A 57,671-nucleotide genomic window follows, 5' to 3' on the forward strand; every position below is an offset into this window, starting at 1 on the left:
ACGATCTACTTCGTGTTGATAGGCCACGAGAATCGCTTCTTGGGTATCGCCGGCGCGCACGGAATCTTGTAGCGGCCACTGCTCAAAACGTACGCCCGCTTTGTTTAGTTCGCTGGCAATGGTGCTGGCGTCAGTCGTTTTTAATAGCGGTGTGCTGGCATTTTGATCATCAAAAATACAAAGCTGGCTCATGGTGTGTTCCTCAATTATTTGCGGGTGAGCATCCGCTCTTGCAGATCGCACTGCAGTAAAAAGTCCAAGGCTTCCAGATTGCGCATACAGCTATCTAAATCTTCGCCCCAGCAATACACGCCATGACCGCGAATTAGGTAAGCCGGTGTATTGGGATGGCTGTTGAAGTAAGTGTCCACTTCATCAGCTAGTGCGGCGATATCTTGAGTGTTTTCAAAAATCGGAATATCGACAAAGGTATCGTGGGTGTCGATGCCATTAAAGGCTTTTAGCAGTTCATAGCCTTCTAAGCGCAGAGTGTTGCCTGAGATTTGACGGCTTAGCACGGTAACGCTGGGGCTGTGGCAGTGCAGCACTGCGCCTATATCCGCAAAGCGGGCATAGAGCTGAGTGTGCAGCAGCGTTTCAGCGGAGGGTTTGCCGTCGCTTAATGGCTGCCCGTTGAGATCAACCGCTAGAAAATCTGTGGGCGCAAGGCGACCTTTGTGGCGGCCAGAGGCGGTAACGATGGCACTGTGCTCGTCGAGGCGTTGGGAGAAATTGCCACTGGTAGCGGGCACCCAGCCTCGGCGGTGCAGGTCTTCACCTATGGCGGCTAGGGCAATGGCCAGATCAAAAAATTGCTTGGTCTGTTTCACGGCTTCACTCCTGCATCGGCAAAATGCTGGCGAATGCGTTCCCGGTCTGGCGAAAGAATCACGCCGTGTTCGGTGACAATGGCGTCGATCAACTCCGCCGGTGTGACATCAAAAGCCGGGTTGTGAGTTTGGCATTGATCGGGCGCAACGGGGTTGCCACGGCTGTGGGTGATTTCCTCGGATGGGCGCTGCTCAATGGGAATGTCAGGCCCGTCGATAGTCAAATCAAAGGTGCTGGTGGGTGCGGCAACCATTACTTTTACACCGTGGTGTTTGGCAATGATGGCTAAATTATAAGTGCCGATTTTATTGGCAGCATCGCCGTTGGCGGCCACCCGGTCGGCGCCAACAATGACCCAGCTCGGTTTTTGCTCGCGCATTAAATGGGCGGCCGCGCCTTCAATCGCCAAGGTTACGGGTATTTTATCCTGCATTAATTCCCATGATGTGAGTCGCGCACCTTGCAGCCAGGGGCGAGTTTCACCGGCGATAACGCCGCGCAGTTTGCCATCGCGCCATGCGCTGCGAATTACGCCGAGGGCAGTGCCGTAACCGCCGGTGGCCAGCGCGCCAGCATTGCAGTGGGTGTAGACCAAGCTGTCTTCTGGAATCAGTGCCGCGCCGTGATCGCCAATGCGGGTGTTAATGGCAATATCTTCTTGATGAAGTTGCTGAGCTAATGCCAGCAGTGCCTCAGCCAGTTCGGCAATATCAGCGTGCTTGGCTAACAGAGGATCACAACGCTCCAGCGCCCAAAATAAATTCACGGCGGTAGGGCGAGAAGCGGCCAGAATGGTTCGCGCGGAGCTGAGGTTTTCTGCCCAATTCGCGTCTTTTTGGCTGGCCAAATACAGAGCTTCAAGGGCCATGCCGTAAGCCGCGCTAATGCCAATGGCGGGCGCACCGCGCACCACCATATCTTTAATGGCGGCGGCAACTTGCTCGGCCCGTTGATAGGGCAGATAAGTGGTCTGGCTGGGTAGCAGGCGCTGATCAAGCAGTTCGAGTTGTTCGTTCTGCCAGCGTATCGCGTCGGGTGTGGGCACGGCGGTGTCCTGTGTTGCTTAATTCGGAGAGTGATTGCGGCGCGTATTATAATGCAGTGCTTTTATGAACACATCTTTATAGCGGCAAGGCCGCAGACAGGAATTTTGATGGACGCACTGCAACCCTATACCCCTTGGATTATCGCCGGTTCGGTCATTATTTTGGTGCTGGCCGTGATTGCCGGGCGCTTGCTGTGGCAATTGCGACAGCAGCGTAAGCAGCAAGTGGTGATGGCGTCGCCCGCAGTGCAGTTTCACGATGCGGCTCAAGGTAGTGCTGGTGATAGTGCTGCCAGTAAAGCTGAAAACAGCGAGGCGCAGGGTGTTGCGGCACTGCAGGGGATTCGGATTTTGGCCGGTGCCTATCTGGAAGGGCAAGTCGGTGCGCCGGAGGCTTCTCTGCGGATTGCGGTTTTGCAACAGCACCGCGATGTGTCAGCCGCTTGCCGGGAGCAGGCGGCGGCGTTTATCGAGCTGGCGGAAAAACTGGCTCATATTCCCAGCCATCAGGCGTGGAAGGATTTAAGCCGCGACCAGCGCGATGCCTTTCGCGAAGAAATGGACAGTCTGGAAGCGGAGTTTCGCGAGCGTTTGCAAGAGGCGGCGCGCTCGCTGCGGCTGCACTGATTTTTGGGGCGCCGCACTTACCTAATTAATAGCTATAGTGAAGACGTAAGCCGTATTCCAATGGGTCACCAACATAGAGAGCATCAATGCCGAGTGATTCGCTGGAGAATCGGTCGGTGATGTAATACTCATCGGTCAGGTTTTGGCCATAAAGCTCTATGCCGTAGCGCTCATCTTGATACCCCAGTCTTGCGCCGAGTAACTGCCTTGAATCAGCGCGCAGGCTATTGGAATTTTCTCGGTCGGTGAAGCTATTGCTGGCTTGGGAAACCGTGGCGGTTGCGAAGTAGGGGCCATATTGCCAATTGAGGCCCAAGTTGGCGGTATGGCGAGGTGCATTCGGAAAGTGATTGCCCGCGTAATTAACGCCATCGTCTTCATACTCTAAGAAGGCGGTTTCCACATAGCCCAGCCCGCCGAACAGCGAGAAGCCTGCGCCGAGTTCGCCGTTGAACTCCAATTCCAGACCCTCTGATTTCGCTTTACCGGCATTGTCGGTTCGGAAGACGGCGGCATCTACTCGCACGCCGATCTGCATATCGCTGTAGTCGATGTAAAACGCGGTAGCGGCCAGACGCCAATTGCCCGACTGCCACTTGACGCCAACGTCGAGATTATTCGTGTATTCCGGGCCGTAGCTGGGGGATTCATCCTCGCTGACAAAATCGACTGAGCCAGCGCGGTAACCTTGGCTGAAACTAATGAAGCTGCTGATGCTATCGGACATCTGATAGCTCAGAGCCAGCTTGGGCAGCAATACTTCGTCACCGCTTGGTGCTGTCGCTTCACTGTCTAAGACCAAGCCAAGTACTGGGCCTAGATCAAGCGGCAGAGTGATATCTAGCAAGGGCACAACCGGGTCTGCACCAGTAACGATAAAAGAACTAAAATTCTCAGCGCGGTTCTTCTCGTAGCGTATACCTAGTGTCAGAGTGAAATCTTGGCGGAAATCCCAGTCCGCTTCACCGTAAATTGCACTTGTGCTGGTATCGCGCGCGGCGGCTAAATCAGCATCGGCGCGTGCTTGTACGCCACTCAGGTTGTAGCGTAGATCTTGGCTGTGCGAGCTGCCAAATAACGTGTCTTCAGCATGGTAAAGGCCAATTACCCCGCGTAGCGTTTCGCTGCGGTAGCTCAGTCTCAATTCCTGGGATTCATTTTCTGTGTCGACAATATTGATGAAGTAACCGCCATCTTCAGCGGAAATATCATAGTCGCCCCGGCGGTGATTGTGATTTTCTGTCTGGCTTAAAATAAGGCTCAGGCTCAATTGTTCGTTAAGCGCCGCCGTTTGATTTAATACCCAAAGCTCGCTGCTATCGTTGAAGTAGCCCAGTTCATTGTCGGTAGCATAGCGCTCGTGGCCGAAGGCTGTAGGCTGATATTCACTGCCCTCGCGCAGTTTATTGTCTTGGTAAGTCAAAATAGCGCTGTACCAACTTTGGCCCTGCCAGCCTAGTTTGAAACGTTGCATATAGCGCTTGCGGGCCTGCCAGTTGTCGTCGTCTCGGGTAATGTTGGTGACCTCGCCGTCACTTTGGTTGGTTTCACCAGCGTAGCGAAAAGCCAAATCACCGATTATCGGCCCACCTACAACAATGCCGGCCTCACTGCCGCCATAGTTAGAGACGCCCGCTTTTAGGTTCAGTGCGTATTCTTCGGAAGAGGGGGCATTACTTTGTACAACCACCGCTCCGGCTAGGGAGCCGGGCCCAAAAGCGGTGGACTGGGGGCCGCGATAAAATTCGATTTGGCGTAAATCCCAGGTATTGGCAACCCCGCGGCCGGGTTGGCGTGCGCCGTCGATAAAAACACTGACAGTGGGGCGGCCAGTGCCGCCGGGGCCGATACCTTCGTTGGAAATCCCGCGTACCGAAAACTTGTCCTCTCGCGCTGCATTGACGTTGGGGTTGCGCAGCAGCAAGTCGTACAGGTCGCGAATATTCATCGCTTCCATTTGCTCGGCGGGAATAATGCTGATGCTACTTACGGTGTCGACACTACTGCGTTGCATGGGGTCGCCAGTCACCAAGACTTCTTCTATTTTGGGGCTGCTTTGCGCAATAAGCTGTGCGCTGACAAAGGCTGCCGATAAGCCGAGTAATAGCTGATGGCGCTTGGCGCTATGGAAGGCGGGTTTGATCATGGCTTAATCCGGAGAGTGGGGGTTTGCAGTAAATTTATCTTTGAATGATAATGATTATCGAAATTATGTGCAATTGTGTTTGAGCCGCGGGCGTGTAAAGCGCAGTTCTGGCTCTTTGCTGCTCCGAAAGTGGAAGGTTTGTTATGTTGAATCGCCTGTCTGGCTTGTTATATCCGATGATTTGGCGGTGGCATTTTCTAATTGGTTTATGTTGCGCTCCCCTGCTGATTTTGCTCAGTTTGACCGGTGCTCTCTACGCGTTTCAGCCACAACTTGAACCTTGGCTTGAGAAAGATTGGCAGCAACTGGAAGCCTGTGAACAATGTCAGCCACACGCGGTTTCTGCACAGTTGGCGACCGTGACCCAGCGCTATCCGGGTATGGAGCTTGAACACTTTGCCGATTTCGCAGATCCCCTGCGAAGTAATGTGGTTTTTTTGAAGGAACCGCAAAGCGAAGAGCACCGCTTGGTGTGGATCAATCCTTACACCCTCCGGCTTCTTGGCAGTCGCACAGAAACCGAAGGTTTCTTCCCTACCGTATTTGCTTTGCACACCAATCTACTTAGTGGCGAAATTGGGCGCTGGTTAATCGAATTAGTGGTGAGTTGGATATTGGTGACGTTGCTGCTCGGCCTAGTGCTGTGGTGGCCGCGCCGAGCTAAACAAGGAGGAGCGTGGCGCCCGCGCTTTGAAAGTAAGGGTCGGCGCTTTTGGCGTGATCTGCATGCAGTCGGTGGATTTTATCTACTGCCACTGGCTTTAATCATTGTGTATACCGGTTTGTTATTTTCCCCGGTCGCGGGGCGTGCGCTGTTATGGGAAATGTCGGCAATCGGCCAGATTCCCAATGCATTTATGAGCCCGCCGGAAGTGCTGCAACAAGAGGGTGAGGTTGATATTGATGGATTGGTCGCTGACTTTTTAAGCGATGCCCCTTTAGCCGATTGGTTTATTACTTGGCCTCATCGAGCCGAGCAGCCTTTGACTATCAGCATTCGTGAAGCACTGCCCTGGCAGACCCGCATTGTTTATTACCATCCTTATAATCAAGAACGGCTAGCGGTGTTGAGTTGGCCTGAATTGCCAGTTGGGGCTAAGGCGCTATTGCTATTCTTCCCCCTGCATACAGGTTTAATTCTCCATTGGCCGGGGCAGGTGCTCGCAATGATCGTCGCGCTTGGTTTGGCGGGCTTGTCGGGAAGTGGCGTTTGGATGTGGTGGCTACGCCATGAGCGGGGAAGCTGGTCTGTGCCGGTAATAAGGCAGCGGCATCCATTAGGTAAGGGCTTGCTGGCGCTAATCGGTTTACTTGCTCTGATAATGCCCTTGTTTGGTATAAGTCTTGTTGGAATAGTCTTTGTGAGCTGGTTGAAAAGCCTGATCGAAAAGAGACCTGCCGCTGGAGGACGCCAGCGTAAATTTACTGAAAATTCTGAGGGTGCAGAAAAATCCACGTAGCGCCGGCCAGTGCGGCACTGCTGACAAGAAATAAACCCAAGGCCTGCCAGCGGAAGCGGCGGCTGAGGGATTCCGGTTCCGAGGTGGCCAAAATAAAAGGCTGGTGGCGGCTGGGGGAATAGCTCAGGGTGTGAATCGGTTTGGTTTCTGCGGCGGTTTTACGCTGTTCCCGCTCGGCGGCGCGCTGGGCTTCTTGGCGCGCTAAATCCCACTCTACCAAGTCAATTTCACCATCGCCGTTGCGGTCAAATCGGGCGACCAGACGATCGTAGTCTTGTTTCCATTCACTCAGAATTTCCGCCATGCGCTGTCGGCTTTGCGCCAAGCTGCTGGGTGGGTGGCGCGTTTGAAATAGGCCAATGGCATAGAGCAGGTCATCTTCGCAGAGCAGGTGTTCGGTGTAGCGATAGCGGCGGCCAAATAAGGATGAGCTGGTTTTGCCCGCGCTGGGGTAGCGCTCATTGCCGTACCAAGTGGATTTGCGAAAGGTGCTAACGTCGGCCCGGCTGGGCATGATGTAGCAGGGCTCGGTACTGTCGTCTAATAGGAATGGACGTTCGCTGCTGCGGCTTTCCAAGGTGCGCCAGTGTTTGTTCTTGCCACTGGTTTCGTAGCGTTCGATTTTGTAGCTGAACCAAATGCAGTTGGTGCCGCTGAGCGGGCTGAGTAGCGGGCTTTCTGCTACGAGGTTTTTGGAGATACCCATAAGCTCCACATAGCCTTGATGGGCGGAGCGAATTTTGGAGGTGGGGGTGTCTTCAATAATGCGGGCTTTTTTTAATTGTACAAAACCGAAAAACGCCGCAACGAGACAGGCGACAATCGCAAACCCCAGAAACGCGTAATACTCGCCACTCACTTGAATAGCGAGCCGATATTCACGTCGCGGGTTTCTTCCTCACTGAATTCCAGCAGGTCAAAATCCTTGAAGTTAAACCAGCGGGCCACCAGCACATCTGGAAATTGTTCAATGCGGACATTGTTGTTATTCACCGCTTCGTTATAGACCTCGCGGCGGTCGGCAATGGCGTTTTCCAGTTGCGATATACGGCTTTGTAATTGCTGGAAGGAGTCGTTGGCTTTTAGCTCTGGATAATTTTCTGCCAGCGCGAACAGGCTGCCGAGGTTGGCGCGCAGTCCGGTTTCGGCGGCGCCGAGGGCGCGCATATCGTGGCTGGCCTGAGCATCTGCGACTTGCTGGCGGGCCTTGATGACTTTCTCCAGCGTGTCTTGTTCGTACTGCATGTACTGTTTGCAGGTGGCGACCAGCTTGGGCAGTTCTTCGTGGCGCTGTTTCAGCAGTACATCAATATTCGATAAATGCTTAGACACCGCGTGCTTAAGGCTGACCAAGCCGTTATAGATCATCACTCCATAGAGGAGGACAAAAGCGCAGATGGCGAGAAAGACGATTAATCCGATGCTCATGGTGGTTCCCTGTGCTTAGTTAACCTTCCAGTCCGGGCTCGGCAAGCCCATATTTTTCAGGAAGATGGGGTTGTAGAGCCGAGACTTATAGCGGTCGCCATAATCGCAAAGCATGGTGACGATGGTGTGACCGGGGCCGAGTTCTTTGGCCAGACGAACCGCGCCAGCAATATTGACCGCACTGGAACCGCCGAGGCAGAGTCCCTCATAGCGCAATAAATCAAAGATAAACGGTAGCGCTTCGGCATCGCTAATTTGGTAGGCCTTGTCGACCTGTGCCTGACGCAGGTTTTCGGTAATCAGACTAATACCAATACCTTCGGCCAATGAACGGCCTTCGCCTTTCAGCTCACCACTGGTGTAGTAGTTGTACAGGGAGCTGCCCTGCGGGTCGGCAATACCAATGGTGACATTGGGGTTGTGCTTTTTCAGCGCCGAGCTAACCCCAGCCAGTGTGCCGCCAGTGCCAACGGCACAGATAAAGGCGTCGATTTTGCCTTCGGTCTGCTGCCAAATTTCCTCGCCGGTGGTGGTTTCATGAATACGGGCATTGGCGGTGTTGTCGAACTGCCGTGCCCAAAACGCCCCATTGGGCTCGCTTTCATTGAGCTTTTCGGTGAGGCGCTCGGCGGTATGAATATAGTGATTGGGGTCATCGTAAGTGGTGGGTTGAACCAATCTGAGATCTGCGCCGTATAAGTCCAGAAGTTCAATTTTCTCCCGGCTTTGACTCTGGGGCATGACCACCACGCTGCGGTAGCCCAAGGCATTGGCGATTAAGGTTAGGCCAATGCCGGTATTGCCGGCGGTGCCTTCCACAATGGTAGCGCCGGGCTTGAGTAAGCCGCGGGCTTCGGCATCGCGAATAATGCCCAGTGCGGTGCGGTCTTTTACCGAGCCGCCGGGATTGAGGAATTCCGCCTTGCCGAGAATGGTGCAGCCGGTGAGTTTAGAAGCCTGACGCAACAGCATAAGCGGGGTGTTGCCAATCAGGTCAGGAAGTTGGGGATAAGCGAAGCTGGCTAAAGACATTACAGCAGTAACTCCTTGTTTTTCTAAGCTCATGTTAGCGAGGCAGAGGGACAAGGGCAATGTGAATTCCATTTTACGTCTTGGATTTAAGCCTTATTTATGAGGATGTGAGAGGTGGCAAATTCGGGTATTGTGAGCCTGGCATCACCACAACGTAATTCGCAGGGTGCGCAATTACGTCTCGTCGGTGGCAGAGGACATCCTATGGTAGAAGAATCGGCGGAGCCGGGCAGTGGCGAGTACTGGTCTCAGTGCGTGCTCAATATCGCCCAGCACCGCGACAAGCAGAGCTTTATGGCGATTTATGATTATTTTTCGCCACGGGTGAATGCCTATTTATTGGGGCAGGGAGTTGAGCCGCAACTGGCGGAAGACCTCACCCAAGAAGCACTGCTGACATTGTGGAATAAAGCGCGACTCTACAACCCAGAAAAGGCGGCGGTTTCTACCTGGCTTTTTCGGGTCGCCCGTAATCTGTGGATCGACAGATTGCGTAAGAGTCGGCGCGTGGCCTATGAATCCGACGAATTGCTGGAATTTGTCGCCGATGAAGGCGAGCCGCTGGAAGTCAGCGATGCTGACCGTTTGAAAGCGGTAATCGATAGTCTGCCCAGAAATCAGGCGCAGGCGGTTTATATGTCCTATTACGAGGGCAAAAGTCACAGCGAAATTGCCGAAGAAACCGGCATGCCGCTGGGTAGTGTTAAATCCTGTCTGCGTTTGGCGATTAAAGCCTTCAGACAAAGTTTTGGAGTCGATGCTGTATGAGCAAGATTGCGCATCATCCCGAGTCGGAAACTCTGGCAGCCTATGCCAGTGGTAGTCTTTCGGCAGCCTTGGGTATTGTGATTGGCAGTCACCTTGAAATGTGCGCCGTGTGTCGCGCAGAAGTTGCACGCCTGGAAAGTGTTGGCGGCAGCCTGATTGATCGCCTCACGCCAGCGCCGATTTCCGCCGCGCGGCGAGAGCAGATTTTTGCCCAATTGGATGCAGGTTTGGGCGAAAGTGCTGAGCCCTTGTCAGCCGCACCGGTAACTCAGCCGACCAGCCAGTTGCCGACCCCGTTGCGGCATTTCTTTGCGGTAGAAACCTACGACCAACTGCCGTGGCGCTGGATTGGCCCCGGTGTACGCTTGCTGTCGATTGATTGTGGTGAAGGCAAACTGGTGATGCTGAATATTGGCGCCGGCCGCAAAATGCCGGTGCACAGCCATCGCGGCAATGAATTAACCATGATTTTGCAGGGCGGTTACAGCGATGCGCTGGGGCATTTTGATGTGGGTGATGTAGCGGATTTGGATTCGCGAGTCGAGCATCAGCCGGTGGCTGATGCTGACATTAATTGTATTTGTGTGGCGGGTCTGGATGACAAGCTGCAATTTAAGGGTTGGTTGGCCCGGATGTTACAGCCCTTCGTGGGGCTGTAACGATTAACTGCTGTGCTCGCTACGTTAATCAGAGACCTTTGCTAGTAAATTTAAAACTACTGCGCTCGATAACTTGGCTATCGGCGCAGTAATCAACCTTTCTTAGAACTCGTAGATGATATCTAAACCGTAGGTTCTAGGCTCACCCCAGATAACGGTACGGTCTGAGTGAGGCAGGTTATCTACGGCCGTGATTTCATACTCTTCATCCGCTAGGTTTTTACCCCACAAGCCGATATTCATATGGCCGAAGCGGCCCACTTGAATTTCCGAGAGGCTCAGACGCGCATTGACCAAGTCGTAGGCGCTGATATAGGTGTTAACCGCGTTGAAGCTGCGCACCCCACCATTGCGTTCGTCCATAAAGTTGTAGCTGACATTTAGAGACATAGAGCCCCAGTTCCACTGTGCTAGACCCACGTCCACCGAGGCGGTGTAGGAATGCTCCGGCGCGGAGAAGAATACATAGCTGTCGGCAACATCAACGCCCTGTTTGTTAATCGCCTCGGTCACTTCCGCGTCGAGGAAGGCGTAGTTCAGCATAAACATAATGTTCTGGCTGACGAGGAAGGTGATGTCGGTTTCAAAGCCTTTCATTTCAGCTTTACCGGCGTTGGTCACCTTGGTGTCCGCAACCGAACCGGTCAGGATTTGGTTGAGCTGAATATCTTGGTAGTCGCTGAAGAATACGTTGGCGTTAATCCGCAGGCGGCGATCCATCAGCTCGCTTTTAATACCGAATTCCAGCGAATCTACATATTCTGGTGCAAAGCCGTCGGCAAAGCCGAGACCGTAAACAGTGCCGTCTGAGGCAGCTTCAGCAGTGTCGTCGCCCTTGCCGGGAGTGCCGGGAGCAAAACCAGTTGAGCCACGCTGAGGATCGCGGGTGTTAAAACCACCGGATTTATACGCCTGAATCAGTTTGCCGTAGACGTTGATGTCATCGGTCAGATCGTATTCAGCAATAAAGCTGAAGGAGCTGTCGGTATACTCGTTCTCGCCATAAATATTGTCGAAGCTGCGATCGCCCGGCAGTAGGAAACCCGCCTGTGCCAGCACTGGCGACAGTGCGCCGAGGTTTTCCATATCGATGGCTTGATTGAGGGTTTTGATTTCCAGATAGGTTTTATCTGTTTGGTTTTTCAGCGCCTCACGGGTGTCTTCTGAATAACGCGCACCAAAGGTCAGGTGCAGGCGTTTGTCCAGCCAGTCTGGAGTCCAGGTGAACTGACCGAAAACCGCTTTCGCTTCATTGCTGATGTCGTAGCGCTGCGACAGCATATTCACAATGCCGACATCACCGGCGCCCAACAGTACGCCGCCAAGTAGTTGGCCGAGCACGGGAATTGGGATCACGTCATCACTGACTTGCGAGCTGAACTGGTGGTGCATAGGCGCGTTGTCTTCGGTGGCGTCTTCTTGGAAGTAATACATGCCAACGATGTAATCCAGCGAGTTTTCAAACAAGCTGCCGCTCATTTGGAATTCGTGCGACCACTGCTCTTGGGAAATTTCTGGCACCACCAAAGGCAAACATTCTTCGCCGGTTTGCGCTTGCACCGCTGGGCCGCAGTAAACATTGGAGTCTACCCGGTAAGTTGGGTCGCCGAGGCCGCCGCCGAGATCGGCATAGGAGGCATCGAACAATTCGCGGTAGGCGCCGATGTATTTGAATTCAATATCGTTGAAATTCTTGGTCAGAATCAGCGCGTGACCTTCAATTTCAGTAATGGATTCCTGCATGGGCGTGGAGGTAGCCATAGAGCTAAAGCGGCTTGAGCTGTGTTTTGAGTGGGCGCTGGCATAGCTGCGCACCGGCTCCGCTTGGCCCTTGTTCAAAACGCCGGGGTTAATCGACTGGTACATGCTGTTGTAGTAGCCGAAGTCCGATTTATCGTAGGCGTAATCCAGAGTCAGGCTGTCGCTGATATCCCAGCGCAGATCGAGGCGCAAGCCCTGAACCTCGCGGTCGCCAAAATCGCCGCCACCGCCGGTGTTTTCAATAAAGCCATCAACTTGTGAGGTCAGATAAGACAGCTTCACGCCCATATCACCTAGTGGAATATTGGCCGTGGTTTTGGAGCTAAACAGATTGCGGTTGCCAACAGAGAATTTTTGTTTGAACTCAAATTCTTCGGTATTGGGGCGCTTGGTAATCAGGTTGATGGCGCCGCCGGTGGTGTTGCGGCCATAGAGCGTACCCTGTGGGCCGCGCAATACTTCTATTCGTTGAAGTTCGGCTACGTCTAGCGCTGTACCGGTAGAGCGGGCGATATAGACACCATCCACATAAATACCGACCGGTGGATCTTGGGTGACCTGAACATCGGCAATACCAATACCGCGAATAAATATCCGTAGGGTGGCGTTGTTAATAGGAAAGGGTTCAATGGTCAGGCTGGGGACTTTGGAGCCGATGTCGTTGAGGTTGTTAATACCGTCAACTTCCAGCCTTTCTTCGCCAAATGCGGTCAGCGAGATGGGCGTATCTTGCAGTGATTCCGCTTTTTTCTGGGCGGTAACAATCACTTCTTCAAGAGCATAACCCGTTCGGGCATTTTCAGTTGTTTGTTGTGCCTGAACAACCTGGCTTACCGCCATAGCTAACAGGCTCAGGCCGACAGATAGGCCACGAGAGGGTGTGCGCATCGCTTAGCTACTCCGCTTGTACATTATTATTTATTAAAAGAGGTTCCTGAGTGTTGGGATCTGCTTTTAAAGCACTTCTCAGGAACAACGTCCTTGTCGTTTTATAATTATCAACAGGTTGATGATTTTTAACATAAAAATACACCAAGTCCGCGTTTTATTTACTAATCCTTTTGGCGGGTATACACCGCCTTATCCCAATCGTTTGTTCTGACTGCCCACTTCAGGTGCTGCCAGTGACTTGCCAATCTGCCAGAAAACACGGGGGTTGGCGGTGAATCCGATATGGCTGGAATTGACCTGAACGTGCTTGACCAAACCGCCGTTAAGTTTGGCGATAGAGGGCGAGACAAAGCCGTCGTTGTCGCTGTGAATAACCGTGGTGGGGACTTTGGCCTCGGGGAAGATGCCCCAGTTTTCAATTTCTTGTTCGGTGTCGAAGCGGCGCTGGCGAGTAAGTAGCGACATAATCGACCACACGGCGGTGCCGCGCGGATCGCCAAAAGGGGTGCCCAGCGTAATAACGCCGCGTACCAGCTCGGGAGCTTCACTGGCCAGATCGTGGGCGTAAATACCGCCGAGGCTCCAGCCGACCAAACTGGCTTTTTTGCCGCTGTGTTGATAAAGCCGGTCTAGCTGTGTTTTTAGGGAGTCGACTTTTTCTCGACGAAAGTCTTTTGCTTGCTCAACACTGTTAAAGCGTTGTTTCGGCAGGTTGCGACCCTGTTGCCAGTCGTGGCAATCGTAGTTTTTGCTATTTAGCCACTTGCGTAAAAAGCGGGTACTGCCTTCTGCACCGCCATAGCCGGGAATCACCACAACCGGGTGGCCATCGCCCGCTGGGCACAGCTTGAGTAGTGGCTGGCTTAATGCGAGTTGTAGACATTCAACGGCGCCGCGAGGCAGCTCAGCGAATGTGTGCCGAGATTTTGGGGGGCTTATCATTATTATTAACGCTTGCTAAAGAATGGCGTTATTAAATGCTTTCTTGGCGGTCAGTGGAAGGGCGCTAATCCGTTTTGATTAGGGTGCGCTAACGATGCGATTGCGGCCTTGGTGTTTGGCATCTAGCAGGGCTTGGTCAGCGCGGTCGAACAGCTCAGCACCGCTTTCACCCTCCTCTTGATTGAGTTCAGCAAGGCCAATGCTAATGGTCATATCGATCTTGGTGTCGGCATCAATAATGGCGGGCTGGAATTGAATGGCAGCGCGAATCCGCTCTGCCACACCCCAAGCTGACTCGGTGTCTGTGCGCGGTAGTACCACGACAAATTCTTCGCCGCCAAAACGCCCAACCAGATCGTACTCACGCAGATTGTGATTGATCACCGAAACCACGTGTTTTATTGCCGCGTCACCGGCGGGGTGGCCGTAGTTGTCGTTAATGGCTTTGAAATGGTCAATATCCAGCACCATCAAGGCCAGTGGTGTTTGCTTGCGCTTGGCCTCGGCAATGGCATTGTCGCGCAGCTCATCCAGCATCCGCCGGTTCCAGCATTGGGTGAGAGGGTCGCGTGAGGCGAGCTGGTTCAGGGTTTGTTCCAGGCGCACAATACGGCTGCCGGCTTTTAGGCGAACCTTGAGCACTTGGTAGTCAAAGGGCTTGTGAACAAAATCATCGGCGCCGGATTCCATTGCCTCAACAATGGCTTCATTACCCTCGCGGCCGGTCAGCATCATGATATAGAAGAACTGGCCATCGTCTCGGGCGCGGATGATCTTACAAAGCTCGGGGCCGCTCATGCCGGGCATCGACCAGTCGATAACGAGTAAGTGCGGCGGATCAGGATCTTCCAGCACCTTTAGTGCAGATTGGGCATTGTCGGCCTCAATCGGCACAAAACCCCATTCCTCGGCCAGCGCACACAGCGCCATGCGAGTAATGGGGTCGTCGTCGATGATCAGTAATTCCATGCCTTAACCTTTTTGCCTCAGCGGCACATTTGGTGCAGTTCTTCCGTGAGCTGTTTAAGTTTGTTGTCTGTTTGTGGCCAAGCGGCCCGCCATTCCGTGAGGGTTTGATTCCTCGCGCTGGTCTCCAGTGCCGAGACCTCTTGATAAAACTCCGGGCTGACAAAGTTGCCCAGTGCGCTTTTCAGGCGATGACAGGATTCTGCTAATTGTGCTGCATCAGCAACGGCAGAGGCCTGTTCAATTTCATTTTTGATATTGGGTAATTCACGAAGGAAAAGGCCGATCAAGTTTCTGGCGAGATCGGGTTTGTTTCTAGAAATGAGCCTTATACGTTCGTGGTCGCAAATCATGTTACTGAAATCCTGATAATGAAAACAGTTTACCCACTGGCGAAACAGAAAGCCATGCGCAGCGGCGTAAACAGGGGTTCCGTATAAGTGAATCCTACGATTTCAGAAGGCTCTAGGTTATGCGAAATTTTACTTAAGGTAGTGGGTAATCTAAGCGCAAATACGGCCGGAAAAAGCCGCCCAAAATTTAGCAAAAAGAGCTTGTTTCTCAAGTTGGCTAAATCGGTTAGTACAATTACGAATACCTGAACTTGATCACAAATTATCTACTACACAAACTCTCCCTAGTGCTTTTCGTTAGATTTTTGGCGTGCTCTGGGGCCAAGAATTTCTATTTAAAATGAAGAGATACTTCATGGCAAATATCCTAGCAGTTGATGATTCTCCCTCAATGCGACAGTTGGTTTCGATGACATTGAAACGGGCGGGGCATGAGGTATTCCTTGCTGAAGATGGTGTGGATGCGCTCAACGAAGCGCGGCGTGTTAACGCCGATTTGGTAATTACCGATGTGCATATGCCGAATATGGATGGCATAAGCCTCACCCGTGAATTACGCCAGCTCAGCAATTATCGTTTTAAACCCATTCTGATTCTGACCACTGAATCCGGTGCCGAAATGAAAATGAAAGGCAAGGAAGCGGGCGCGACAGGGTGGATCGTAAAACCGTTTAACGCGGAGTCATTGCTGCGCGTACTTGATCGGGTCTTGGAGCCGGTAAGGAGTTAACTATGTCCCTAGATATGGACATGCAGGAAATCCATGCCGTCTTCTTTGAAGAAAGTGCGGAAGGTTTGGATGCGATGGAGGCGGGCCTGCTGGGTCTAAGCCCGGGTCGCGATAATGATCCTGAGATTATTAATACCATTTTCCGGGCGGCGCATTCCATTAAAGGTGGTGCGGCGACGTTTGGTTTTCTGGCGATCTCTAATTTTACCCACGGCGTTGAAACCCTGCTGGATCAGGTGCGTTCCAACGAGCGGGTGGTGACCGATGAGCTGATCGAAGTGTGGTTGGCTTCGGTAGATGCCATTCGAGATATGCTGGCCTGCCTGCAAGATAATGCCGATATCGACCCTATGGCTGTGGCTGATTTGCAAAAGCAGATCGATGAATTGCTACAGGGCGATAGTGCCAAGCCAGAAGACGATGACGTTGAGGAAGAATCAGAGGCGGCTACCGCTGGCCTGTGGCGCATCCATTTTGCGCCCCATGAAGAAGTATTGAAAACCGGCAATGAACCCAGTCGCATTTTTCGTGAATTGAAAGAATTAGGCGAGTTAACGGTGGTGGCCACATTATCCTCCGCCGTTGAGTTTGACGCGCTCGATCCAGAACATTGTCACACCGCGTGGGATTTAGAGCTGCGGGGTGAAGTAACGCAAGCCGCGATTGAAGAAGCCTTTGACTGGGTGTCTGGTCAGTGTGAACTCACCATTGAACAGGTCGGTGGACATAGCGCCACTCCGTCTGCGCCCAGCGCTGCTATGCCTGCGGCGGCCTCAGCCCAAATGCCTGCTGAAACAAAAAGCGAGGCAAAAAGTGCTGCACCTGCGGCGGCTAAGCCCGCGTCAAATGGCAATTCGAATAAAGATTCTGGCTCCATTCGGGTCAGCATCGACAAGATCGATTCACTGCTAAACCTTGTTGGTGAGTTGGTTATTACTCAATCCATGCTGGCCCGTTTTGGCGATGGCGAGGGCGGCGCTAATACGCAAGGTTTGCGCGATGGCTTGATGGTGCTGGAGCGCCACACCCGCGAGCTGCAAGAAAGCGCCATGCAAATTCGTATGTTGCCAATTGGTGCCAGCTTCAGCCGCTTCAAACGATTGGTGCGGGATATCAGCTCTAAGCTCGGTAAAAAAGTTGAGCTTAAACTGTCGGGTGAAAATACCGAGCTCGACAAAACCGTACTGGAGAAAATGAGCGATCCGCTGGTGCATTTGGTGCGCAACTCGCTGGATCACGGCATTGAAATGCCGGATGTGCGTAAAGCTGCCGGAAAACCTGAAACTGGCACCCTGCACCTCAGTGCTTACCACGAAGGTGGCAATATCGTTATTCAAGTTGAAGACGATGGTGCCGGCTTAAATAAAGAGCGCATCCTCGCCAAAGCGGTGGAGCGCGGACTTATTTCAGCCAGCGACCAGCTCACTGACGATCAAATCCACAACCTGATTTTCCAAGCCGGATTTTCCACAGCAGATCAGGTTAGCGACTTGTCGGGCCGCGGTGTAGGCATGGACGTAGTGCGCCGAAATATTACCGACTTGGGTGGCCGCATTGATGTGCAATCTAAACCCGGTAAAGGTTCTACGCTGAAAATTCGTCTGCCGCTGACACTGGCAATTCTGGATGGTCAGCTGGTTGCTGTGGGCAACGATGTCTACATCTTCTCGCTGTTGTCGATTGTGGAAACCGTATTGGTATTCCCGTCCGAGGTCAGTGGTCTGGTTGGTAAAGGCAGTGTTTATCGCCTGCGCGATGAATACATTCCCGTGATTCGACTGAGTGATGCCTTCCGACTGAACAATAAGCTGCAGCCCAAAACCTATCTTGAACGAGAAGGTGAGCTGTTGGTTGTGGTTGAAAGCGACGGCAAAAAGATGGGGCTGTTTGTTGATGAATTACTGGATCAACAGCAAGTGGTTATCAAAAGCCTTGAAGAAAATTATATGCCGGTACAGGGATTGGCCGGAGCAACCATTTTGGGCGACGGCAATGTCGCATTAATTATTGATGTGCCAAGCCTGGTACACAATATGGATTTCAATAGTGGCGGAAACGCTGAAAAGTCAGACGCCGCATAAAGGGTAGGAAATGTTATGAGCAGTGACAATATGGCCAATGCAAATGTTGATCTCTTACACGCCGATACCAATCAGTTTCTAACCTTTATGCTAAATGGTGAGGAATACGGCGTAGAAATTCTGCGTGTGCAAGGTATTCAAGGTTGGGACACGGTAACGCCGATCCCCAAAGCGCCGGAATATGTCTTGGGCGTGATGAATCTACGCGGTGCAATTGTACCGATCATCGACCTGCGTAAACGCTTCCATATGGAAAGCATTCCGTTTGGGCCTACCACCGTCATTATCGTGGTTAAGGTCGAAAACTCAGATAAGTCTCGCACCATTGGTATGGTTGTTGATGCGGTTTCTGAGGTGTATCGCCTCGATGAAAACCTAGTGCAACCGCTGCCAGAATTCGGCGGCAATATCAGCACCGACTTTATCAAAGGCCTTTCTACCGTAGACGAGAAAATGCTGATTCTGCTGGATATTGATCGGTTGATTTCTATTCGCGATGTAGAAGGTGAAGCTGCAAAATTGGCCGCACAAGCTAGCTGAGCGACGAGGGGCGTATGACCGAAGAATTTGTAATTTTGCTCGGTGACGCGGGTGAGCAAAGCGGTGCAGAAAAGCCAGCCGCCAAAGCCAAGCCTGCCGCCAAAAAGCCAGCCGCAAAACCGGCTGCTGATGCCAAAAAAGGCAATGAAGAGTTTGTGATTTTATTGGGTGATGAGCCTGAGGAAAAACCTGCCCCTAAAGCAGAGCCGAAGAAAGCGGCATCTAAAGGCAGCGATGAATTTGTGATTCTGCTAGATGATCCCGCGCCAGTTAAAAAAGCAGATTCTTCAGATGGCTGGACGTATGAACTCGGCGGCGAAGAAACCATCGGGCAAGTAAAAGCCCTGCATCAGAAATTGATGGCTTCGCCCTTGGATAAAGTTTCCGAAATTATTATAGACGGCAGCGAAGTACAAAATATCGATACTTCCGCCCTGCAATTGCTAGTTTATTTCACCCGTTATGGAACTGAACGCGGTGTCAATGTGAGTGTGGTAAACCCCAGTGCCAAAATGAAAGGCAGTGTGGAATTACTCGGCTATGCACCGCATTTAAATATTGCAGCCTGAAAGACATGATCAGCCTGAAGGTGCGTATGCCAAAAGTGATGAAGAAAGACACCGTGCTCTCTAGCAAATCCTCTCAGGATGAAGGGGTGAGTGGCTTCACGCTTTTGGAAAAGCAAATTCAGGCAGCCTCAAAAGATGGCGAAGAAAAAATTGGCGAGATACTTGGTAATTTTTTTGAACTAAGCCAACAGCTACAAGATAGCGCGGCTAAATATTCCGAAGAAGAATTTTCGGACATAAACACGTTGCTAGGTAGCTTGATTGAACAATTGCAATTTTATGATGCCCATAGCCAGCGGCTAGCGCATATTGCCAAATCGCTGAATTATGCGGCATTGAACAAGGATGCTCAGAAAGCCGAATCGGAAGCGCTGATTGAATACTTGCAGAGTCAATATTCAACTTCAGAAGAGCGGGCAGTGCACCAGTCATTGCTCGGAGATTAGTCTACAAGGCGTGAGAAGATGTCAGTGCTTATGGCAGAGCGACTGGATAGAAAAAGTGACGGCGATTATCCAGATATTCATAAACACTGGGACAGTATCCATGGCGTATATGCGGCGCGGGTACTGCCCGGTCAGTATTATGTGACTAACGCCAAAGATGAAATGATTTCTACCGTGTTAGGTTCGTGTATTGCGGCCTGCATTCGTGACCGCGTATTGAATATTGGTGGCTTGAATCACTTTATGTTGCCCGAGGGCGAAGGTGGCATGGATGGTGTGGCCGCTCGCTATGGCACCTATGCGATGGAACATCTGATCAACGATATTCTTAAAAAAGGCGGCAAGCGTCAGAATCTTGAAATTAAGATTTTTGGCGGTGGCAAAATCATGAAGGGCATTACCGATATCGGCGCCAAGAATATCCGCTTTATAAAACAATTTCTGGCAACGGAAGGTTTAGTGGCCGAGGCGGAAGATCTGGGCTTGGAGTTCTCTCGAAAAGTAAATTACTTTCCCAGCACCGGGCGGGTATTGGTTAAGCGCTTACGGTCACTGCATCTTGAAAATATCGCCAGCGAAGAAGCAGCTTACTCGCGGAATCTTAAGCAGGAGTCGGTCGGTAACGATATCGAACTGTTTGACTAAACCGGGGGTAAAACTCAGGATTTTTAGTTTTTAAAGCGTATAAGCCAAAAATAATTAGAACTACTTAGGAAGCTTTGATTAATGTAACGAGTGTAGCAAGATTGGTTGTCGCCGGAGCGCAGTAAGCGGAGTTTATATGCCAATAAATGAGCATTTCGAGCACCGCCGGCAGCCAAGATTGCAAACGCAGTAATTAATCTGAGCTTCCTTAATTTGCGGAAAAAGAAGAGAGAATATCCTCAACCGATTCGCGAGCAAAGGCGATACAGTCAGGTAAAGCCGCAGGACTCAAGCCCGTCACTTCCCATGCCTCATCTTTAATTTTCGACGCGTCTTCAATATTTTCGCTATTGATTTCAGCCAGTACCGCAAAGCTATTGGCAATATGAATAACCCAAACCAAGGTGGCGGGATTTTCGAGCTTGTATGGCTCGTGGTGGGCGTAAATACAATCCTGAAGTATTTGAGGTAAGTTCCAATGGCGGGCAAGTTCAAGGCCGACATCGCTATGATCAAATCCCAGGGTTTCTTGTTCAGCTAGGAAAATTTCACTGTCGTCGTAATCTTCAAGAGAAAGCGTTAAGGCCTTTTCGCTGGCATCCGGTGCCCGGCTAAACATAATTAAATGACCAATATCGTGTAACAAGCCGGCAGAAAATGCGCTATTGGCTTGGTCGCATTTAATTTGCGTGGCGAGCTTGCGGGCGATAACCGCGCAGTAAAGTGAGTGCTGCCAAAAGTTTGTTAACGACACAATCTGATTGGGCATCTTGTCAAAAGACTGCGAGACATCAATGCCCATCAAAAGCTCATTTACTTGTCGTAAACCAAGGCGAGTGATAGCGCGGTTAATATCAGTGATTTCAGTGCCGTTGTTCATCATCGCGCTATTACTAACGCGCAATAACTTAGCGGTAATGGCGGGGTCACTTTCAATGGTGCTGGCAATGTCTGCCGCAGAACTGTCTGGGTCATTAACCAGTTGATTTACCCGCAGGGCGACATCAGGGAAGCTGATGAGAGAGTCAACATTCTCGACAAGGCTGCTTGGACTTAACATGACTGTTGCTCGTAAATCGTAATAAAAAAATTTTGCGCAAAAGTCGGATAGCAGGCAATAGGTAACATTGCCTAGGGGCTTTAAGTATCTTTGCCTATGGGGGTTTTTGCCTTGCTGTGGTCAACTTGCAGCATTGGAAAATTGTGTACTAGCCCGCCCCAAAAAATGCCCCAGGAGAGAGTGAATGAACATTTTGGTAGTTGATGATAGCGCTGCAATGCGGAATATGATCATCCGGACCATTCGTCAAGCCGGTCTTGGCGACCACGATATTGCCCAAGCTGAAGATGGTGCTGTCGCGCTGGAAGCAATTCGCAAAAGTGTGCCAGATATGATTCTAGCAGACTGGAACATGCCCAACATGACGGGTATTGAATTGCTCGAAGCCATGAACGAAGAGGGCATTAAAACCCTGTTCGGTTTTATCACTACAGAAGCAACGGCAGATATGCGTGCCAAAGCCAGTGCCGGTGGTGCGAAATTTCTTATCTCTAAACCATTCTCCGTTGAGTCATTTGAAAAAGTGCTCGGCGCAGTAATGTAATTGTCGATTTTGAGGAGCCGGACAGATGCCTGGTAAATTCGTAACGCCAACCGAAAAAAGTGTTGATGATATGCTGGGCATGTTGTTCGGCGATGTCACTGTAACAACCGGTGGCGCTGTGCCCGCAGAAGGTTTTGGCGCGCGTATGATTGATGATGAAAATCAATTGGTGGCCATGATTGTTTGTGACTATCCCTTTGTAGGGTTTTCTGGTGCAGCGCTGTCTATGATGCCGGCCGGTGGCGCAGAAGACATGATTGCCGAGAAGGATTTCAGCAAAACCATTATGGATAATTTCTATGAGGTGATGAATATCTGCTCGCGGCTGTTTATGTCAGATACCTCAGAGCACCTGCGATTGGAAAAAACCGTGATGCCTGATAGTCTTGCCGGTGAAATTTCCGCGCTTGCTGCAGGAACCAACGTGACTTTCAAACTTGCCATTCCCAAATATGGCAGCGGAAACATCAGCTTCCTTATTGCCTGATTATGATTATGACTCAACATCTTAGCCTGAGTTTTTACAAGATAAGCGGATTTGTAATGCTCGGGCTGGGTGTTATCGGTATTGTTGTTCCTCTTCTTCCTACAACACCTTTCTTACTGGTTTCAGCCGGGTGTTTCTCCAAGTCTTCTGAGCGCTGGCACAATTGGTTATTGGCTAATCCCACCTTTGGGCCAATGATTATGGATTGGCATGAGCGCCGTTGTGTTAACTGCAAAACCAAAGTTGTGGCGCTGCTTTCTATGCTGTTGGTCGGCGGTTCGTCAGTGGTATTTGGTGTCGATATTTTTGCGGTTAAAGTTTTTGCATTGGCGCTTATGGCGGTCGGTGCGGCGGTTGTTCTTAGTATTAAAAACTGCACCAGCGCCTGATCAAAAATATTCTCTAAAAACCAAGTATTTTAGTTGGTCTAATATCCACTAATAACAGACTGTGTCTCGTATTTTTTTAATAAAAAAATCTAATAAATCCGTGACTTGCAAATCTATTTTAATTGTAGTGGACAATCCTTATACATAGATTTTAAACGCTGTGATCTACTACTCAAACTGCCAATTTGGCTGTTGTTTTGAGTCGGAGAATACTGCGTGTCAGTGGCCCTTGAAAATGAAAAATCCAACCTGGAGTTTAATTTCTCCAAACGTGATTTTGAGCGTCTGCGCAAACTCGTTTACGAGCATACCGGCATCAATTTAAGTGAAGAAAAACAACAGCTCACTTATGGTCGATTCGCAAAAAGATTACGCGCATTAAAAATTTCTGATTTTTCAGATTATATCGATCTGATTGATAACGGTGATGAAGATGAGATGGATCATTTCGTCAGTGCTATCACTACCAACTTCACCAGTTTTTTCCGCGAAAGCCACCACTTTGATTTCTTGGCCCAAGAAGTTCAACGCATCGGCATGAAATCGCGTCGTATCCGAATTTGGTCGGCCGGTTGCTCCAGTGGTGAAGAACCTTATTCCATTGCTATCAGCATTCTTAATGCGATTCCTGACGCCATTAATTGGGATTTGAAAATCCTCGCTACCGATCTCGATAAGAAAATGGTCGAGAAGGCTTCTGCCGGTATTTATGACGCCGAGCGTATTTCGGGTTTGCCTGAGCAAATTAAAAAAGGCTGGTTTAGAAAAGGTCGCGGCGACAATGCCGGAAAAGTGCAAGTGGCCAAAGAGGCGCGCTCGCTGATCACGTTTAAAGATTTAAACCTGTTACATGATTGGCCGGTGAAAGGGCCATTCGACATTATCTTTTGTCGGAATGTCGTTATCTATTTCGACAAGGGTGTTCAGCGCACCTTGTTTTCAAAGTTTTCTGCAAAGCAGCGCAGTGGGGGAAAGCTCATTATTGGGCATTCTGAAAATTTGGCGAATGTGTCTAACGATTACAAATTAATTGGTAGAACCATTTACGAAAAACTCTGATCTCTTGTGATTTAAGAGATTATTTATTTGGTCAAAAGGTGAGGAGCCTGGGCCTCAATCGGAGATGTGACGATGGCAACACAAACAACTCGATCCACAAAAGTAAGCACTACCCGTAAGGCACCTGCTCCTCGGGTTAAAGATAATTCCGCCGCAATACAAGAGGAGTTAGTAAGGCTCCGTAGTGCCGTGGGCGGCGCCATGACCGCGATCATGATGATTGACCGCGATCTGGTGATTACCTATGCCAACGAGTCAACCAATACACTGCTGAGAGCGAATGAGCATGAATTGGTAGAGGCGTATCCCGGTCTGGATTTGGATAAGTTGGTGGGAACTTGCATTGATATTTTCCATGCGAATCCCGCGCACCAGAGAAAGCTGCTGGCAAATCCGGACAATCTGCCACATTCCGCCGATATTGTGGTGGGTCCACTGACCTTCAATATTAATGTTACTGCCCAGATGAATGAAAAGGGCGAATACATTGGTAATACACTGGAATGGTTGGATGTTACTGAAACTCGCAAGAAAGAGTTGGAAGTGACTCGCCTGCAGTCTGCGGTAGATGGCGCGATGACTGCGATCATGATGATCGACCGCGACTTGGTGATCACTTATGCCAACGAATCCACTCAGAAGCTGCTTAAAGCCAATGAAGAAGAGTTGGTCTCGGTTTATCCCGGCTTGGATCTGGATAAATTAGTGGGAACTTGTATCGACATCTTCCACGCCAATCCAGCGCACCAGCGTAAACTGCTGGGCAATCCGAATAACCTGCCGCACTCTGCTGACATCAAAGTTGGCTCGCTGGTATTCAACATCAATGTCACCGCCCAATTTGAAAAAGGTGAATACATTGGTAATACCTTGGAGTGGTTGGATGTAACTGAAACACGTAAGAAAGAGATTGAAGTAGCGCGCTTGCAATCTGCGGTAGACGGTGCGGAATCTAACCTGATGATGTGTGATCAGGACTTGAACATCACCTACGCTAACCCTGCCGTTGTGGCCATGCTGAAAAACCGCGAGGCGGAATTGCGTGCCAAGTTCCCCAGCTTTAGCGCCGACAATCTGGTGGGTCAGTCTATTGACCAATTCCACGTCAACCCAAGCCATCAGCGCAAACTGCTGTCTAATATCAGCGGTTTGCCTGCCAAAGCTGAAATCAAAATTGCCGAATTGGAATTCCAAGTGAATGCCACTGCGGTACTGGATGATAAAGGCGGCTACATGGGCAATATGGTGGAGTGGAAAGACATCACCGAACAGAAAGATGCTGAGCGTCAGATTGCCAATCTGATTCAGGCAGCGGCCGAGGGTCATCTCGACCAGCGCGTAGATGCCGAAGGCTACGACGGCTTTATGAAAACCCTGAGTATCTCAATTAACTCACTGATGGATGCCATTGTTGCTGAACAAGACAATGCTGAAAATCAGATTCGTGAGTTGGTAGAAGGTGCGATCTCGGGTGATCTGAATAGCCGGATCGATGCCGATGCAACTCGCGGCTTCCTGAAACGTTTGGCAACCGGTTTGAACCAGTTGATGGATACAGTGGCTGAGCCATTGGAAGAAAGCTCTCGCGTAATGACTAGCTTGGCCGAAGGTAATCTGGTTGACCTGATGAACGGCAACTACCAAGGTCAGTTTGCCTCTATGCAGCAAGCGGTAAACAGCTCGGTAGATAATCTGCGTGAGATGGTTATCAAGATTCGCGAAGCCGCCACCGGTATTCGCAACTCGGCTTCTGAAATTGCGCAGGGCAACTTGGATCTGTCTAACCGTACTGAGTCGCAAGCCGCTTCTCTGGAAGAAACTGCGTCCAGTGTTGAGCAGTTTACTGCCACCGTTAAACAGAACGCCGAGAATGCTTCGCAAGCGAATAACCTCGCTGCCAGCGCTCGCAGCCAAGCGGAAAAAGGTGGCGATGTTGTGGGTCGTGCGGTTAGCGCGATGCGCGAAATCAACAACTCATCTAAACGCATTGCCGACATCATCGGTGTTATTGATGAAATCGCCTTCCAAACCAACTTGCTGGCACTTAACGCTGCGGTAGAAGCGGCACGTGCGGGTGAACAGGGTCGCGGCTTCGCGGTTGTGGCCTCGGAAGTTCGCAATCTTGCACAGCGCAGTGCGGAAGCGGCGAAAGAAATCAAAACCCTGATTAAAGACAGTGTTGAGAAAGTCGACGAAGGTTCGAAACTGATTGATGAGTCTGGTTCGACTCTGGAAGAAATCGTTAGTGGTGTTAAGAAAGTGTCTGACATCATTGCCGAAATCGCACTGGCTAGCCAAGAGCAGGCTTCCGGTATCGAACAGGTCAACAAAGCGGTTTCTGAGATGGACAAGGTTACCCAGGAGAACGCGGCCCTTGTCGAAGAAGCCGCAGCGGCCAGCCAGTCTATGGATACCCTGTCTAAAGGTCTGACTGAACGCATGACGTTCTTCAACACTGGTGAAGTCGAAGAAGGCATGGGCGTGCGTCAAACTGCACAGATGCACAATCTGCACAGAGCGCCAGCGCCCCGCAATGAGCGTCCTGCACCTGCTCGCAAGGCGGCATCAGCGGGTAACCGCCAAGCGTCTTCTGATGATTGGGCAGAGTTCTAAAACGGACTCTGTAAGCCAAGCCTTTAAGAAATTCGTTTGAAGAGCTAGGCAAGAAGAGCGCCGACAGTGTTATAGGTCGAGCGCTCTTTTTTGCGTCTAATAAAGCTGTGTGATTACTGAGGTACTGTCATGGAAGCAGCTAGCCTGGGGTCTGATAAACCCAAGATACGCGTGGTAGTGATTGATGATTCTGCATTGATGCGCCATGTGCTTTCAGAAATTTTGAACTCTGATCCAGATATTCAAGTGGTCGGCGTAGCTTCCGATCCCTTTTTTGCGCGGGAAAAAATCAAGGAAGTGAATCCCGACGTCATCACTCTCGATGTTGAAATGCCCAAGATGGATGGCCTGCAGTTTTTGCGCAACTTGATGCGCCTGCGCCCCATGCCGGTGGTTATGGTGTCTTCGCTCACATTGAGAGGAGCCGATGTGACCCTTGAGGCCTTGGAGCTGGGCGCCGTGGATTTTGTTAGCAAACCGGAAATTGATATTGCCGAAAAGCTGAAATCCTATAGCGAAGAAATTATCAGCAAGGTCAAAGTGGCCAGCACCGCCAAGGTCAATCGCCTGAGTGATGAGGCGTTACGCTCACCTGAAAAGCGCAATATCATCAAACCTCCGGGTGCGAATTTGCACTTTAAAACGACTGATCGAATTTTGGCGATCGGTGCCTCAACGGGCGGTACTGAGGCCATTCGTGAAGTATTGGAAAAACTCCCCGCAGACACGCCGGGCACGGTGATTGTGCAGCATATACCGGGCATGTTCAGCGCCTCTTTTGCCAAGCGCCTGAATGACACTTCAGCCATGACGGTTTGCGAAGCCGAAGATGGACAGCGGGTGCTGCACGGCCATGTGTATATTGCGCCGGGTGATCGGCACTTAACAGTTAAGCGCGATGGTGCTCGCTATTACTGCAAGCTGTCTTCGCCGGATGCCGAACCGGTTTCGGGGCATAAACCCTCGGTGGATGTGTTGTTGCACTCCGTGGCGGAGCAGATTGGTCATAACGCGATTGGCGTAATCCTGACCGGAATGGGTAAAGATGGCGCCGAAGGTTTAAAAGCCATGCGCGACGCCGGTGCCAGAACCTTGGTGCAGGATGAGGCGACATCGGTGGTGTGGGGAATGCCGGGTGCCGCTGACAAGATTGGCGCGGCAGAAGAAGTGTTGCCCTTGCAAAAAGTGGCTCCGCGAATCTCACTATTGTTTCAGCGCAGCCAAGCCGGGCAGAAAAAAGCCTGATTTCTAGTGCATTAGAAATCAGGCTTATTGTTTTGTGTATTGATTGAGGCTGTTTTTAAACCGCTTCGCGATGTTGGCGTCGATCGGACGCCAGCGCAGCTTGCCCCTTGGCAATTGCTTCACGTACTTGTTTAACAAGCTTCGCGCGTGCTTCAGGTGTGTCGTTGATTTTTACATCTAGGGAATAGCGCACGTATTTTGCAGGCAGCCCGTTCATGGTTAGACAGTACAAATCTTTGAGATAGTCTTCGTCATACAGATTGGCGAGATTGAGTCGTTCAAACTCATCGTCCACCACGCCTTCCATATAGTTTTCAATTTCGTCAGAAAAAATCATGGCGAACTCCCATTCCACTCTCTCGATAGTCGCCATATTTTGGCTAGAGTTTTGTGCTTTTTATATAAGGTAATTCCGAATGAGTGAGCGAATGGGATTCACAAATTTTTGCGCCATTTAAGGGCGAAAGGTTTGGCGAGGCGGGTATAAAAATGGTGCAAAACTGAAGTTTAAGGAAATTGAAGCGCCGATAAAAAAGTGCATGATTACAAAAAATAATTAATGAATACAGCCGCTTACTTCGGAAAATACGTATTGGCAAGCATATTGCTGTGACCTGGTGAAACAGAGCCGTGCACACGTTGCACGCATTGCGCTAGGGAGTATTTTCTTCAATGAACCGGCCTTTCTCCGAGAATGCCATTAACGCTGACGCTCGCCCCATTGTGATTGTGGGCACCGGACCGGTGGGTATTCGCGTGGCAGAATTGCTGGTGGCCAAGGGCTGCACTCGACCAATCAAATTGTTTGGTGATGAACCTTGGGAGCCTTACGACCGTATTCGATTGTCATCGCTTCTCGCCGGGGAATTGAAATTTTCTGAGCTGAGTCGTCCCCCCCAATTTAATGCTGAGCAGGTAAGCAGTTTTTCAAACTGCGCCATTGTTGAAGTGAATTGTGTGCAGCGATTTGTGATTGATCAGCAAGGCACAAAACACTTCTACAGTGATTTGATACTGGCGGTAGGTTCCGAACCGTTTCGACCGTCTATTCCCGGCCTGGATGCGCAGCGGGTTTACACCTTTCGCGATTTGAATGACACCCAAGCGCTGCTGGCAAGATCGGTCGGTGCGCGGCGGGTATTGGTGGCTGGCGGCGGTTTGCTGGGCTTGGAAACTGCGCGAGCCATGCAGCGCGGTGCGAGTGAAGTGACAGTGGTGCAGCAGGCGGATCGCTTAATGAATCGCCAGCTCGATGTAGAAGCTGCCGCTTTACTGCAAGCCAGTATTGAAGGACAGGGTATCTCGGTAAAGCTGGGTGCCGGTGTTCGAGAAATTCTTACCGAAGATCAAGGCAGTGAGCGCCGCCGTGTTTGTGGTGTGCGCTTATACAGCGGCGAAACGATTGCTTGCGATACCGTGATCTTATCGGCGGGTATCCGTCCGCGAACCGAGTTGGCGATAAAGTCTGGCATTGCTGTGGCTCGCGGCATTGTTGTTGATGAGAATTTACAAACCTCGCGCCCCCATGTTTTTGCTATTGGCGAGTGCGCTGAAATTAATCAGCAGATTTATGGGCTGGTTGGCCCCGGCTATGAACAGGCGTCGGTACTTGCCGCTCGCTTATGCGGGGAAGACGTGTCGTACCACGGCTCGATCAATACCACAGAATTAAAGGTAGTTAATCTGCCGGTTTTCAGCATTGGTGAATTGGAAGACGTAAAGCGGCGCTCTTGGCGACTCAATAGTTTGGTCTATAAAAATGCTGAGTCGGGCGTGTATCGAAAATTAATTTTACGGCAGGGTAAGCCCACTGCAGCCGTTGCTATTGGCGAGTGGACTGAAGTTAAACGATTGCAAGAGTCGGTCGTCTCCGGTCGACGATTGGGCATTATTAATATTCTGCGCTTTATGAAAACTGGCTCACTTTGGCCTAGCGGCGAAGTGGCGAATGTTAATGCTTGGCCGGCTTCGGCTCTGGTTTGTAATTGTCGCGGTTTAAGTCGAGGCGAATTAAGCCGTGCTTATGCCGCTTGTGAAAATAAAGCCGAGCTGATTGCTACAACCGGAGCCAGTACCGTATGTGGTTCTTGCACGCCATTGATTGCTGAGCTGTGTGGAGAAAACGCAAAGAAAGCGCCAATGCAATGGGGACTTTTAGTCAGTGCCGCTATCGCGTTTTTCCTCTCGCTATTTATTCTTTCGTCAACGCCCATCCCTTATGCCGATTCTGTTCAACACTGGCTAGGTAGTGTCGATAAACTGTGGTCGCAGGGTTTGTATAAACAGATCAGCGGATTTTCTTTATTAGGTCTGTCGATACTCGGCTTATATCTCTCGATTAATAAACGTATCCAAAAACTGTCTTGGGGAAGCTTCCGCCACTGGCGATTGGTTCACTCGGTTTTGGGTGGGCTTTGTTTATTCGTACTTTTCGCTCACACGGGCTTGCGTATGGGTGAAAATTTAAATGCCTATCTTATGTCTAACTTTTTAGCTTTGGCGCTATTGGGTGGCATTACTGCTGCAGTGATTTCGGGCGAAACCGCGTTTGGTGCAAGATTGGGTAAGCGTCTGCGGCGCTGGTGTAGCTGGGGCCATATCGCCCTGTTTTGGCCGCTGCCAACCTTGCTCGGTTTTCATGTTATTTCAGTTTATTACTTTTAGGTTTGGCGTATTAAACAATGATCGGAGGCGGTAAATCACTATGGGCGTTGTGGCTTCTTTGCAGTCTGATGTTAATCGGCTATTTCGCTAAGCCTCTGATAACCCAGCGGGATCAGGGCGTATTTCTAATGGGTGAGATGACTCACGGCCATCACCAAATTGCTATGGAGTGCAGTGCCTGCCACACCGACCCGTTTGGTGGTAAAGAAATTTTGCAAAATGCCTGTGTGGATTGTCACGGAGAGGAATTGAGTGCAGTTCGCGACTCTCATCCCAAAAGTAAATTTACCAATCCGCGTAATGCCGACCGTATTGAAAAATTAGATGCCCGATTTTGTATCGCATGTCATGTTGAACACCGATTGGATAAAACCAATGCGATGGGAGTGACATTGCCAAACGATTTCTGTTTTGAGTGTCATCAGGAGATTGGCGAGGAGCGCCCCAGTCATGCCGGTATGGGTTTTGAAACCTGCGCTAGTGCCGGTTGCCATAATTTTCATGACAACCAAGCGCTCTATGAAGATTTTTTACTAGAGCACGCGAACGAACCGATGTTTGCTGAAGTGGCCAAAGTACTGGCGCGCAATGCGCAGGACTATCGTAAAACTGAGGCGACACCGCTGACCGCTGACGATGCTGATGGGGTAGTGGTAAATCAAGAAATCACCAGCCATTGGTTGGGATCAGCTCATGCCGAGGCTGGGGTAAATTGCAGTGGATGTCATGCCTCAGAAACGCAAACTAAAAACTGGGTTCAACATCCTGATCATCAGGTTTGTGCAAATTGCCATGAGCAAGAAACTGCCGGATTTTTAGCCGGTAAACACGGCATGAAAATGGGTTTAGGTTTGCCCCCGATGAGGGTGGCTGAGGCGCGAATCCCAATGCACCCAGAAGCAGCGCATAAATCCTTAAGTTGTAGTAGCTGCCACGAGCCTCACCGTGTCGATACCCAGTATGCCGCTGTTGAGGCTTGCTCAAGCTGCCATGCCTCCACGCATGTTCAAAATTTTAAAGCGTCGCCCCATGCGCAGATTGCCGTGAATAAACCGGATGCAGAGGAAGAGCAGGTAACTTGTGCGACCTGCCATATGCCAAGAACGGTGGCGCCGAATGGCCGGGTGAGTGTTGAGCACAATCAAAATGCCAATTTGCGGCCGAATGAAAAAATGATTCGCGGTGTTTGCATGGATTGTCATTCCCTGTCTTTTTCGATTGATGCCCTAGCTGATCCAGAATTAATTGAGCGGAATTTTTCCGGTCGCCCCAGCGTACATATTCCCTCAATTGAAATGAGTTTGGAGCGAGACAAAAAGCACAGTGAAAAAGCGTCAGTTTATAACTGATGCCTGAAAAGTTATGACCTCCGGGTCAGGCGAGAGTAGCACTCCGCTAAAAAATCCGCGCCGGTATGGGTGGATGTGTTGGCAAAAACCAGCTTATAGGTCGCCAGCAATAACCACTAACTGAAGTACCTTGATATTGGGGTTTTACCCGTTTAGGAGAGTCAAATGAAAAAAGCGATTGCTGCGGTTTCGGCCGCTGTCATGCTCACTGCCTGTGGTGAGGGAGCCAGTAAAGGTATCGAGCCTAAGGTCTATACCGATTCCCTGTTCTCGGTAATGAAAGCAGACCGCACCAACTATACCAAACTCATTATTAAGCGCCTTGGCCCAGCCGGTAGCAGCTCAATTGCGCCAGATGAGCATTGGGAAGATAAGGCCAACGGCGCGCCACTGCCTGCGCAAATGTTCCGCTTTGGCGCAGAAGCGGTAGCGGAGATGACGGACGATTTCACCTACAGCTTACAGTCGCTATGGCCGGTTAATGCCCAAAATGGTCCGCGCACCGATGTTGAAAAAGCGGGGCTTCAATATATTGCCGATAACCCCGGCGAAAACTATTACGGCGAAGAAGAGTTGGGTGGTGTGACCTATTTCACCGCCGTGTATCCCGACGTTGCGGTAGCGGCTCCCTGTGTCGATTGTCACAACGGTCATAAAGATACCCCTCGCTCCGACTTCAAGTTGGGTGACGTTATGGGCGGTGTAGTGATTCGGGTGCCAATGTAAGCAAAGCCAATTCATTGGGAGATGAATGATGATAGCGCGCTGTGCACGTTTATTACTTGGAATGTTGATCTTGCTGCTTATTGCTTGCGGTAAAGACCCCCGCTTAGATGAGGGACTTAAGGTGTTTACTGCCAATTGCAAAGTTTGCCATGCACAGGGAATTAACGGCGCGCCCATCGTCGGCAATAAAAAAATGTGGGGGCCTCGCGCTGCGCAAGGCCACAGTGTGTTGGTCTCCCACGCTATTTCAGGTTACGGCTTAATGCCAGCCCGCGGAGGCAACCCCTCGCTGAGTGATGAGGATATCTCCAATGTGGTGCTGTATATGCTGTCTCAATTAGACAATTAGGAGAGTGACATGACCCCGGAACAAAAAGAGCTGGTGCAAAGTAGCTTTGATAAAGTCGAGCCCATCGCCGATGTCGCGGCAGAGATTTTTTATGCCCGCCTGTTTGAACTCGACCCATCCTTAAAACCATTGTTCTCAGGTGATATGGCTGAGCAGGGCAAAAAACTGATGACCATGCTGGGTACCGCAGTAAGAGCGCTGGATAATCTTGAGGCATTGGTTCCCGTTGTGCAGCGCCTTGGCGAGCGCCATGTGTCTTATGGTGTTGAAGCTGCGCACTACGCTACGGTAGGGCAGGCCTTGCTAGATACTTTGGCAAAGGGACTTGGCGATGATTTTACACCCGAGGTAAAAGAGGCTTGGGGAGTGGTTTACGGCGTGCTTTCTAGCACCATGATTGCCGCTGCGGATGCGGTTAAATAAGCTAGGGGAAAATAAAATTCGGGGACAGTTTGCTTAATCAGAAAGAAGTAAACTGTCCCCGGAGTTTTAGTTTTCGCCTACAAAGTTATACGTCCATTGAAGGGTAGTTACCCATTCGTCGAACGACTCGTCAGAACCAAAAACCTGATAACGCAAACCAAATGACTGGTTTGAGTCTGAGCGGCGGAAACCTAGACGAATTGTTGCGCCTTCGCCATCTTCCTCAATCGCACCAATCTCATAGGTGCCCTGTTGAATGGCAAACATGAAAGACATGATATTGGTGTCTGATCCGCCAATACGAAGATCGGGCATTGCAACACCGAGCATCGGTCCTGAAAGGCTTCCTGATTCATCGTCGCCAATGCTTTCACCGTAATCGGCTGTTCGATAACCAGCGATGACAAATGCACCCGGCAAGAAAGGGTAACCGGCAAAGGCGGTGAGTTCTGTTCTATAGCCATCATCAAACTCACCTGTTGATTGATTAAGCACTTCAGTCGCCAGAGTTTCAATGCCTAGGTCAAAAATAAAACCCGCCTGAGTTCCGATAGATACCCCCGCAGAGGGTGCAATGGATATTGCGGTATTGTCGCTAAATGCGCCGCCTGCGAACACAATTTGCTCATAAGAGCCTATTCCTAGACCTACCCTTGGTGTTATTTCAGCCATAACCTGACTTGCGGCTAAGCCTAGAGCGATGCCTCCAATAATAGAAAATCTCATATATTTCCCCTAATTATTTTGTTTAGTTGAGTCGAATAATGGTTTTTCGTTTATTAAAGTAAAACGATTGAATGAGTGATGAGTTTTCCCAAGGAACTTGGGCTCCATCGGTTTCTGTGTAGACCTCCTTTCTGACTTCTTTAAAAACTTGCTCGATATCTAGCGCCTCGCGGTTAAAGGCTCTAGCTAATGCTTCAGAGTAAGGACTGTTTTTTCCTTTGCCATCGAGCGCAACTTGGCCTGGAGCGGTGGCGTAAGCTACTAAGGTATTTATTGGGGCGTCGATCAATGTGAGGCCGTTACCGGATTCTTCTCGGCGTTTTAAACCGCGATCACCATTGCTGCTATCAAGGCTTCGGCTGTCTTCTGAAAGGGCGTCGGCAAAGGGGTTGTTTCGGCAAGCATCTAAAATAACGATATTCACTTTGCTTTTAGCTTTTTTGAAGGTGTCGAAAAGCACCGCAGTATTTATCGCTTTGCTTTTTAAGTCTTCAGGGGCATCAATTTTTGTATCGCCCAAAACCAAATAGTTACTGCCCTGAAATTGAACGCCGTGTCCTGCAAAATAAATTAAACCAATGGCTTCTTCAGAGAGTTTTTGTTTGAACCATTCCATTCCTTCAAGAATGGTGTCTTTCCCTTGGTTGATAAGTAAATTTGTTTTGAAACCGCGCTTTTCTAAAGTTTTTGATACTAATTTTGCATCTGCTTCTGGGTTTTTTAAGGGTGGAGCGTATTGATAGTCTGATATGCCGATAACTAAGGCGATTCTTTCCTCGGCAAAAGTAGCTGAACAAATGAATAACAGGCAGGTGGTTAAAAGACTGTTTTTAAGAAGATGGAGCGAAAATTTATTAGATTTATACATCATCTTGATTGAATCCCTGCTGGAAAATCGGGTTTTGCTCCGTATTAATGAGGGCCAATAAAAGATCTAAATAAAGATTTATTTACAACTATATGTGACTCGTGCGAAATCGCAACCTATTTCTCAAAAGCTAAGATTTAGGCTTTAGTGTCGTTGTTTGGCAAAGGTGGGTAGCGACAGCTTACTCCCCGCGCGTAGAGATATTTCCTCTCAAGGATTTGATGCGGCCGCGGTGGGTTTTGGCGTCGGTTCTTTTGGTGCGCGCTGATTTGCTGGGTTTGGTGGCGTAGCGGGTTTTTTGTACTACGCCCGCTTTGCGTATTAGCTCGGCGAGTCGTTCCAGTGCATCTTCCCGATTCTTTTCCTGAGTTCGGAATTGCTGGGCTTTGATAATGATGATGCCGTCTTTGGTTATGCGCTGATCTTTGGTCTCTAAAAGGCGCTCTTTATAAAAGTCCGGCAGTGAGCTGTTGTTAATATCGAAGCGCAGGTGAATCGCCGATGACACTTTGTTGACGTTTTGGCCGCCGGAGCCTTGGGCGCGAATGGCGCTAAGCTGAATTTCTTCCTCTGGCAGGCTGAGCCGGCTATTAATAATTAGGTCTGGCATATCTATTGGGTATTAGTGCTAGGTATTAGTTTTGGCTAATGCAGCTATGAGTGTCATGGTTTTGTCTTGGGGCAAAGCTAACATATCTTCCAGTGCGTTGCGCAGTGTAGTCGCCAAATTGATTTGGCCTGCTTGATGCATAACTTCTCTGGCCCCTAGCGGGCACAGCAAATAATTTCAGGTTTTCGCGCTATCACAGAGCGCCCTTTCTCTTTTTTGCATCGGCTTGGTGCACATGGAACAGCATTCTGAATTGGTATCTGGAGGCTTTACATGCGCGACATTAATACAGACAACTCTCCCACCATTACCCAGCTACGGGGTAAGCGCTTATTAATTACCGGGGCCACGGGCTTTCTTGGCAAGGTGGTTTTAGAAAAGCTTATGCGCACCGTGCCCGACATCGAGGCGGTGTATTTGTTAATGCGCGGTAATCGCACACACCGAGATGTGCGTGAGCGTTTTGAGCAGGAAATTGCGGCGTCATCTATTTTCGACACCTTGCGTGCACGCGATTCGGTGTGGTTTGAGGCGTTTTGCAAAAACCGGATTCACTGTATTGCGGGTGAGGCGACCGAGCCGCATTTTGGTTTGTCGCGCACGGCGTTTATGACTTTGGCTGGTGAGCTGGACGGTATTGTTAATTCGGCGGCCAGCGTGAACTTTCGCGAGGAGTTAGATAAGGCGCTGGCGATTAATACTTTTTCACTGCGCAATATTATCGAGCTGGCCGAGGCGGCGGGCAATATCCCGGTGATCCAAGTGTCTACCTGCTATGTGAATGGTTTTAATCAGGGGGCAATGGCGGAGGAGATTGTTAGCCCCGCTAAAGCAGAGCTGCCTAATCACGAGCAGGGCTATTTTGAAATCTATCGCACCCTTGCGGAGTTGGAAGATCGGGTAGACGCGGTTAAAGCCCAGTACCAAGGGCGTGAACTCAAGGCCAAGCTGGTCGAGCTGGGTATAAAAACGTCTCACGAGTACGGCTGGAATGATACCTATACGTTTACCAAGTGGTTGGGCGAGCAGTTATTGTTGAAATCCTTGCGCCAATACCCGCTGACCATTGTGCGCCCCTCGATTATTGAAAGTACCCTGCGTGAACCGACGCCGGGCTGGATTGAGGGGGTGAAGGTGGCCGATGCGATTTTGCTGGCTTACGCCCGTGGCAAGGTGAGTTTCTTTCCGGGTAAGCGCAACGGCGTAATAGATGTGATTCCCGCCGATTTGGTCTCCAATAGTATTTTGATTTCCTTGGCTCAGCAGTTTGCTTTACGGGCTGAAGGCAAGGCGGAGCACCATATTTACCAGTGTTGCAGCGGTGGCCGCAACCCGCTGACCATGGGCGAGTTTATCGACCATCTTATGGCGGAAGCCAAAGCCAATCACCAGCACTACGACAAGCTGTTTACCAGTGCGCCCAGCCGTAATTTTGTGGCGGTGGATAAAAAGCTGTTTACGCTGGTGGCCGGTTGCGTGCGTTTTGCCTTGATGGCGTTTAACCAGTTGCTGAGCAAGCTGGGGATGCGGCAGAAGATCAGGGCCAAGCGCAATATTGATACGGCCTTGGAGCTGTCGAATATTTTCTCCTTCTATGCCGCACCGAAATATGTGTTCCAGAACGACAAATTATTGGGTTTGTCGGAGTCTCTGGGTTCGGTAGATCAGGAGTTGTTCCCGGTAGATTCAGCAGCGGTGGACTGGTCGCACTATATCCGCAATGTGCATATTGCCGGCTTGAATCGGTACGCGCTGAACGGCAAGGGCTACTCGGCAACGCCAACGGAGGCGGTGCGCGCTGGGGAAGAGGCGGTAAATCGCGTGGTTTCTGAGCCGGAAGTGTTTAACTGAGACGGATAAACAAGTAATTGACCTGAGCCCGTTGGGGAAGCCCGGCGGGCTTTTTTGCTCTTGGGGGCGAAATTGCACACAAACGAATTGCGAAAAAAATAATTACAGCTAGATTTATTTGGCGTATCTCTATGCTCGGTAGATTGCAAGAACCAGCTCGGATCGGGAAAGCCCGGTAAGCGTTTGGCAGCCTTATGGGGCTGTAGTATCATCCGGGCAGTTTTAAAAATATAAAGAACAATTGGATTTCGTCTCTTACATTCACCTTTATCTCGCTGCTAGGTAGATTTTATGAATCAAAGCTATGTCAGTGCTTTTTATGACAATTTTCTGGGTAACTCCCCGGTTTGGTATAAAAAGGCCATTGTTGGTTTTCTGATCCTCAACCCGATTATTCTGTTCACACTTGGCCCCTTCGTGGCCGGCTGGGTACTGATTGCCGAGTTTATTTTTACTCTGGCAATGGCCTTGAAATGTTACCCCCTACAGCCCGGCGGCCTGTTGGCGCTAGAGGCGGTGGTGTTGGGCATGGCCTCGCCGGAGACGGTTTATCACGAGGCGCTCAATAATTTTGAAGTTATCTTGCTGCTGGTGTTTATGGTGGCGGGTATCTACTTCATGAAGAACCTGCTGCTGTTTGTGTTCACCAAGATTCTGCTGGGTGTGCGCTCCAAGGTCGTATTGGCCTTGATGTTCTCACTGATGGGGGCGGTATTGAGCGCCTTCTTGGATGCGTTGACCGTGACTGCCGTACTGATTGCGGTCGGTTTGGGCTTCTATGCGGTATATCACCGTGTTGCCTCGGGTGGTCACCACTCCCATACCCATCACGATCACAGCCATGATGCGAAAGTCGCGGCGGATGCCCGCGCTGATCTTGAGCAATTTCGCGCGTTCCTGCGTAGCTTGATGATGCACGGTGTGGTCGGCACTGCGCTGGGTGGTGTTTGTACCCTAGTAGGTGAGCCACAAAACCTGCTGATTGCCACCAAAATGGAATGGAGCTTCCTTGAGTTCTTCCTGATTATGGCGCCCATCACCATGCCGGTACTGGTTATTGGCTTGATCACCTGTACGGTTTTAGAGCTAACCGGCTGGTTTGGTTACGGCACTAAATTGCCAGAGTCTGTGCGTGTGGTGTTGGAAGAGTATGCGGCAGATGAAGATGCAGGTCGGACGACTCGCGACAAGCTGGCGCTGATTGTTCAGGGCTGTGTGGCGATCTTCTTGGTTATCGGTTTGGCGCTGCACTTGGCTCCCGTTGGCCTGATTGGTCTGACCATTATTGTTCTGCAAACGGCCTTTAACGGTATTGTTGAAGAGCATCAAATTGGTCATGCCTTTGAAGAGGCGCTGCCGTTTACCGCCCTGTTGGTGGTGTTCTTTGCCATCGTTGGCGTGATTCATGAGCAGCACCTGTTTACGCCAATTATCGAGCATGTATTGGCGATGGAAGGTCAGGTACGTAAGGTGATGTTCTTTGTGGCCAACGGTGTGTTGAGCGCGATCAGCGACAACGTATTTGTGGCTACGGTGTATATCAACGAAGTGAAGGCAGCCTTTGACGCGGGTCAGCTGACTCGTTACGACTTCGATCACCTGGCGGTAGCCATCAACACTGGTACTAATATCCCCAGCGTGGCGACGCCAAATGGTCAGGCGGCATTCCTGTTTATGCTGACCTCGGCACTGGCGCCGCTGATTCGCCTGTCTTATGGACGCATGGTGTTGATGGCATTGCCTTACACCATCACCATGAGTAGCGTTGCGGTGATTTGTGTGTGGTTGTTTGACTGATCTTTAGTCGCTGTATAGATGTAAATGGGCATCGTTGATGCCCATTTTTTTGTCTTGAGATTGGCAAATTCTGGACGAAAAAAAGCCGGGTATACACCCGGCCTAATGGGCCTTCTGGGGTATGTCCGGCATGAGTGGGCATGGTTGGGAACCGAGGTGCGCCGGACCAGAAGGTAGTTAAAGCATAGTTCTCTTGGTGGGGAACCGCTTTGATAGAAATCAAAATTTTGTCGTTTTTTGCTTTGTGCAGATAGAGAGGGAATAGTGAAGGAGACCGTTGTCTTTAAACAGCATGGCGATATTAAGCTCTGCGGCGACCTGCACCTGCCAAAACGGATTAATGGCGAGTTGCGGCCAGCGGTAGTGGTTGTGCACGGTGGCGGTTGGGCTAAGCGCGCCGGGGAAATGACCCTAATCTGTAAAAAGTTGGTGCGGGCGGGGTTTGTCGCTTTCAATATTACCTACCGGCTCGCGCCGGAGTTTCGTCACCCAAGCCAGTTTGATGATGTGAATACCGCGCTGGATTGGCTGTTCGAACGGGCGGGCCAATACGGCATTGACCCACAGCGCATCTCGGGTTGGGGATATTCGGCAGGAGCGCACCTGATTTTATTGGCGGGCTTACAACGTGCAGAAGGTTCGCGCTTGTCGGCGATTGTGGCGGGTGGCACACCAGCGGATTTAAGTCGTTGGCCAAACTCACCGCTGGTTACCGGTTTAATTGGCAGGCCCATGATTGAAGCCGAAGCTGAATGGCAGGCTGCATCGCCGTTGAACTATGTAAGTGAGCATTCACCTGCGGTATTTCTCTACCACGGCCTGCGGGATACCTTGGTCGAGCCAGAACAAATGCACCTGTTAGCTGATGCTTTACAAGAACAGGGGGCGCGGGTACAAACCCACGGCTCACCTCTGTTCGGGCATATCGCCATGTATCTGCTGGGCTTTTCTGCGCAGAATCAGGCGATTAAATTTCTACAAGCAAATGGTTAATCACTACTGGCTAATCACATAATCCGGTATCTGCGTGGGTGCCGGGTTGGCATTGCTCAGTATGGGTAGAGACACGGTGCCCGACACGGTGACCTGTCCCGGCAAGGTTGAGAATATGGTGGTAAAGACCGGATGCTCTGGCATGAGATATAAGCCGACCACATCGCCGGGATAAAGCCGGGTACTTACGCCATGTAAGGTGCCTTCTGTCGGATTTACCGGGTTATAGCCCCAGCGCACCGGGTAGAGGTGACCCTTGGCTTCAATGCCAAAATTTCGAGGATCATCAGCAGGGTAACTCGCTTCGCTAACGCCAATCGCATCGGTTGCAAACAGGCGGATTGGCACCACCTGAAAATGCAGCAATTCAACACTATTATCTTCACACTGGCTGCCATCTTGATTTGGGCTGGGCACGGTCTGGCAGCGTTTCACGCCAATACCGGCAAAGAATATTTCATCACTTAATGGGTTTGTGCGCGTAACCTGCAGCTTGGCGGTGGGCATACCGGCCATAACACTGGCTTTACTGACTTCAGTGAGGGGAACAAAGCTGGGGCGAGGATCAAATTCTGCGCCTTGCCCAAGCGAGCCGGGGCCGGTAATTAGGCTGGCATCGGCAAAAGTGAAATCGCTACCGCCGAAAGGAATATCGCTCACTTTTGAGAAGGTGGCGCCTTCACGCGACCATTTGTAAGCGTTGTCGCCAGTATTGGTGGTGCCGTTATCAAAGAAGTCATCGTTGGTATCTAATACCAATCGCGAATCTTCATTGGTTTGGGTAATGCACGCCTTGCCGGGAAAGACTTGGGCAAAATTACCCTTGCCGAGCAGTTTGTCGTTAAACCACTGCCGCCCCAAAATTCGAGTGTTATAACGAATCGGATCGCCTTTGCTGTCGGTGCCGCAGTGCACTATTTCATCAAGATACATGCTGGTGTCTACGCCGGCATATTGGGTCGGGCCAAGTGCGGGTAGGGGGTGTCCGGAGGTTTCGCCGAGGTAGTAGGTGTCGCGGCCGCTGGCTTCAAAACAGCGGGCATTGAGCAGGCCTTCGTCCATTGGGAACAGGGTGTCGCCGTAACCCTGAATCATAAACATATCGGCGCGAGCTTGGCGCACCGTGGCGGCGTGACGAGGTTTGCCCGTGGCGTTTAGCTCGTGAAATTCCTTATCGGCATCACCAAATTTTAAGGCGTAATAAGCGTTGTTATTATTGCAGTAAGCCACCGCGCCATTGGGCGCGAGAATATTCATATTTTTTACCGATACCTGACGCAGCTTGTTATAGGGCAGGTCATCGACTTCCTCATTGACGCCATTGGCCTCCAAATTGGCATCGATAATCACGTCCGGTAAGGGCTGGCCATTGCCGCCGCCAACTTCCGGAATCGAAGAGCCAAACAGCGTCATAATCACAATCCAGTCGGATTTTGGTACATCGTTAGGATGTAGTGATGTGCGCAGGTCGTACCAAGTGCCCATCGGCAAAATAGCATCTACGCGGGGGTCAACGCTTTGGGCATTAAGTTGGAAGTGGCCGCCGTAGCTGTAGCCAATCGTGCCGAGTGAAACATCATCGTCAAAACTTTGCAGGCGTTGATGGTTGTCTTTGGCGAGTAGCGAACGCCCCCATTGCTGGCCGCAATTATCGAATTCCGGATCGCTATCCTGTTCCTCGGTTGCGGCTTCAAAAGGCGCGTTTTCACGCAAATGACAGATCGCCCAATCTACGACGCTGACAAAATCCCAGCCTTCCTTATCAGGCGCCATTAAGCCAATTTGCCCGCCGCTGGAGAGTTCGCCACCGGTAACATCACCAAAACCGCGCTGGGTATAACTGATTACCCAATAGCCGCTCTGCCATAAATCTAAAGAAACCTGTCTGTCCAGCTCAGTGCCGGGCGGTGCAAAATCCTCGGCCTTGGTACCGCCAAAACCGTGGCTGTGAATAATCAGCGGCGCAAATCCCGGCTCGTTCGCTGCGCTGTTAGAAAGCTCCCGGCGCTTGGCCTCGTCTGGCACAAATACCTGCATGGCAATCAGCGTGCCGTCGTGGGAGATCAGCGAGGTCTCATAACAATAGCCCTGCCCATTAGCAATGCGCTGCTCAATGTTTTCAGTGCAGCCTGCGGGCGGCTCTGGGGGGAGGGTGAGTGTTGTATTGTTGCTTGCAGGTGCTCCGCCACCGGAACTACCGCCGCCACAGGCGGTGAGAGCTAGGCCGAAGGCAAGTGAAAGTACAGTCTTATTGGTATGCCGCTTAATCATGGTGTTTCTCCTTTGCCGGATTATTACACCACAATTAAGGATTTTGTGCTGAAGGGGTGAAATTCCCCGTTATTGGATAGCTCTCTGAATGGGTCAAAGGCCTAGTTTAATCATATTGCCCCGTTAATTGGAATGCAGCCCAATAATACGGATGTGAATAGCTGCCGTCCTTTAGCGCTAATTGCGCATTCCGAAGCGCTTTGCTTTTCCCTTGAGAGGGTAAGGCTTTGTAAAAGGTTTGCATCAATGTATTGGTTGCAGCATCGCTCACCTTCCACAGACTAGAAATAATGGATTCGGCCCCGGCATACAAAAAGCCACGGGTAAAACCAATAACATCATCGCCGGCGGTAATATCTCCTAGTCCTGTTTCACAAGCAGACAGCGTGACTAAATCGGCATTGAGTCGTAAATCAAATAACTCGGCGACAGACAGTAATCCGTCGTCACTCTCGCTTTTTGAAAGTAATAATGCTGAAGCCATGGGTTCTTCTGCATTAAAAATGCCGTGAGAGGCGATATGCAAGTTGCGGTATTGCCCCGCATTTGATTTGAGCTGGGTTTCGCTGGCGAGCTCTCTGAGCAAGACGTCTGCACTAGGTTGCATTTTTGCGATATTAACGGCTTCAATTTGTGCGCCGAGTAAATCCATAGCCGGGTCGCCTAGATCCGGATTGCCTAATATCAGCATTGGTTTTGCTGCAGCGATTTGATTTTTGTGAAGAAACTCCAATACCGATGCACTGGGTAAGACGCGCAATTCAAATTGATCAATCATATAGTCTTCACCGTCATTGAGCGCCGTGAAGGGCACATAATGGAGTGGGCCATGAGGAACCACGGTGAGGCGTTTGAACGTCTGCAGTTGTTCTTTTATTGGCATGATAACGCTGTTGTAGAGCTTGCGACTGCTATTGCTGATGTCTGGTGATTCGGGGTTCTGCAAGTCTTGACGAAATTCTGCGACTATTTCTGCTAGTCGTTCTGCGGGGAGTTTGGCGGCAGAAACGCCTTTGTTGCTTAGGATAAAAGCCCAGAGGTGTTCGCCATCGCCGAAATATTCCAGCAGAGCTTCATCCTCTTTAAGCGTTGATTGCAGTTGAGTAATATTTGGTGAGGTAACCACTCGAAGAGAAGTAAATTCGGGTGCGCTCTTGTTCAAATTTTCCTGATATTTTCTTAATAAGCCGCGAGTTACTGAGCGCTGGGTAGTGTCGTTTGGATTGATGGTTGCGAGAGCATTTTCTGTTTGTTGAATAATGGATAAGGTAGTGTTGATACCTTCCTTTTCTGGTGGGGGGAGCTCATTGTTTCGAGATGCGAGTAAATCGACCAAGGCGCGGGCCTTGGCGCGTTCCGCATATTCGAGGGCTAGTTCAGCTTGGTCTTGTTCAACAAACATTCCAACAAGATCGTAGTAAACCTCCTGCTTGTCGCTGACAAACCCTAGTTTTGTGCTGTCTAGCGATAAGCTCGATCGTTGGGTCTCTAAAATTTCTACGGCTTCAGTCAGCGCCGGTAAGGCGGCGTCGTGCTTACCATTGCGCAATTGCAGCTGACCATACTGCTGCAACGCAATAAACTTTAAGCCACCAAAAACGTCAATAAATTCACTGGCGAAAAGGTTTTCAAAGCACGCTGCTGCCTCGTTGCGCTCAAGCTTTGCCATTGCGTGGCAAAACAAGCTTTGCATCTCTGCAGTAAAAAACTGATTTTCTCGATCAATCGATTTTGCCAATCCAAACACATGACTTAAGGGGTTGGCATTCACAAACAATGTGCCTAATAACTCGACTGCTTCTGAATCACGTCCGCTCAATATCAGCAGCGCTGATTGATAATCTTCAATAGCGATATAGCCTTTGGCTATCCAGCTGCGTTTTTGGGTTTCTACATAGGGTGTGATAAAGCTGTTGGTTTTGGTTTCAGAAAGCTGAGTAATAAAATCACGGGCTTTTATTTTTGAGCCGTACAAACCTTCGTATACCGCAGACATGCCAAGAATAGGAATTGCCAACGGCTCTCGAATATTGTCGTCTGCATCCAGTAGCTTGCTTCTTTTCTCTCCGGAATAAAAAACAAGATTGCCATCGAGTGCCTTTTGAGCTTCGGGCAAATAGCGTCGGACATCTTCAATATTCGACCGATAAAGCGCCGCCTCAGCCTTCATGCTATTGATTACGGCAGCGGTGTAATCCTGTGACCAATAAATATTGCCAAGTGCATGTCGATAAACCGACTCGCCATTGATGATATGGTGGGTTTCATATTGATTAATACAGTGGTCGAAACCTCTAAAATTACGGACGTTGATTAGGTCGCCACACAATTTGAGTACATGGCCAGAAGGAACGCTGGTGTAATCCAGAGTGTAATTTCCTTGGGTGGCGTTATCGTAGGCCCATTGAGCTTGCGAGAGTCCTGTTGAGCAAGCAGAAAGAAGCGTATTTAATGTAAGGAATGCCATGATTCTGACCAGACGGGGGTAATGCATAAGTCATTCCTTTTGTGGTTCTAGTGCGTTTAAATGGTTTCTGAGTTGATCATAATCTAGCTATTCAGTTATCGATAGGTGATTTGGCGGATTGCAGTTTCAATCATATTGCCCCGTTAACTGAAATGCGGCCCAATAATACGGATGTGAATAGCTGCCGTCTTTTAACGCTAATTGTGCGTTCCGAAGCGCTTTGCTTTTTCCTTGAGAGGGTAAGGCTTTGTAAAAGGTTTGCATTAATGTATTGGTTGCGGCATCGCTCACTTTCCACAAGCTGGAAATAATAGATTCGGCCCCGGCATACAAAAAGCCACGGGTAAAACCAATAACATCATCGCCGGCGGTAATATCTCCTAGTCCTGTTTCACACGCAGACAGTGTGACTAAATCTGCATTGAGTCGAAGGTCGAAGAGTTCAGCAACCGATAGTAAGCCATCATCGCCACCGCCTTCAGATAGGAGTAGCGAAGAAGACATGGGATCGTCAGGGTCGAAAACGCCATGGGATGCGATATGGATGTAGCGATATCCTCCGGCATTGGTTTTTACCAAGTGCTCGCTCGCGTTTTTCCGTAAAAGAACCTTTGAGTCAGGATTCATTTTCGCAATTGCAAGCGCCTCAATTTCTGCCCCCGGCAAATCCATATCGGCATTGTTTAAATCTGGATTGCCAAGCAAGAGCATTGATTGAGCCGTCTCTTCGCTGCTGTTGCTCAAAAATGGCAATACGGAGGCGCTAGGTAATACGCGAAGTTCAAATTTGTCGATTAAGTATGAATCTCCGTTGTAGAGTGCGCTAAACGGAACGTAGTGAAGTGATCCATGCGGAACTATGGTAATGCGTTTGAACGCTGCTATGTTGTCTTCAATTGGTGTGATCAGGCCCTTGTATAAATCCTTGCTACTCTTTTCAAAAGCATTTGAGCTTGGGTTTTGTAGATCATGGCGCATATTAGTAACAAGAGACTTGAGATGAGTCTGAGGCAGCTTTGCAGCAGATACACCCTGCTTGCTTAAGATGAAAACCCATAAATCATCTTCCGTTCCAAAGTATTCGAGTAGTCCTTCGTCTTTTGCCAATTGATCTTGTAATTGGGTGATGCTCGGAGAGGTCACAACGCGCAAAGAAGTGAATTCGGGCGCCTGGCTATTCATCTGATCTTTGTATTTTCTGAGTAGGCCACGTGTTGCTGCGCGTTGGGTATCTTTACTAATGTTGGCGGAAGAAAAACGAGTTTCCGCTTCGTCTAACGATGCAATAAGCGTTTGTAGTTCTGATGAGTTGTTGGATGGACTTAGCGTTTCTCTCGATGCCAGTAGATCAACCAAGGCGCGAGCTTTTCCTCTCTCCGCATACTCGATTGCGCGATCGGGACGGTTTTTTCTAACGTAGATGTCCACAATGTCGCGATAAACTGATTGTTTATCCGTGACAAAACCCAGCTTAGAGGTATCTAGCGACAAGCTGGAGCGTTGCTCTTCAAGAAGCTCAACAGCTTCGGAGAGCGATGCTAGCGCTTTATCTTCAGCGCCTTGGGCGAGTTGAATATTGCCGAGTTCTTTAAGAGCGGTGAATTTTAACGCGCCATAAATATCGATAATCGGACTCTGCAGGAATGACTCGTAACAAACTGAGGCGCTTTCAGCTTCAAGTTTATAAAGAGTGTGGCAGAGCATAGCGTCGGCCTCAATTTTGGACCAGACCTCTTGGTCGTCATACGACCATCCGGTGGCGGCTGAAACTAAGTAATAAGCAGGGTTCAATTTTAAAATTGCTTCGTGCTTTAATTTATCGCCGACACTTTTTTCTTGGGTTATTTCGTTATAAGCGAGTTCATACTTTTTAATTGAAATAAAAATCTTGGTGAGCCAGGCCCTTTTTTCAGGCTCCAAACTACTGGATGCTAATCCGCTTATGTCCAAGTTCTGGAGTTGCTTCAAATAATCATGGGCTTTGTCTTTTGAGCCATATACGCCTTCATATACTGCGCCTACACCAAGTGTTCTTATAGAAACGGAAGCAGGATAGTAGCGATCATTTTTATAGACCTCTCCGTTAACCAGCATTCCTGGATTGCCGTTGACACCTATAAGCGCTTTGGAGAGAAATAAAGGAACAAGTTTAGCTTGGCCTCTGTTTAGTGCTGCTTCAGCTTTCAAACCATAGATTAATGCCGTGGTGTAATCCTCCGACATATATGCAGTATCGCGTGCGAGCTTGTTTACCAATCGCCCATCCACAACATGGTGTTTTTCAAGCTGTGAAATGCAGTAATCAAATCCTTTAAAATTTTGAACTTTGAGGAGATTCGTACACAGTTCTTGTATTTCGTAAGGATGATGCTGCGTGTAATCTATTTTGTAATTTCCCTTCAATGCATTTTCGGCCGCCCACTTTCCTGAAATATCAAAGCTGACGCAGCCTGTTAAAAATAAAGAAAAAATGAGGCCGAATTTTCTCATTAAGGGAATTGTCCTTGTTGGCTGAGGTGTGTCCGTACCATAGCATTTTTTTCTTTTCATTTTTTAGATGGGGTTTTCATCGTAATGGGGTCATTCATTGGACATTGCCAGCTACATGTATTGATTGTATACATACACATGTAACATTTTCAGGCAGACTGGGTAGCGTGCAATGAATAAACCGGATTGGCCGATACGATGGGATTTGCTACTGCGCTATCGATTGATCGAAATCGTGGCGCTGTGGGAAGGACGCTTAACTACCAATCACCTGCAATTGGCGTTCGGCATCGGGCGTCAGCAGGCCTCCAGAGACATCAATGCCTACCTCAGCGAATACGCGCCGGATAACCTGATTTATGACCGCCAGCTCAAAGGCTATAAGCCCAATCAAGGCTTCAGCCCAAAATTTACGCGCGGAATTGCTGACGAATACCTCCAGATTCTCAATACACAACAGGACCTTATTAACACCTTTGAGTCTTTGGCCCCGGAAACCCGATTGACTGAAACCATCACGCCGCCCGTGCGGGACCTTCGTCCGAATGTCCTTGCTCCAATCACCCAGGCCGCCAGAGAAAGTAAGCGCATCGAAATTTGCTACAGTTCGCTGCGCAACCCCGATCCAGAATATCGTGTTATCCAGCCTCACACCGTCGTATTCAATGGTCAGCGCTGGCATGTTCGCGCCTTCTGTGAAAAGAACGCGAGGTACAGCGACTTTGTTTTGAGCCGTATCTCCGATGAGCCCGATATTTCTCTACCCGGAGATAACGGCGCTGATAAAGACGAAGCTTGGCAGACTAGAGTTACCTTGAAGATCCAGCCCGACCCCAGACTTTCAAAAAGCCAGAGACAACTGATTGAGCGCGACTACGGCATGGAAAAGGGCAAGCTCGTGATAGAGACCCGAGGAGCACTGGTACCGTACATACTTCAGAACCTGAGGATCGAGAACGAATTTCCAGATACCCCTCCTGAAGTTCAGCAGATTTCGCTAGTGAATCGAAATAGCGTTAAGCAGTGGCTCTTTGACGCCTCAGAAAAAAGTACGAGCGCTTTATCTGCTTGAAAATAGTACATGTAAAAATGATCAGCATGGCGCTTTCTGCATCTTTGTACCACACTGGTTTCACGATTTGATTTTGCAGGAAGTTTTGAGCCTGTGTGATCCCTGATTTTTAGAACGGACAAGGAAGTGATGGTTCTTCGTAAACGAAATTCTACAATCAATGTGAGCGCGGTCGACTTTAAGTACTGTCCAGCCAAAACATTTGACTCCGATGCTGGAAAAGTCATTGGTCGATCAGTAGAAAGCCATTGCCGAATCGTGGGCGAAGTCGCCAAGGAATTGATCAAGAGATCGCCCGCACAATATTTATTTCCATCTGGCTCAGCTTTTACCGCCGCAACGCATGATGTGGGGAAAGTTAGCCCGACTTTTTACAACAAGATCATGCATGCCTGTTCGGGCAAATTACTCCCCAATGTAAATTTCGAACTTGAAAGGAGCTGGAACGGCCATGCCGGCGTCAGCCAGCTTACAGCGAGACAACTTGGCGCACCTGAATATATTCCTGAGATTCTCGGTCAGCACCATGGCTTTTCTCCAGCCGTGGCAGGGCTGCGGGCAAATGACGAAAATTTTGGAGGCAAGGCTTGGCAGGCTGAAAGGGAGAAGCTGGTTGCGGCTCTACAGGAAGCGCTTAATGAAACTTGGCCACAAGTTGAATCGATTGCCCAAGCTCGATTGCTGGCTGGTCTTACATCTGTATCTGACTGGATTGGCTCAGGGAATCACTTTGAAGATCCTCAAGTACCTTGGGAAGACAGGGTGCCAGTGGCAGTGGATGATGCAGGCTTTGTTCCCGTGTCTTACAGGTCGGGGCTAAGTTTTGAAGACGTATTCGACTTTTCTCCACGGCAGGCGCAATCAAGCCTGATCGAACAGGTATCTAGCCCCGGGGTATATGTATTGGAAGCCCCTATGGGCTTGGGGAAAACGGAAGCATCTTTGTATGCCGCTTATCGGATGCTAGAGCAAGGACAGGCTAGCGGTATTTACTTTGCACTGCCTACCCAGCTGACCTCAAATAAAATATTCGAACGCTTCACGGATTTTCTAGAAAAGATTTTGGCTCCGGACTGCGGCCATCGCTCATTGTTATTGCATGCTAATGCTTGGTTGTTTGAGAAAGACATGGGGGAAGAAGGTCGTCCCGGTGGTGCTTGGTTTAATCAGAGCAAGCGCGGCTTATTAGCGCCATTTGCTGTGGGAACTATCGATCAGGCTCTAATGGCGGTCATGAACGTCAAGCATGGATTTGTGCGAGCCTTCGGCCTTGCGGGTAAGGTGGTTATTCTCGACGAGGTACATACCTACGATGCCTATACCGGTACGTTGTTAGACGCATTGGTTGAACTGCTACGTCAGTTGGGTTGTACCGTCATCATACTCAGTGCCACCTTAAATCAGGAGCGGCGTCAAAATTTACTTAATCGTCCTTCCGAAGCCAGGGGCTACCCTCTGATCACTGCTAGCCCTAGCAATAGGGATAACGAGATATTCGAAATAAGTATTCCTATAGAGGAAAACAAACAGTTTGATATTGCGTTGCAGTCGGATGAAAACCTAGCTGTTGAGCAAGCGTTACTGCGGGCAGAACAAGGCCAGCAGATTTTGTGGATAGAAAATACTGTCAAGGAAGCGCAACAACGCTTTTTGGAAATTGCTGCTCGTGCCGCAGAAATAGGTGTTGCTTGTGGCTTATTGCATTCACGGTTCACCGTAGATGATCGCCAGCGTATCGAAGAAAAATGGGTCAACCTGTACGGGAAGGCGGGCTGGGACCAAAGGCGGCTTCAAGGCCGAATTTTAGTGGGTACTCAGGTGCTTGAGCAGTCCTTGGATATTGATGCGGATTTTATGGTAACCCGCTTTGCGCCAACGGACATGTTGCTGCAGCGCCTTGGCCGCTTGTGGCGGCACGAAGACACTCCCCGTTGTGCTAAAGCAAAACCGGAAGCTTGGCTTTTAGCTCCCGATCTGGCCAAGGCGGTTGAATCTCCGCAACAGTATTTTGGTGCCAGTGCCTATGTTTACAGCCCCTACGTGTTGTGCCGAAGCCTGGAAGTGTGGCAATGCAAAAACAATATCAATTTGCCCGAGGATATTCGCGATGTGATCGAGCTTACATATGAGGAAAGAAAGGAGCAGGGCAGCATGGCGCGTTGGTTGTCTGAACTGGATCACGGCAACTGTTATGCCAAAGGGCGCAATGCCTTGCGGCAACTGGCAAGAATAGGGCTGGCCGAAGGAGGGAATACCCTGCCGGAGAGCAAAGCACAAACTCGTTACAGCGAAACGGACAGCCATGAAGTTTTGATGTTGAGGGGGCTTTTCCGAAATTCAGAACGGGCGTTGCTGACATTGCTGGACGGCTCACAAGTGGAATTGCCATTGCAACGCAACAGGCTTGAAAAGCAGGAGTGGCGTCAGCGTACCGCAACGCTAATGCGTCAGATCGTAAATGTTCCACCCGGTGATAAACCTAAATCCCTGCCGGTAGATACCTTGAAACGCTTCGGCTTGCAGCACTGCTTTTATCTGGGTAACCCGGACTGGCAGGAAAAAGACGAAAGTGTTTTGCATGTGGCCTTGGTTGGTGACAGTGACCAACTACGTGGTATAGAAAATACGCAAATTCATGACAAGCACACCTTGGAATACCGCGATGACCTTGGCTACCGGGTGATTAAAAATCAGGAACTTTAATTATGGAAGATCGTTTTAATTTAGTCGATGAACCCTGGATACCAGTGGCTGACCATGGTCGAGTAAGTCTTAAGCAAATATTTACTAATCCGGAATATCGCAGCTTAGGCGGTAACCCGGTGCAGAAAATTGCCCTACTGAAGTTATTGCTGGCCATCGCTCAGGCGGCAGTAACACCCAAGGATGAGTTTGAATGGAAAGCGCTTGGAGCAGAGGGTTTAGCCGAGCGTTGTCTGGCTTATCTGGATAAATGGCATGACCGGTTTTATCTGTATGGGGAAAAGCCGTTTTTGCAAATGCCAGCGATAAACATTGCGAAAGTGCAACCCTTTGGGGCGGTTCTGCCTGAGGTTTCTACCGGTAATACAACGGTTCTTAGTCAGGTACAGGTACAAAGGTCGCTGGATGATGCCGCCAAAGCATTACTGGTAATTTCTTTAATGGGATTTGCGCTATCGGGTAAGAAAACAGATAACAGTGTTGTTTTGACCCGAGGTTATGTAGGGAAGAGAAATGAAAAAGGAAAACCATCAACAGGAAAGCCAGGGCCTTCAGTTGCGCATATGGGGTTACTACATAATTTTCTGCTTGGGGCGGATCTTCAGCAATCCCTATGGTTGAACTTGCTTACTGAACGACAACTTGAACAGATGAATATCTATCCGGAAGGCGTTGGCCAAGCACCATGGGAAGAAATGCCGAAAGGGGAGGACTGTGAGCAAGCTCGAAGACTTAAAAATTCGCTGATGGGGCGTTTGTTGCCTCTTTGTCGGTTCTGTCTTCTTGTCGATGATGGTTTGCATTATTCCGAAGGCATCGCACATCCAGGCTATAAAGAGGGGGTGGTTGATCCCAGTATGGCCATCAATAATTCAGGTAAAGAGCCAAAGGCGCTGTGGGTTGATCCAGAGAAGCGACCATGGCGAGAGTTGACTGCATTATTGGGATTCTTTGATCAGTCCGATGCTCAGGGTTTTCAGAGTTGGCAATTGCGTAGCGGTTTGGATCGGGCTCGCGATGCAGTTAATACCTTCGCTATTTGGTCTGGAGGGTTGCGCGTTAGTAGTAACGCGGGTGAACAATATGCATCAGGGAGCGATGATTTTGTTGAATCTGAAATATGGCTGCACAGCGATGAATTGGGTAGGTCTTGGTTTAGCCAGCTCAAACAAGAAACAGATGCACTGGATGGACTTGCTAAGAATCTCTATGGAAGGGTGCTGGGTTTCTTCAAAGAACAAACAGTCGATGGTAGCAAAATTGCCCCTCAGGCAACGCATTTGTTCTGGCAGCTCTGTGAGCGGGATTTTCAGGATCTAGTAGATCACTGCGACCAAGCCAACGAAGCGGCCATCTATCGACAAAAACTGCGCCAAAGCTTTTCTGGTTATGTAAATCAAGCCTACGACAAATTCTGCCCTCGCGAGACTGCCCGGCAACTAGATGCCTGGGCTAAGTGTCGCCCAAATAACAGCAAATACCTGAAACAGGAGGCATAAGGCCATGCAGGATAACAAGTCGACTGAGGCGCTAGCGGAGGATAAGAGCCGGGATCAGCGCTTTGTCGAAATCGTAATGGAGCGCAGTAATAACGACAAGGGATTGGCTGCGCGGCTGCGCCGATCTGATAACCCGTCAATGGAATACCAGAGCTGGGAGTTGCTGGGCTGGTTTGGCGTGGATCTTGAAAAAGACTATGAGCGCCTGCCCTTTGTTACGGTTGCCGCAGCGATTGCTAAGTCTAAATCTGAACGCAACGGCTCGCTGCGTTTAGGTCAGGCAATTGCCCTTTGCTACAAAGATGGCAATCAGGATGCTCAGGCAAAAGCGAAGCTGCGCCGCTTGTTGGCGTGCAATGATCTGGCAGAGGCTTGCCGTATTCTGCGACCAGTTCTCACATTGATTAATAGTCGAGTCGGTCAGCCGCTGGATTATGTGCGTTTGCTGCGCCAGTTACGTTTCTTTGGTTATGAATCAGGTCAGCGCACCAAAACCCAGTGGGCCCAAGAGTTTTATGGGCAGCCCGTACAGGGCGGAATTGAGGAGGGCGCGGCATGAGCATGATTGCGAGCGTGTTGCATCTGGATCGACGTGCCGTAAAGACATTGCGCATCACCGATGCCTATTCCTTACACCGGGTGGTGTACAGCCTGTATGAGGATGTACGTGATTCGGAACAGAAACAGGCTGGCACCGCGAGCGGAATTCTCTATGCCGATCAGGGTGGTGATAATCGCGGGCGTAAGATTCTAATGCTGGCTAATCGTGAGCCTATGCTTGCGGTGGAAGGGCAGCATGGAGAAGTCCTCAGCAAGCCGATACCGGATAATTTTCTTGAACACGACCAGTATCGTTTCAAAGTAATCGTAAACCCCACTCGCCGTGACAGCGCAACTCGCAAGTTGGTTGCCGTGCGCGGTCGGGACGCGGTCGCTCAATGGTTTGCTGAACGCGCAACAAATAGCTGGGGGTTTGAAATTTATCCCCAACAGTTACAGGTGGACAAAATCGAAGTGCTGCAATTCAAGGATAAACATAAGCGCAGCGTAACTATTGGTCAGGCCCATGTTCAGGGGCTGATGCGCATTACCGACAGGGAACAATTTAACAACAGTTTTACGCAGGGCATTGGCCGTGCTCGCGCTTACGGCTGCGGTTTGCTGCAGGTTGTTCCCATAATTGAAAACCCATTTGTTTGACTTTTTTCGTCTAAATACAAGGAATACGTACATGACTAATTCATACACCAATACCCGTATCGAATACCACATTCTGCAATCTTTCCCTGTGACTTGCTTAAACCGGGATGATGTAGGCGCTCCTAAATCTGCAATTGTTGGTGGTGTTCCCCGTGCACGAGTCAGCTCACAGTGCTGGAAACGGCAAGTGCGTCTGGCGATGCAGGAATTCGGCATAAAGCTGGGGATTCGCACCAAGAAGGCAGAAGAAATTTTTGTCAAAGCCTGTTTGGATGCTGGGGCCAGTGAGGAGAAGGCGGCTACCTGTGGAGCCAAGATCGGGGCACAGTTAACGGACGATACCTTGTTATTTATTAGTGATACGGAAGCCGCTGCATTTGCCGCGTATGCAGCGGAAAATGATTTTGACGAGAGCAAAATCAAAGATAAGGAGTTGGCAAAGATAGCCAAAAAATCACTCAACCCGTCGGCAGATGCGCTAGATATTGCGCTTTTTGGCCGCATGGTGGCGAAAGCAGCAGACATGAATGTCGAAGCCGCTGCTTCTTTTTCTCACGCCATTTCCACACATAAAGTCAGCAATGAAGTGGAGTTCTTCACGGCTTTGGATGACAAGCAGGATGAGCCGGGTTCTGCTCACATGGGGAGTCTAGAGTTTAATTCGGCAACGTATTATCGCTATATCAGTCTGGATCTTGGTCAATTGGCGCAAACGATGGGAGAGAGTGACCTGAAACAGGCAGTGGAAGCTTTCACCAAGGCGCTGTTTGTTGCTGTTCCCAGTGCTCGTCAAACCACGCAGTCCGGTGCCAGCCCTTGGGAGTTCGCGCGCGTCTTAGTGCGAAAAGGACAGCGCCTACAGGTGCCATTTGAAACAGCGGTCAAGGCTCGTGATGGTGGTTTTCTAAACCCAAGCGTCGATGGGTTGAAAGGGTATTTGGATAAGAAAGAAAAGCTGGCAGGTTCTTTGTTCGGAAAACAAGCCGCATACGATTGGGGTGAAGATGAAGATTACAGCATCGACAACCTGATTAGTGATTTGCAAAAGCATGCCCAGTAAGTGAGGTGAACCATGAGTGATCCTTATTTGCTGCTATGGCTGGAGGCGCCGCTCCAATCATGGGGGCATGACTCCAAATTTGGGCGTCGGGATAGCCTCGATTTTCCCACTAAGTCGGGTGTGTTTGGCCTGTTGTGCTGTGCCTTAGGCGCAGGCGGGAAGCAAACGCAATGGTTAGAAAAATGGGCTGATCGTAATATGCAGGTGCAAGCCTTTGTACCAAAGGATCGTTACGGCAAGCCCTTACCTCGTCAGCCATTGATGCGGGATTTTCATATGGTGGGCAGTGGCTATGATGATAAAGACCCATGGCAAAATCTACTGATTCCTAAAACCAGTGAAGGGAAAAAGGCGGTGGGAGGCGGCGCAAAGATGACCTACCGCTATTACCTTCAGGACATGGCCTTTGCAGTTGCCCTACAGGGGTCTCAAACAGAATTGGCTGAGCTGGAGGCTGCCTTGCAGAATCCGGTATGGGATTTGTATTTGGGGCGTAAAAATTGTGTACCGACTGAATTTATAGCCCAAGGCATTCATGCTGATGTGGAAGAGGCAATGAGTAAGGCCGGCCAGTTGGCAGAATCCAAGCTGCGCCAGTTGGTTTTCAAGGTGCTGGAGGGTGAGCACGAAGGCGAGGTTGTTACGCTTAATGATGTTCCGCTGCAGTTTGGCGAACACAAGCTATATCGTGATCGCCGTGTAACAGTGTTGCCGGCAGACTGACTGTGGCCACCGGGCAGCGGTTGTTTGTTAAGGTCACTCGCGATTCACTCCCCCAAGTGAAGGACAAGTACCCCTTTCTATATTTGGAGAGGGGCAGGCTGGAGATTGACGATAGCAGTATTAAATGGATCGACTCTGAAAATAATGTCGTTCCTTTGCCGGTGGCTACGCTCAATGCATTGTTGCTGGGGCCGGGCACGAGTATCACTCATGATGCAGTGAAAACTGCCACGGCAGCCAATTGCTCAGTTTGTTGGGTGGGCGAAGATAGTTTGCTCTTTTATGCGGCAGGTTTTTTACCGACCGCTGATACTCGAAACCTGAAGCAACAAATTGAGTTGGCGGCAGACCCTAAAAAATCTGTTGAAGTTGCTCGCCGCATGTTTTCTCGGCGCTTCCCTGATGCAGACCTTGATGGCAAGAGCCTGAAAGAGATGATGGGCATGGAGGGACATCGAGTTCGCGCGCTCTATCAAGCCAAGGCAGAGGAGTATCAGGTTGGCTGGAAGGGGCGTAAGTTCGTACCCGGAAAATTTGAAACGAGCGATGTTACCAACCAGATTATGACCGCCAGTAATGCCGCGCTGTATGGAATTTTGTGTTCTGCCGTGCACAGCATGGGTTATTCACCGCATGTGGGCTTTATCCACTCCGGCAGTCCATTGCCCTTTATTTATGACTTGGCTGATTTGTACAAGGAGCACCTTTGTATAGATTTGGCCTTCATGCTCACTCGTGAAATGGCCGGGCGTTATAACAAGCATAAAGTATCGGAGTCATTTCGTGCGCGGGTGATTGAAATGGATCTATTGTCAAAGCTGGTTGATGATGTTGCCGAAGTGCTGGGGGTGGGCCGTGCTAGTGGTCGTCGCAAATGACCTGCCGCCGGCGGTCCGTGGGCGTATGAAACTGTGGTTTGTAGAGCCGCGAGCCAATATTTTTATTTCAGGGGTAAAGGATTCTGTTGCAAAAAAAGTGATCGACTATTTGATTAAACATTGTCCTTCGGAATCCGGCGTGGTCATGTTCCGCTCCTTGCCAGAACCCCCCGGCTATGAAATCCGTACCATTGGGCCTACACGAAAAGCACTCATCGAAATTAGCGGTCTTCAATTAGTTGTGGAAACCCTGAAATCTAATTAAATCGAAGATCTTGTATTTTCGGTCATGTTCTTTAACAATTTGTTGGTGTCTTCCCCACGCACGTGGGGGTGTTTCTAGCCGAAGCCGATGCGCTATTAGAAGAGCGAAGTCTTCCCCACGCACGTGGGGGTGTTTCCAATTGCCCTCTTCAAGAAGGGAGCCAGTCAGGGTCTTCCCCACGCACGTGGGGGTGTTTCCCCCCCCGTCCTCGGTGCTTGTCCTAATCGAAAGTCTTCCCCACGCACGTGGGGGTGTTTCTCTAGCGCCAGCTGTATATAGGCTGGAATATGCGTCTTCCCCACGCACGTGGGGGTGTTTCTGGCGTTCTGGATCTGAGTGCCGAGTTTTTCAGGTCTTCCCCACGCACGTGGGGGTGTTTCTGTGCTGTTAGATTCCACGGTTGACCTTGCTGAGTCTTCCCCACGCACGTGGGGGTGTTTCTAAGCGCCTCGGTCTTACCAGCACCAAACCCCGGTCTTCCCCACGCACGTGGGGGTGTTTCTCACTTTGTCGCGGCCTATTCTCGGACTGGGTGGTCTTCCCCACGCACGTGGGGGTGTTTCTAGCGTCATAAACTCGCTGCCAATCAGTGACAAGTCTTCCCCACGCACGTGGGGGTGTTTCTGTAAACATTTACCAGTAAGTCCTCCGTCTGGGGTCTTCCCCACGCACGTGGGGGTGTTTCTAACTGGGGTCGTTTGTGGATTCGTCTAAGGGGGTCTTCCCCACGCACGTGGGGGTGTTTCTTTGGCATGAGCGAATATATATATAAACGCGCCGTCTTCCCCTCGCACGTGGGGGTGTTTCCGCTTCCAATATATTTTTGTGAGCCTCATATAAGTCTTCCCCACGCACGTGGGGGTGTTTCTGCTGCCGCAAGCAGGCACTTGCCCTAATCGAAGTCTTCCCCACGCACGTGGGGGTGTTTCCCGACAGTTGAAGATTTGCATATCATCGGTGTAGTCTTCCCCACGCACGTGGGGGTGTTTCTTTGAAGCGGAACCAACACCACGCCCGTGCGGAGTCTTCCCCACGCACGTGGGGGTGTTTCCAAAATCCGCCACAAAATCGGCGGCTTGCTGGAGTCTTCCCCACGCACGTGGGGGTGTTTCTCCACCATGTGCCAAAGGTCATGATGGGCATTGGTCTTCCCCACGCACGTGGGGGTGTTTCTAATGGGACTTTTTGGCGGCGGCAATTCCCGCAGTCTTCCCCACGCACGTGGGGGTGTTTCTTCGGCATACCACTGGCACGGCGGGCGGGTTTCGTCTTCCCCACGCACGTGGGGGTGTTTCTGCCCCTTCAACAACAATCTTCATGCCGCCGCCGTCTTCCCCACGCACGTGGGGGTGTTTCCCCTACACCCAAGG

The 57,671-nt window shown here is 50.1% G+C and carries 53 protein-coding genes and 1 CRISPR repeat array (2 of these 54 cut by a window edge); of the genes, 33 read left to right on the plus strand and 20 right to left on the minus strand.

Features of this window, described 5'->3' with window-relative positions; all coding sequences use genetic code 11:
- The 3 genes in view from IB286_RS03750 to mtnA are tightly spaced (at most 14 nt apart) and all read right to left on the minus strand, a layout consistent with a single transcriptional unit that may run on beyond the window.
- On the minus strand, positions 1-192 hold the 5' end (the start) of the coding sequence (locus IB286_RS03750) for a 1,2-dihydroxy-3-keto-5-methylthiopentene dioxygenase (RefSeq protein WP_190762537.1). 354 nt of this gene lie to the left of the window's left edge; only the first 192 of its 546 coding nucleotides appear in the window; the start codon lies at positions 190-192; its stop codon lies off the left edge, out of view.
- 14 nt (positions 193-206) lie between these two features.
- Positions 207-830: a methylthioribulose 1-phosphate dehydratase gene (locus IB286_RS03755; protein ID WP_190762539.1), complete on the minus strand. Its 624-nt coding sequence runs from the start codon at positions 828-830 to the stop codon at positions 207-209.
- The gene (gene mtnA / locus IB286_RS03760) at positions 827-1,876 is read right to left on the minus strand and encodes an S-methyl-5-thioribose-1-phosphate isomerase (protein ID WP_190762541.1); all 1,050 of its coding nucleotides are present in this window, start codon (positions 1,874-1,876) and stop codon (positions 827-829) included. The genes IB286_RS03755 and mtnA overlap by 4 nt, the downstream gene beginning before the upstream one ends.
- A 108-nt stretch (positions 1,877-1,984) precedes the next feature.
- On the opposite strand from mtnA, the gene IB286_RS03765 reads away from it, so the two are divergent.
- Positions 1,985-2,503 carry a DUF2489 domain-containing protein gene (locus IB286_RS03765; RefSeq protein WP_190762542.1) on the plus strand — a complete coding sequence of 173 codons (519 nt, stop codon included), beginning with the start codon at positions 1,985-1,987 and terminating at the stop codon, positions 2,501-2,503.
- Positions 2,504-2,528: 25 nt separating this feature from the next.
- Here IB286_RS03765 and IB286_RS03770 read toward each other — a convergent pair whose 3' ends face one another.
- Entirely contained in the window at positions 2,529-4,649 is a 2,121-nt protein-coding gene (locus IB286_RS03770) for a TonB-dependent receptor (protein WP_190762544.1), read from the minus strand.
- A gap of 143 nt (positions 4,650-4,792) precedes the next feature.
- On the opposite strand from IB286_RS03770, the gene IB286_RS03775 reads away from it, so the two are divergent.
- Positions 4,793-6,109 carry a PepSY-associated TM helix domain-containing protein gene (locus IB286_RS03775; RefSeq protein ID WP_190762546.1) on the plus strand — a complete coding sequence of 439 codons (1,317 nt, stop codon included), beginning with the start codon at positions 4,793-4,795 and terminating at the stop codon, positions 6,107-6,109.
- On the opposite strand, the gene IB286_RS03780 is transcribed toward IB286_RS03775, so the two are convergent.
- The 3 genes from IB286_RS03780 to IB286_RS03790 are packed head-to-tail and all read right to left on the minus strand — an operon-like array spanning position 6,072 to position 8,569.
- Positions 6,072-6,968 carry a GIDE domain-containing protein gene (locus IB286_RS03780; protein WP_190762548.1) on the minus strand — a complete coding sequence of 299 codons (897 nt, stop codon included), beginning with the start codon at positions 6,966-6,968 and terminating at the stop codon, positions 6,072-6,074. The genes IB286_RS03775 and IB286_RS03780 overlap by 38 nt on opposite strands.
- A complete protein-coding gene (locus IB286_RS03785) occupies positions 6,965-7,537 on the minus strand; it encodes a LemA family protein (RefSeq protein ID WP_190762550.1) in 573 nt (190 codons plus the stop codon). Before IB286_RS03785 ends, IB286_RS03780 begins: the two co-directional genes overlap by 4 nt.
- A gap of 15 nt (positions 7,538-7,552) precedes the next feature.
- Entirely contained in the window at positions 7,553-8,569 is a 1,017-nt protein-coding gene (locus IB286_RS03790) for a cysteine synthase A (RefSeq protein ID WP_190762552.1), read from the minus strand.
- A gap of 204 nt (positions 8,570-8,773) precedes the next feature.
- Here IB286_RS03790 and IB286_RS03795 point away from each other — a divergent pair, with 204 nt between their 5' ends.
- Together IB286_RS03795 and IB286_RS03800 are read left to right on the plus strand one after the other, a co-directional pair.
- On the plus strand, positions 8,774-9,337 hold the full coding sequence (locus tag IB286_RS03795) for a sigma-70 family RNA polymerase sigma factor (RefSeq protein WP_190762554.1): 564 nt from the start codon (positions 8,774-8,776) through the stop codon (positions 9,335-9,337).
- The gene (locus IB286_RS03800; RefSeq protein ID WP_190762556.1) at positions 9,334-9,996 is read left to right on the plus strand and encodes a ChrR family anti-sigma-E factor; all 663 of its coding nucleotides are present in this window, start codon (positions 9,334-9,336) and stop codon (positions 9,994-9,996) included. The genes IB286_RS03795 and IB286_RS03800 overlap by 4 nt, the downstream gene beginning before the upstream one ends.
- A 102-nt stretch (positions 9,997-10,098) precedes the next feature.
- On the opposite strand, the gene IB286_RS03805 is transcribed toward IB286_RS03800, so the two are convergent.
- The 4 genes from IB286_RS03805 to IB286_RS03820 all read right to left on the minus strand — a co-directional run bounded on the left by IB286_RS03805 (position 10,099) and on the right by IB286_RS03820 (position 14,909).
- Positions 10,099-12,645, minus strand: a complete 2,547-nt coding sequence (locus tag IB286_RS03805; RefSeq protein WP_223826065.1) for a TonB-dependent receptor — start codon at positions 12,643-12,645, stop codon at positions 10,099-10,101.
- 192 nt (positions 12,646-12,837) lie between these two features.
- Entirely contained in the window at positions 12,838-13,590 is a 753-nt protein-coding gene (locus tag IB286_RS03810; RefSeq protein ID WP_190762558.1) for an alpha/beta fold hydrolase, read from the minus strand.
- 78 nt (positions 13,591-13,668) lie between these two features.
- A complete protein-coding gene (locus IB286_RS03815; protein ID WP_190762560.1) occupies positions 13,669-14,559 on the minus strand; it encodes a diguanylate cyclase in 891 nt (296 codons plus the stop codon).
- 17 nt (positions 14,560-14,576) lie between these two features.
- On the minus strand, positions 14,577-14,909 hold the full coding sequence (locus IB286_RS03820) for an Hpt domain-containing protein (RefSeq protein ID WP_190762562.1): 333 nt from the start codon (positions 14,907-14,909) through the stop codon (positions 14,577-14,579).
- A gap of 355 nt (positions 14,910-15,264) precedes the next feature.
- On the opposite strand from IB286_RS03820, the gene IB286_RS03825 reads away from it, so the two are divergent.
- Genes IB286_RS03825 through cheD form a run of 6 tightly spaced genes read left to right on the plus strand, consistent with a single transcriptional unit; the run spans position 15,265 to position 19,920 of the window.
- The gene (locus IB286_RS03825; protein ID WP_190762564.1) at positions 15,265-15,639 is read left to right on the plus strand and encodes a response regulator; all 375 of its coding nucleotides are present in this window, start codon (positions 15,265-15,267) and stop codon (positions 15,637-15,639) included.
- Between the two features lie 2 nt (positions 15,640-15,641).
- Positions 15,642-17,720, plus strand: coding sequence for a chemotaxis protein CheA (locus IB286_RS03830; protein WP_223826066.1), 2,079 nt, complete (start codon positions 15,642-15,644; stop codon positions 17,718-17,720).
- Positions 17,721-17,735: 15 nt separating this feature from the next.
- Positions 17,736-18,260: a chemotaxis protein CheW gene (locus IB286_RS03835; protein ID WP_223826067.1), complete on the plus strand. Its 525-nt coding sequence runs from the start codon at positions 17,736-17,738 to the stop codon at positions 18,258-18,260.
- Positions 18,261-18,274: 14 nt separating this feature from the next.
- Positions 18,275-18,829, plus strand: a complete 555-nt coding sequence (locus IB286_RS03840) for an STAS domain-containing protein (RefSeq protein WP_190762566.1) — start codon at positions 18,275-18,277, stop codon at positions 18,827-18,829.
- Positions 18,830-18,834: 5 nt separating this feature from the next.
- Positions 18,835-19,275, plus strand: coding sequence for a hypothetical protein (locus IB286_RS03845; RefSeq protein WP_190762568.1), 441 nt, complete (start codon positions 18,835-18,837; stop codon positions 19,273-19,275).
- 18 nt (positions 19,276-19,293) lie between these two features.
- Positions 19,294-19,920, plus strand: a complete 627-nt coding sequence (gene cheD, locus IB286_RS03850; protein ID WP_190762570.1) for a chemoreceptor glutamine deamidase CheD — start codon at positions 19,294-19,296, stop codon at positions 19,918-19,920.
- A 208-nt stretch (positions 19,921-20,128) separates the two neighbouring features.
- Here the strand turns inward: cheD and IB286_RS03855 are convergent, their stop codons facing one another.
- Positions 20,129-20,980 carry an HDOD domain-containing protein gene (locus IB286_RS03855; protein WP_190762572.1) on the minus strand — a complete coding sequence of 284 codons (852 nt, stop codon included), beginning with the start codon at positions 20,978-20,980 and terminating at the stop codon, positions 20,129-20,131.
- 184 nt (positions 20,981-21,164) lie between these two features.
- Between IB286_RS03855 and IB286_RS03860 the strand changes: the two genes are divergently transcribed.
- From IB286_RS03860 to IB286_RS03885, 6 genes are all read left to right on the plus strand, one after another.
- A complete protein-coding gene (locus tag IB286_RS03860) occupies positions 21,165-21,524 on the plus strand; it encodes a response regulator (protein ID WP_190762574.1) in 360 nt (119 codons plus the stop codon).
- A gap of 25 nt (positions 21,525-21,549) precedes the next feature.
- Positions 21,550-22,011 (plus strand): hypothetical protein, encoded by a 462-nt coding sequence (locus IB286_RS03865; RefSeq protein ID WP_190762576.1) that lies wholly within the window; start codon positions 21,550-21,552, stop codon positions 22,009-22,011.
- Positions 22,012-22,019: 8 nt separating this feature from the next.
- Positions 22,020-22,400, plus strand: coding sequence for a YbaN family protein (locus IB286_RS03870; RefSeq protein ID WP_190762578.1), 381 nt, complete (start codon positions 22,020-22,022; stop codon positions 22,398-22,400).
- A gap of 216 nt (positions 22,401-22,616) precedes the next feature.
- Positions 22,617-23,459, plus strand: a complete 843-nt coding sequence (locus IB286_RS03875; RefSeq protein WP_317889692.1) for a CheR family methyltransferase — start codon at positions 22,617-22,619, stop codon at positions 23,457-23,459.
- A 72-nt stretch (positions 23,460-23,531) separates the two neighbouring features.
- On the plus strand, positions 23,532-26,072 hold the full coding sequence (locus tag IB286_RS15680; protein ID WP_317889693.1) for a methyl-accepting chemotaxis protein: 2,541 nt from the start codon (positions 23,532-23,534) through the stop codon (positions 26,070-26,072).
- 129 nt (positions 26,073-26,201) lie between these two features.
- The gene (locus tag IB286_RS03885; RefSeq protein WP_190762580.1) at positions 26,202-27,317 is read left to right on the plus strand and encodes a protein-glutamate methylesterase/protein-glutamine glutaminase; all 1,116 of its coding nucleotides are present in this window, start codon (positions 26,202-26,204) and stop codon (positions 27,315-27,317) included.
- Between the two features lie 55 nt (positions 27,318-27,372).
- On the opposite strand, the gene IB286_RS03890 is transcribed toward IB286_RS03885, so the two are convergent.
- The gene (locus tag IB286_RS03890; protein WP_190762584.1) at positions 27,373-27,654 is read right to left on the minus strand and encodes a late competence development ComFB family protein; all 282 of its coding nucleotides are present in this window, start codon (positions 27,652-27,654) and stop codon (positions 27,373-27,375) included.
- 335 nt (positions 27,655-27,989) lie between these two features.
- On the opposite strand from IB286_RS03890, the gene IB286_RS03895 reads away from it, so the two are divergent.
- The 5 genes from IB286_RS03895 to IB286_RS03915 all read left to right on the plus strand — a co-directional run bounded on the left by IB286_RS03895 (position 27,990) and on the right by IB286_RS03915 (position 32,828).
- Positions 27,990-29,981: an FAD-dependent oxidoreductase gene (locus IB286_RS03895; RefSeq protein WP_190762586.1), complete on the plus strand. Its 1,992-nt coding sequence runs from the start codon at positions 27,990-27,992 to the stop codon at positions 29,979-29,981.
- A gap of 128 nt (positions 29,982-30,109) precedes the next feature.
- Positions 30,110-31,330, plus strand: a complete 1,221-nt coding sequence (locus IB286_RS03900; RefSeq protein ID WP_223826068.1) for a cytochrome c3 family protein — start codon at positions 30,110-30,112, stop codon at positions 31,328-31,330.
- 165 nt (positions 31,331-31,495) lie between these two features.
- Positions 31,496-32,056 carry a Tll0287-like domain-containing protein gene (locus IB286_RS03905; RefSeq protein ID WP_190762591.1) on the plus strand — a complete coding sequence of 187 codons (561 nt, stop codon included), beginning with the start codon at positions 31,496-31,498 and terminating at the stop codon, positions 32,054-32,056.
- A gap of 25 nt (positions 32,057-32,081) precedes the next feature.
- Positions 32,082-32,405, plus strand: a complete 324-nt coding sequence (locus IB286_RS03910) for a c-type cytochrome (protein WP_190762592.1) — start codon at positions 32,082-32,084, stop codon at positions 32,403-32,405.
- Between the two features lie 9 nt (positions 32,406-32,414).
- Complete coding sequence (locus IB286_RS03915; protein WP_190762594.1) at positions 32,415-32,828, plus strand: globin family protein; 414 nt, start codon at positions 32,415-32,417, stop codon at positions 32,826-32,828.
- A gap of 66 nt (positions 32,829-32,894) precedes the next feature.
- Here IB286_RS03915 and IB286_RS03920 read toward each other — a convergent pair whose 3' ends face one another.
- From IB286_RS03920 to IB286_RS15610, 4 genes are all read right to left on the minus strand, one after another.
- Positions 32,895-33,554: a hypothetical protein gene (locus tag IB286_RS03920; RefSeq protein WP_190762596.1), complete on the minus strand. Its 660-nt coding sequence runs from the start codon at positions 33,552-33,554 to the stop codon at positions 32,895-32,897.
- A gap of 22 nt (positions 33,555-33,576) precedes the next feature.
- Entirely contained in the window at positions 33,577-34,425 is an 849-nt protein-coding gene (locus IB286_RS03925; RefSeq protein WP_190762598.1) for a caspase family protein, read from the minus strand.
- A gap of 178 nt (positions 34,426-34,603) precedes the next feature.
- Positions 34,604-35,032: an alternative ribosome rescue aminoacyl-tRNA hydrolase ArfB gene (gene arfB / locus IB286_RS03930; protein ID WP_190762600.1), complete on the minus strand. Its 429-nt coding sequence runs from the start codon at positions 35,030-35,032 to the stop codon at positions 34,604-34,606.
- Positions 35,033-35,050: 18 nt separating this feature from the next.
- Positions 35,051-35,173, minus strand: coding sequence for a hypothetical protein (locus IB286_RS15610; RefSeq protein WP_263399060.1), 123 nt, complete (start codon positions 35,171-35,173; stop codon positions 35,051-35,053).
- A 132-nt stretch (positions 35,174-35,305) separates the two neighbouring features.
- On the opposite strand from IB286_RS15610, the gene IB286_RS03935 reads away from it, so the two are divergent.
- From IB286_RS03935 to IB286_RS03945, 3 genes are all read left to right on the plus strand, one after another.
- Positions 35,306-36,883, plus strand: a complete 1,578-nt coding sequence (locus IB286_RS03935) for a fatty acyl-CoA reductase (RefSeq protein WP_190762602.1) — start codon at positions 35,306-35,308, stop codon at positions 36,881-36,883.
- Between the two features lie 291 nt (positions 36,884-37,174).
- The gene (nhaB, locus tag IB286_RS03940) at positions 37,175-38,680 is read left to right on the plus strand and encodes a sodium/proton antiporter NhaB (RefSeq protein WP_190762604.1); all 1,506 of its coding nucleotides are present in this window, start codon (positions 37,175-37,177) and stop codon (positions 38,678-38,680) included.
- Positions 38,681-38,944: 264 nt separating this feature from the next.
- Positions 38,945-39,673 carry an alpha/beta hydrolase fold domain-containing protein gene (locus IB286_RS03945; RefSeq protein WP_190762606.1) on the plus strand — a complete coding sequence of 243 codons (729 nt, stop codon included), beginning with the start codon at positions 38,945-38,947 and terminating at the stop codon, positions 39,671-39,673.
- Between the two features lie 3 nt (positions 39,674-39,676).
- Here IB286_RS03945 and IB286_RS03950 read toward each other — a convergent pair whose 3' ends face one another.
- From IB286_RS03950 to IB286_RS03960, 3 genes are all read right to left on the minus strand, one after another.
- On the minus strand, positions 39,677-41,944 hold the full coding sequence (locus IB286_RS03950) for a CocE/NonD family hydrolase (RefSeq protein WP_190762608.1): 2,268 nt from the start codon (positions 41,942-41,944) through the stop codon (positions 39,677-39,679).
- A 106-nt stretch (positions 41,945-42,050) separates the two neighbouring features.
- The gene (locus IB286_RS03955) at positions 42,051-44,411 is read right to left on the minus strand and encodes a CHAT domain-containing protein (RefSeq protein WP_190762610.1); all 2,361 of its coding nucleotides are present in this window, start codon (positions 44,409-44,411) and stop codon (positions 42,051-42,053) included.
- Between the two features lie 126 nt (positions 44,412-44,537).
- The gene (locus IB286_RS03960) at positions 44,538-46,901 is read right to left on the minus strand and encodes a CHAT domain-containing protein (protein ID WP_190762612.1); all 2,364 of its coding nucleotides are present in this window, start codon (positions 46,899-46,901) and stop codon (positions 44,538-44,540) included.
- A 172-nt stretch (positions 46,902-47,073) separates the two neighbouring features.
- Between IB286_RS03960 and IB286_RS03965 the strand changes: the two genes are divergently transcribed.
- The 9 genes from IB286_RS03965 (at position 47,074) to cas2e (ending at position 56,301) form a co-directional block, all read left to right on the plus strand.
- On the plus strand, positions 47,074-47,973 hold the full coding sequence (locus IB286_RS03965; RefSeq protein WP_190762614.1) for a helix-turn-helix transcriptional regulator: 900 nt from the start codon (positions 47,074-47,076) through the stop codon (positions 47,971-47,973).
- 162 nt (positions 47,974-48,135) lie between these two features.
- On the plus strand, positions 48,136-50,676 hold the full coding sequence (cas3, locus tag IB286_RS03970) for a CRISPR-associated helicase Cas3' (RefSeq protein ID WP_317889694.1): 2,541 nt from the start codon (positions 48,136-48,138) through the stop codon (positions 50,674-50,676).
- Between the two features lie 2 nt (positions 50,677-50,678).
- On the plus strand, positions 50,679-52,175 hold the full coding sequence (casA, locus tag IB286_RS03975) for a type I-E CRISPR-associated protein Cse1/CasA (protein WP_190762616.1): 1,497 nt from the start codon (positions 50,679-50,681) through the stop codon (positions 52,173-52,175).
- Between the two features lie 4 nt (positions 52,176-52,179).
- The gene (gene casB / locus IB286_RS03980; RefSeq protein WP_190762618.1) at positions 52,180-52,734 is read left to right on the plus strand and encodes a type I-E CRISPR-associated protein Cse2/CasB; all 555 of its coding nucleotides are present in this window, start codon (positions 52,180-52,182) and stop codon (positions 52,732-52,734) included.
- Positions 52,731-53,375, plus strand: a complete 645-nt coding sequence (gene cas6e, locus IB286_RS03985) for a type I-E CRISPR-associated protein Cas6/Cse3/CasE (protein ID WP_190762621.1) — start codon at positions 52,731-52,733, stop codon at positions 53,373-53,375. The genes casB and cas6e overlap by 4 nt, the downstream gene beginning before the upstream one ends.
- A gap of 31 nt (positions 53,376-53,406) precedes the next feature.
- Entirely contained in the window at positions 53,407-54,435 is a 1,029-nt protein-coding gene (cas7e, locus tag IB286_RS03990; protein ID WP_190762623.1) for a type I-E CRISPR-associated protein Cas7/Cse4/CasC, read from the plus strand.
- Positions 54,436-54,447: 12 nt separating this feature from the next.
- Positions 54,448-55,158, plus strand: a complete 711-nt coding sequence (gene cas5e, locus IB286_RS03995) for a type I-E CRISPR-associated protein Cas5/CasD (protein WP_190762625.1) — start codon at positions 54,448-54,450, stop codon at positions 55,156-55,158.
- Between the two features lie 2 nt (positions 55,159-55,160).
- A complete protein-coding gene (cas1e, locus tag IB286_RS04000; RefSeq protein WP_190762627.1) occupies positions 55,161-56,036 on the plus strand; it encodes a type I-E CRISPR-associated endonuclease Cas1e in 876 nt (291 codons plus the stop codon).
- A complete protein-coding gene (cas2e, locus tag IB286_RS04005) occupies positions 56,014-56,301 on the plus strand; it encodes a type I-E CRISPR-associated endoribonuclease Cas2e (RefSeq protein WP_190762629.1) in 288 nt (95 codons plus the stop codon). The genes cas1e and cas2e overlap by 23 nt, the downstream gene beginning before the upstream one ends.
- A gap of 47 nt (positions 56,302-56,348) precedes the next feature.
- Positions 56,349-57,671: direct repeats of the CRISPR family, unit length 29 nt; unit sequence GTCTTCCCCACGCACGTGGGGGTGTTTCT; it runs 1,513 nt beyond the window's last position.

Origin of the sequence: Spongiibacter pelagi (assembly GCF_014705705.1) — a bacterium.
Classification (GTDB): Bacteria; Pseudomonadota; Gammaproteobacteria; order Pseudomonadales; family Spongiibacteraceae; genus Spongiibacter; species Spongiibacter pelagi.

Bases quoted from the DNA above. Each gene is read 5' to 3' on its own strand.
- IB286_RS03765 (WP_190762542.1), top strand. From the start codon at position 1,985: ATGGACGCACTGCAACCCTATACCCCTTGGATTATCGCCGGTTCGGTC.
- IB286_RS03770 (WP_190762544.1), bottom strand. From the start codon at position 4,649: ATGATCAAACCCGCCTTCCATAGCGCCAAGCGCCATCAGCTATTACTC.
- IB286_RS03775 (WP_190762546.1), top strand. From the start codon at position 4,793: ATGTTGAATCGCCTGTCTGGCTTGTTATATCCGATGATTTGGCGGTGG.
- IB286_RS03785 (WP_190762550.1), bottom strand. From the start codon at position 7,537: ATGAGCATCGGATTAATCGTCTTTCTCGCCATCTGCGCTTTTGTCCTC.
- IB286_RS03790 (WP_190762552.1), bottom strand. From the start codon at position 8,569: ATGTCTTTAGCCAGCTTCGCTTATCCCCAACTTCCTGACCTGATTGGC.
- IB286_RS03795 (WP_190762554.1), top strand. From the start codon at position 8,774: ATGGTAGAAGAATCGGCGGAGCCGGGCAGTGGCGAGTACTGGTCTCAG.
- IB286_RS03800 (WP_190762556.1), top strand. From the start codon at position 9,334: ATGAGCAAGATTGCGCATCATCCCGAGTCGGAAACTCTGGCAGCCTAT.
- IB286_RS03805 (WP_223826065.1), bottom strand. From the start codon at position 12,645: ATGCGCACACCCTCTCGTGGCCTATCTGTCGGCCTGAGCCTGTTAGCT.
- IB286_RS03810 (WP_190762558.1), bottom strand. From the start codon at position 13,590: ATGATAAGCCCCCCAAAATCTCGGCACACATTCGCTGAGCTGCCTCGC.
- IB286_RS03815 (WP_190762560.1), bottom strand. From the start codon at position 14,559: ATGGAATTACTGATCATCGACGACGACCCCATTACTCGCATGGCGCTG.
- IB286_RS03820 (WP_190762562.1), bottom strand. From the start codon at position 14,909: ATGATTTGCGACCACGAACGTATAAGGCTCATTTCTAGAAACAAACCC.
- IB286_RS03825 (WP_190762564.1), top strand. From the start codon at position 15,265: ATGGCAAATATCCTAGCAGTTGATGATTCTCCCTCAATGCGACAGTTG.
- IB286_RS03830 (WP_223826066.1), top strand. From the start codon at position 15,642: ATGTCCCTAGATATGGACATGCAGGAAATCCATGCCGTCTTCTTTGAA.
- IB286_RS03835 (WP_223826067.1), top strand. From the start codon at position 17,736: ATGAGCAGTGACAATATGGCCAATGCAAATGTTGATCTCTTACACGCC.
- IB286_RS03840 (WP_190762566.1), top strand. From the start codon at position 18,275: ATGACCGAAGAATTTGTAATTTTGCTCGGTGACGCGGGTGAGCAAAGC.
- IB286_RS03845 (WP_190762568.1), top strand. From the start codon at position 18,835: ATGATCAGCCTGAAGGTGCGTATGCCAAAAGTGATGAAGAAAGACACC.
- cheD (WP_190762570.1), top strand. From the start codon at position 19,294: ATGTCAGTGCTTATGGCAGAGCGACTGGATAGAAAAAGTGACGGCGAT.
- IB286_RS03855 (WP_190762572.1), bottom strand. From the start codon at position 20,980: ATGTTAAGTCCAAGCAGCCTTGTCGAGAATGTTGACTCTCTCATCAGC.
- IB286_RS03860 (WP_190762574.1), top strand. From the start codon at position 21,165: ATGAACATTTTGGTAGTTGATGATAGCGCTGCAATGCGGAATATGATC.
- IB286_RS03865 (WP_190762576.1), top strand. From the start codon at position 21,550: ATGCCTGGTAAATTCGTAACGCCAACCGAAAAAAGTGTTGATGATATG.
- IB286_RS03870 (WP_190762578.1), top strand. From the start codon at position 22,020: ATGACTCAACATCTTAGCCTGAGTTTTTACAAGATAAGCGGATTTGTA.
- IB286_RS15680 (WP_317889693.1), top strand. From the start codon at position 23,532: ATGGCAACACAAACAACTCGATCCACAAAAGTAAGCACTACCCGTAAG.
- IB286_RS03885 (WP_190762580.1), top strand. From the start codon at position 26,202: ATGGAAGCAGCTAGCCTGGGGTCTGATAAACCCAAGATACGCGTGGTA.
- IB286_RS03890 (WP_190762584.1), bottom strand. From the start codon at position 27,654: ATGATTTTTTCTGACGAAATTGAAAACTATATGGAAGGCGTGGTGGAC.
- IB286_RS03895 (WP_190762586.1), top strand. From the start codon at position 27,990: ATGAACCGGCCTTTCTCCGAGAATGCCATTAACGCTGACGCTCGCCCC.
- IB286_RS03900 (WP_223826068.1), top strand. From the start codon at position 30,110: ATGGGTGAGATGACTCACGGCCATCACCAAATTGCTATGGAGTGCAGT.
- IB286_RS03905 (WP_190762591.1), top strand. From the start codon at position 31,496: ATGAAAAAAGCGATTGCTGCGGTTTCGGCCGCTGTCATGCTCACTGCC.
- IB286_RS03910 (WP_190762592.1), top strand. From the start codon at position 32,082: ATGATGATAGCGCGCTGTGCACGTTTATTACTTGGAATGTTGATCTTG.
- IB286_RS03915 (WP_190762594.1), top strand. From the start codon at position 32,415: ATGACCCCGGAACAAAAAGAGCTGGTGCAAAGTAGCTTTGATAAAGTC.
- IB286_RS03920 (WP_190762596.1), bottom strand. From the start codon at position 33,554: ATGAGATTTTCTATTATTGGAGGCATCGCTCTAGGCTTAGCCGCAAGT.
- IB286_RS03925 (WP_190762598.1), bottom strand. From the start codon at position 34,425: ATGATGTATAAATCTAATAAATTTTCGCTCCATCTTCTTAAAAACAGT.
- arfB (WP_190762600.1), bottom strand. From the start codon at position 35,032: ATGCCAGACCTAATTATTAATAGCCGGCTCAGCCTGCCAGAGGAAGAA.
- IB286_RS15610 (WP_263399060.1), bottom strand. From the start codon at position 35,173: ATGCATCAAGCAGGCCAAATCAATTTGGCGACTACACTGCGCAACGCA.
- IB286_RS03935 (WP_190762602.1), top strand. From the start codon at position 35,306: ATGCGCGACATTAATACAGACAACTCTCCCACCATTACCCAGCTACGG.
- nhaB (WP_190762604.1), top strand. From the start codon at position 37,175: ATGAATCAAAGCTATGTCAGTGCTTTTTATGACAATTTTCTGGGTAAC.
- IB286_RS03950 (WP_190762608.1), bottom strand. From the start codon at position 41,944: ATGATTAAGCGGCATACCAATAAGACTGTACTTTCACTTGCCTTCGGC.
- IB286_RS03955 (WP_190762610.1), bottom strand. From the start codon at position 44,411: ATGGCATTCCTTACATTAAATACGCTTCTTTCTGCTTGCTCAACAGGA.
- IB286_RS03960 (WP_190762612.1), bottom strand. From the start codon at position 46,901: ATGAGAAAATTCGGCCTCATTTTTTCTTTATTTTTAACAGGCTGCGTC.
- IB286_RS03965 (WP_190762614.1), top strand. From the start codon at position 47,074: ATGAATAAACCGGATTGGCCGATACGATGGGATTTGCTACTGCGCTAT.
- casA (WP_190762616.1), top strand. From the start codon at position 50,679: ATGGAAGATCGTTTTAATTTAGTCGATGAACCCTGGATACCAGTGGCT.
- casB (WP_190762618.1), top strand. From the start codon at position 52,180: ATGCAGGATAACAAGTCGACTGAGGCGCTAGCGGAGGATAAGAGCCGG.
- cas6e (WP_190762621.1), top strand. From the start codon at position 52,731: ATGAGCATGATTGCGAGCGTGTTGCATCTGGATCGACGTGCCGTAAAG.
- cas7e (WP_190762623.1), top strand. From the start codon at position 53,407: ATGACTAATTCATACACCAATACCCGTATCGAATACCACATTCTGCAA.
- cas5e (WP_190762625.1), top strand. From the start codon at position 54,448: ATGAGTGATCCTTATTTGCTGCTATGGCTGGAGGCGCCGCTCCAATCA.